Annotated in this window: 47 protein-coding genes and 1 other RNA gene (1 of these 48 only partly in view); 22 read left to right on the top strand and 26 right to left on the bottom strand. The window is 63.0% G+C overall.

The window, feature by feature from the left end; genetic code table 11:
* Positions 1–196: 196 nt before the first annotated feature.
* The 6 genes from PF66_RS22900 (at position 197) to ffs (ending at position 9,465) form a co-directional block, all read left to right on the top strand.
* Positions 197–856 carry a GntR family transcriptional regulator gene (locus PF66_RS22900; protein WP_054056864.1) on the top strand — a complete coding sequence of 220 codons (660 nt, stop codon included), beginning with the start codon at positions 197–199 and terminating at the stop codon, positions 854–856.
* A 2-nt stretch (positions 857–858) separates the two neighbouring features.
* Positions 859–4,347 carry a chromosome segregation protein SMC gene (gene smc / locus PF66_RS22895; protein WP_054063903.1) on the top strand — a complete coding sequence of 1,163 codons (3,489 nt, stop codon included), beginning with the start codon at positions 859–861 and terminating at the stop codon, positions 4,345–4,347.
* 259 nt (positions 4,348–4,606) lie between these two features.
* The gene (gene zipA / locus PF66_RS22890; protein WP_054056862.1) at positions 4,607–5,473 is read left to right on the top strand and encodes a cell division protein ZipA; all 867 of its coding nucleotides are present in this window, start codon (positions 4,607–4,609) and stop codon (positions 5,471–5,473) included.
* A 151-nt stretch (positions 5,474–5,624) separates the two neighbouring features.
* Positions 5,625–7,982 (top strand): NAD-dependent DNA ligase LigA, encoded by a 2,358-nt coding sequence (gene ligA, locus PF66_RS22885; RefSeq protein WP_054063902.1) that lies wholly within the window; start codon positions 5,625–5,627, stop codon positions 7,980–7,982.
* A 722-nt stretch (positions 7,983–8,704) separates the two neighbouring features.
* Positions 8,705–9,019, top strand: coding sequence for a DUF6124 family protein (locus PF66_RS22880; RefSeq protein ID WP_054056860.1), 315 nt, complete (start codon positions 8,705–8,707; stop codon positions 9,017–9,019).
* A 349-nt stretch (positions 9,020–9,368) separates the two neighbouring features.
* An RNA gene (ffs, locus tag PF66_RS32230) (signal recognition particle sRNA small type) lies at positions 9,369–9,465 on the top strand.
* A 289-nt stretch (positions 9,466–9,754) separates the two neighbouring features.
* Here ffs and PF66_RS22875 read toward each other — a convergent pair.
* Together PF66_RS22875 and PF66_RS22870 are read right to left on the bottom strand one after the other, a co-directional pair.
* Positions 9,755–10,390 (bottom strand): hypothetical protein, encoded by a 636-nt coding sequence (locus PF66_RS22875; protein WP_054063901.1) that lies wholly within the window; start codon positions 10,388–10,390, stop codon positions 9,755–9,757.
* Between the two features lie 89 nt (positions 10,391–10,479).
* A complete protein-coding gene (locus tag PF66_RS22870; RefSeq protein ID WP_152973072.1) occupies positions 10,480–11,427 on the bottom strand; it encodes a P-loop ATPase, Sll1717 family in 948 nt (315 codons plus the stop codon).
* Positions 11,428–12,752: 1,325 nt separating this feature from the next.
* On the opposite strand from PF66_RS22870, the gene PF66_RS22860 reads away from it, so the two are divergent.
* Positions 12,753–13,241, top strand: a complete 489-nt coding sequence (locus PF66_RS22860; protein ID WP_054056856.1) for an OB-fold protein — start codon at positions 12,753–12,755, stop codon at positions 13,239–13,241.
* 171 nt (positions 13,242–13,412) lie between these two features.
* Here PF66_RS22860 and PF66_RS22855 read toward each other — a convergent pair whose 3' ends face one another.
* On the bottom strand, positions 13,413–14,411 hold the full coding sequence (locus tag PF66_RS22855; protein WP_054056855.1) for a GlxA family transcriptional regulator: 999 nt from the start codon (positions 14,409–14,411) through the stop codon (positions 13,413–13,415).
* 127 nt (positions 14,412–14,538) lie between these two features.
* On the opposite strand from PF66_RS22855, the gene PF66_RS22850 reads away from it, so the two are divergent.
* The 3 genes from PF66_RS22850 to PF66_RS22840 are packed head-to-tail and all read left to right on the top strand — an operon-like array spanning position 14,539 to position 16,394.
* Complete coding sequence (locus PF66_RS22850; protein WP_054063899.1) at positions 14,539–15,372, top strand: alpha/beta fold hydrolase; 834 nt, start codon at positions 14,539–14,541, stop codon at positions 15,370–15,372.
* Between the two features lie 57 nt (positions 15,373–15,429).
* Entirely contained in the window at positions 15,430–16,059 is a 630-nt protein-coding gene (locus tag PF66_RS22845; RefSeq protein ID WP_054056853.1) for an FMN-dependent NADH-azoreductase, read from the top strand.
* Positions 16,060–16,085: 26 nt separating this feature from the next.
* Complete coding sequence (locus PF66_RS22840) at positions 16,086–16,394, top strand: YciI family protein (protein ID WP_054063898.1); 309 nt, start codon at positions 16,086–16,088, stop codon at positions 16,392–16,394.
* Here the strand turns inward: PF66_RS22840 and PF66_RS22835 are convergent.
* The 4 genes from PF66_RS22835 to PF66_RS22820 form a co-directional block, all read right to left on the bottom strand.
* Positions 16,391–17,212, bottom strand: a complete 822-nt coding sequence (locus PF66_RS22835; protein ID WP_054056851.1) for a helix-turn-helix transcriptional regulator — start codon at positions 17,210–17,212, stop codon at positions 16,391–16,393. The two genes, PF66_RS22840 and PF66_RS22835, sit on opposite strands and share 4 nt — an antisense overlap.
* A 2-nt stretch (positions 17,213–17,214) precedes the next feature.
* The gene (locus tag PF66_RS22830) at positions 17,215–17,760 is read right to left on the bottom strand and encodes a kinase inhibitor (protein WP_054063897.1); all 546 of its coding nucleotides are present in this window, start codon (positions 17,758–17,760) and stop codon (positions 17,215–17,217) included.
* A gap of 161 nt (positions 17,761–17,921) precedes the next feature.
* Positions 17,922–18,824, bottom strand: a complete 903-nt coding sequence (locus tag PF66_RS22825) for a DUF2167 domain-containing protein (protein WP_054063896.1) — start codon at positions 18,822–18,824, stop codon at positions 17,922–17,924.
* An 84-nt stretch (positions 18,825–18,908) separates the two neighbouring features.
* Positions 18,909–19,784 (bottom strand): LysR family transcriptional regulator, encoded by an 876-nt coding sequence (locus PF66_RS22820; protein WP_054063895.1) that lies wholly within the window; start codon positions 19,782–19,784, stop codon positions 18,909–18,911.
* Between the two features lie 106 nt (positions 19,785–19,890).
* Here PF66_RS22820 and PF66_RS22815 point away from each other — a divergent pair, with 106 nt between their 5' ends.
* Entirely contained in the window at positions 19,891–20,886 is a 996-nt protein-coding gene (locus PF66_RS22815; protein WP_054063894.1) for a DMT family transporter, read from the top strand.
* Positions 20,887–20,892: 6 nt separating this feature from the next.
* On the opposite strand, the gene PF66_RS22810 is transcribed toward PF66_RS22815, so the two are convergent.
* The gene (locus tag PF66_RS22810) at positions 20,893–21,207 is read right to left on the bottom strand and encodes a helix-turn-helix domain-containing protein (RefSeq protein ID WP_054056846.1); all 315 of its coding nucleotides are present in this window, start codon (positions 21,205–21,207) and stop codon (positions 20,893–20,895) included.
* A gap of 427 nt (positions 21,208–21,634) precedes the next feature.
* Here PF66_RS22810 and PF66_RS22805 point away from each other — a divergent pair, with 427 nt between their 5' ends.
* From PF66_RS22805 to recR, 4 genes are all read left to right on the top strand, one after another.
* The gene (locus PF66_RS22805; RefSeq protein WP_054063893.1) at positions 21,635–23,335 is read left to right on the top strand and encodes a putative bifunctional diguanylate cyclase/phosphodiesterase; all 1,701 of its coding nucleotides are present in this window, start codon (positions 21,635–21,637) and stop codon (positions 23,333–23,335) included.
* Between the two features lie 209 nt (positions 23,336–23,544).
* The gene (gene dnaX, locus PF66_RS22800) at positions 23,545–25,641 is read left to right on the top strand and encodes a DNA polymerase III subunit gamma/tau (RefSeq protein ID WP_054063892.1); all 2,097 of its coding nucleotides are present in this window, start codon (positions 23,545–23,547) and stop codon (positions 25,639–25,641) included.
* Between the two features lie 63 nt (positions 25,642–25,704).
* Positions 25,705–26,043: a YbaB/EbfC family nucleoid-associated protein gene (locus tag PF66_RS22795; protein WP_054060347.1), complete on the top strand. Its 339-nt coding sequence runs from the start codon at positions 25,705–25,707 to the stop codon at positions 26,041–26,043.
* A gap of 134 nt (positions 26,044–26,177) precedes the next feature.
* Entirely contained in the window at positions 26,178–26,780 is a 603-nt protein-coding gene (gene recR, locus PF66_RS22790) for a recombination mediator RecR (protein WP_054060348.1), read from the top strand.
* A gap of 51 nt (positions 26,781–26,831) precedes the next feature.
* Here the strand turns inward: recR and PF66_RS33505 are convergent, their stop codons facing one another.
* The 13 genes from PF66_RS33505 to PF66_RS22725 all read right to left on the bottom strand — a co-directional run bounded on the left by PF66_RS33505 (position 26,832) and on the right by PF66_RS22725 (position 42,459).
* Positions 26,832–27,164, bottom strand: a complete 333-nt coding sequence (locus tag PF66_RS33505; protein WP_241494419.1) for a hypothetical protein — start codon at positions 27,162–27,164, stop codon at positions 26,832–26,834.
* Between the two features lie 151 nt (positions 27,165–27,315).
* Positions 27,316–28,242: a glycosyltransferase gene (locus PF66_RS22780; protein ID WP_054063891.1), complete on the bottom strand. Its 927-nt coding sequence runs from the start codon at positions 28,240–28,242 to the stop codon at positions 27,316–27,318.
* Positions 28,243–28,245: 3 nt separating this feature from the next.
* Entirely contained in the window at positions 28,246–29,670 is a 1,425-nt protein-coding gene (locus PF66_RS22775) for a lipid II flippase MurJ (RefSeq protein WP_054063890.1), read from the bottom strand.
* Positions 29,671–29,679: 9 nt separating this feature from the next.
* Positions 29,680–30,501, bottom strand: coding sequence for an acyltransferase (locus PF66_RS22770; RefSeq protein WP_054063889.1), 822 nt, complete (start codon positions 30,499–30,501; stop codon positions 29,680–29,682).
* The gene (locus PF66_RS22765; protein WP_054063888.1) at positions 30,498–31,886 is read right to left on the bottom strand and encodes an O-antigen ligase family protein; all 1,389 of its coding nucleotides are present in this window, start codon (positions 31,884–31,886) and stop codon (positions 30,498–30,500) included. The genes PF66_RS22770 and PF66_RS22765 overlap by 4 nt, the downstream gene beginning before the upstream one ends.
* Positions 31,886–32,986 carry a glycosyltransferase family 4 protein gene (locus tag PF66_RS22760; RefSeq protein WP_054061493.1) on the bottom strand — a complete coding sequence of 367 codons (1,101 nt, stop codon included), beginning with the start codon at positions 32,984–32,986 and terminating at the stop codon, positions 31,886–31,888. The genes PF66_RS22765 and PF66_RS22760 overlap by 1 nt, the downstream gene beginning before the upstream one ends.
* The gene (locus tag PF66_RS22755; RefSeq protein ID WP_054061496.1) at positions 32,977–34,197 is read right to left on the bottom strand and encodes a glycosyltransferase family 4 protein; all 1,221 of its coding nucleotides are present in this window, start codon (positions 34,195–34,197) and stop codon (positions 32,977–32,979) included. The genes PF66_RS22760 and PF66_RS22755 overlap by 10 nt, the downstream gene beginning before the upstream one ends.
* Entirely contained in the window at positions 34,194–35,528 is a 1,335-nt protein-coding gene (locus PF66_RS22750) for a beta-galactosidase (RefSeq protein WP_192842844.1), read from the bottom strand. Before PF66_RS22750 ends, PF66_RS22755 begins: the two co-directional genes overlap by 4 nt.
* Positions 35,518–36,708 (bottom strand): glycosyltransferase, encoded by a 1,191-nt coding sequence (locus PF66_RS22745; protein WP_054063887.1) that lies wholly within the window; start codon positions 36,706–36,708, stop codon positions 35,518–35,520. Before PF66_RS22745 ends, PF66_RS22750 begins: the two co-directional genes overlap by 11 nt.
* Positions 36,708–38,702 (bottom strand): GumC family protein, encoded by a 1,995-nt coding sequence (locus PF66_RS22740; protein ID WP_054057070.1) that lies wholly within the window; start codon positions 38,700–38,702, stop codon positions 36,708–36,710. Before PF66_RS22740 ends, PF66_RS22745 begins: the two co-directional genes overlap by 1 nt.
* A gap of 18 nt (positions 38,703–38,720) precedes the next feature.
* On the bottom strand, positions 38,721–39,494 hold the full coding sequence (locus PF66_RS22735) for a polysaccharide biosynthesis/export family protein (protein ID WP_054057071.1): 774 nt from the start codon (positions 39,492–39,494) through the stop codon (positions 38,721–38,723).
* A 69-nt stretch (positions 39,495–39,563) separates the two neighbouring features.
* The gene (locus PF66_RS22730; RefSeq protein ID WP_054063886.1) at positions 39,564–41,021 is read right to left on the bottom strand and encodes a mannose-1-phosphate guanylyltransferase/mannose-6-phosphate isomerase; all 1,458 of its coding nucleotides are present in this window, start codon (positions 41,019–41,021) and stop codon (positions 39,564–39,566) included.
* Position 41,022: 1 nt separating this feature from the next.
* Complete coding sequence (locus PF66_RS22725) at positions 41,023–42,459, bottom strand: undecaprenyl-phosphate glucose phosphotransferase (RefSeq protein ID WP_054057073.1); 1,437 nt, start codon at positions 42,457–42,459, stop codon at positions 41,023–41,025.
* A gap of 437 nt (positions 42,460–42,896) precedes the next feature.
* Between PF66_RS22725 and yegS the strand changes: the two genes are divergently transcribed.
* Entirely contained in the window at positions 42,897–43,790 is an 894-nt protein-coding gene (gene yegS, locus PF66_RS22720) for a lipid kinase YegS (RefSeq protein ID WP_054063885.1), read from the top strand.
* Here the strand turns inward: yegS and PF66_RS22715 are convergent.
* The 3 genes from PF66_RS22715 to PF66_RS22705 form a co-directional block, all read right to left on the bottom strand.
* Positions 43,774–44,433: a response regulator gene (locus PF66_RS22715; RefSeq protein ID WP_054057075.1), complete on the bottom strand. Its 660-nt coding sequence runs from the start codon at positions 44,431–44,433 to the stop codon at positions 43,774–43,776. The genes yegS and PF66_RS22715 overlap by 17 nt on opposite strands.
* Positions 44,430–45,320 (bottom strand): sensor histidine kinase, encoded by an 891-nt coding sequence (locus PF66_RS22710; protein WP_054057076.1) that lies wholly within the window; start codon positions 45,318–45,320, stop codon positions 44,430–44,432. Before PF66_RS22710 ends, PF66_RS22715 begins: the two co-directional genes overlap by 4 nt.
* Before the next feature lie 457 nt (positions 45,321–45,777).
* Complete coding sequence (locus PF66_RS22705; RefSeq protein ID WP_054063884.1) at positions 45,778–46,242, bottom strand: hypothetical protein; 465 nt, start codon at positions 46,240–46,242, stop codon at positions 45,778–45,780.
* A 574-nt stretch (positions 46,243–46,816) separates the two neighbouring features.
* Here PF66_RS22705 and PF66_RS22700 point away from each other — a divergent pair.
* Positions 46,817–47,752 (top strand): chemotaxis protein CheV, encoded by a 936-nt coding sequence (locus PF66_RS22700; protein WP_054063883.1) that lies wholly within the window; start codon positions 46,817–46,819, stop codon positions 47,750–47,752.
* 112 nt (positions 47,753–47,864) lie between these two features.
* Positions 47,865–48,671 (top strand): MOSC domain-containing protein, encoded by an 807-nt coding sequence (locus PF66_RS22695; protein WP_054057079.1) that lies wholly within the window; start codon positions 47,865–47,867, stop codon positions 48,669–48,671.
* 82 nt (positions 48,672–48,753) lie between these two features.
* Here PF66_RS22695 and PF66_RS22690 read toward each other — a convergent pair whose 3' ends face one another.
* Positions 48,754–50,682 carry a transglycosylase SLT domain-containing protein gene (locus PF66_RS22690; protein WP_054063882.1) on the bottom strand — a complete coding sequence of 643 codons (1,929 nt, stop codon included), beginning with the start codon at positions 50,680–50,682 and terminating at the stop codon, positions 48,754–48,756.
* 229 nt (positions 50,683–50,911) lie between these two features.
* Between PF66_RS22690 and PF66_RS22685 the strand changes: the two genes are divergently transcribed.
* Positions 50,912–52,831: an ATP-binding cassette domain-containing protein gene (locus PF66_RS22685; protein ID WP_054057081.1), complete on the top strand. Its 1,920-nt coding sequence runs from the start codon at positions 50,912–50,914 to the stop codon at positions 52,829–52,831.
* A gap of 214 nt (positions 52,832–53,045) precedes the next feature.
* Here PF66_RS22685 and PF66_RS22680 read toward each other — a convergent pair whose 3' ends face one another.
* Positions 53,046–53,486 (bottom strand): universal stress protein, encoded by a 441-nt coding sequence (locus PF66_RS22680; protein WP_054057082.1) that lies wholly within the window; start codon positions 53,484–53,486, stop codon positions 53,046–53,048.
* A gap of 107 nt (positions 53,487–53,593) precedes the next feature.
* Between PF66_RS22680 and PF66_RS22675 the strand changes: the two genes are divergently transcribed.
* The 3 genes from PF66_RS22675 to fadA form a co-directional block, all read left to right on the top strand.
* Positions 53,594–54,031 carry a hypothetical protein gene (locus tag PF66_RS22675; protein WP_054063881.1) on the top strand — a complete coding sequence of 146 codons (438 nt, stop codon included), beginning with the start codon at positions 53,594–53,596 and terminating at the stop codon, positions 54,029–54,031.
* 455 nt (positions 54,032–54,486) lie between these two features.
* Positions 54,487–56,634, top strand: coding sequence for a fatty acid oxidation complex subunit alpha FadB (fadB, locus tag PF66_RS22670; protein WP_054057084.1), 2,148 nt, complete (start codon positions 54,487–54,489; stop codon positions 56,632–56,634).
* Between the two features lie 29 nt (positions 56,635–56,663).
* Positions 56,664–57,211, top strand: the 5' end (the start) of a protein-coding gene (gene fadA / locus PF66_RS22665) for an acetyl-CoA C-acyltransferase FadA (protein ID WP_054057085.1). Its footprint extends 628 nt past the window's final position; 548 of the gene's 1,176 nt are visible here — the first part of the coding sequence; its start codon is at positions 56,664–56,666; its stop codon lies off the right edge, out of view.

Genomic DNA, 57,211 nt, shown 5'->3' with positions numbered 1-57,211 from the left:
TCGACCACCTTGCCAATCGACACCGCGCGGCGGTGTATGGAGAAGTGTTTCATAGCACCCGGAAAATGCAGCTGTCAATGACGGTGTGCCGTTCTCCGGCAAACCGCCAAATCCGACCATTTGGCTCTGCGCCATCATGTGGCAATTGCGCTACACTGCGCCGCTTGCACTGACCAAAGATTTTTGAAGGAAAACCATGACGTTCAAGGCGCCGGACAGCCTCGCCGAGCAGATTGCTCAACACCTCGCCGAGCGCATCATTCGCGGCGAACTCAAACCCGGAGAGCGCATCCAGGAACAGAAGGTCACGCTGGCCCTCAATGTCAGCCGCGGCTCCGTGCGCGAAGCGCTGCTGATTCTCGAGCGCCGCCACCTGATCGCGATCCTGCCGCGACGGGGTGCGCACGTGACCGAGCTGACCGCCCACAAGGTGCAGAGCCTGTGCACCCTGATGAGCGAACTGTACATCCTGCTCGGCAATGCCGTGGCCCAGCGTTGGCAGGAGCAGGCCGACCTCGCGCCATTCCTGCAGTTGCAGCAGCGCCTGACCGACAGCTACGAGCGCCAGGACATCCGCACCTTCGTCGAAGACAGCTTCAACGTGATGCGCGCCGCGTACCCGTTCGCCGACAACCCGTACCTGCAGGAAACCGTCGAGAACCTGCAGCCGGCCATGAGCCGCGCCTATTACCTGGCGCTGGAGCGGCGCAAGGCGGAGATGAGCGAGTACCTGGAACTGTTCGCCCGGCTGCTGGCGGCGGTCCTCGCCCGCGACCTGCCGCTGATCCGCTCGGTGCTGGCCAGCTACGCCCAGCGCAGCTGTGACATCGTGCTGTCTGCCCTGGCGGTCGACTAAACGTGCGGCTCAAGTGCATCAAGTTGGCGGGGTTCAAATCCTTCGTCGACCCGACCACGGTGACTTTCCCCAGTAACATGGCGGCAGTGGTCGGCCCCAACGGCTGCGGCAAGTCGAACATCATCGACGCCGTCCGCTGGGTGATGGGCGAGAGCTCGGCGAAGAACCTGCGCGGCGAGTCGATGACCGACGTCATCTTCAACGGCTCCACCAGCCGCAAGCCGGTGAGCCAGGCGAGTATCGAGCTGGTGTTCGACAACTCCGACGGCACGCTGGTCGGCGAGTACGCGGCCTACGCGGAAATCTCCATCCGCCGCAAGGTCACCCGCGACAGCCAGAACAGCTATTTCCTCAACGGCACCAAGTGTCGGCGCAAGGACATCACCGACATCTTCCTCGGCACCGGCCTCGGGCCGCGCAGCTACTCGATCATCGAGCAGGGGATGATCTCCAAGCTGATCGAGGCCAAGCCGGAAGACCTGCGCAACTTCATCGAGGAAGCCGCGGGCATCTCCAAGTACAAGGAGCGTCGGCGCGAAACGGAAAACCGTATCCGCCGCACCCACGAAAACCTGGCGCGCCTGACCGACCTGCGGGAAGAACTCGAGCGCCAGCTCGAACGTCTGCACCGCCAGGCCCAGGCCGCCGAAAAGTACCAGGAATACAAGGCCGAGGAGCGCCAGCTCAAGGCACAACTGTCGGCCTTGCGCTGGCAGGCGTTGAACGACCAGGTCGGCCAGCGCGAGTCGATCATCGGCAACCAGGAAATCAGCTTCGAAGCCCTGGTGGCCGAACAGCGCAACGCCGATGCCAGCATCGAGCGCCTGCGTGACGGCCACCATGAACTGTCGGAACGCTTCAACCAGGTGCAGGGACGCTTCTATTCGGTCGGTGGCGATATCGCCCGGGTCGAGCAGAGCATCCAGCACGGCCAGCAGCGCTTGCGCCAGTTGCAGGACGACCTGCGCGAGGCCGAGCGTTCGCGGCTGGAAACCGAGTCGCACCTGGGGCATGACCGCACCCTGCTGGCGACCCTCGGCGAAGAGCTGGCGATGCTCGAACCCGAGCAGGAACTGACCAGCGCCGCCGCCGAAGAGGCCGCCGCCGCGCTGGAAGAGTCCGAGACCACCATGCACGCCTGGCAGGAACAGTGGGACGGTTTCAACCTGCGTTCGGCCGAGCCGCGGCGCCAGGCGGAAGTCCAGCAGTCGCGCATCCAGCAACTGGAAGCGAGCATGGAGCGCCTGGGCGAGCGACAGCGACGTCTGGTCGAGGAACGCGCGTTGCTCGCGGCAGACCCGGAAGACGAGGCGATCCTCGAACTCACCGAGCAGTTGGCCGAGAGCGAACAGACCCTGGAAGACCTGCAGGCCAGCGAGGAGGGCCAGGTCGAGCGCCTGGAGCAACTGCGCCAGGACCTGCACAACGCCACCCAGGAACAGCAACAGGCCCAGGGCGACCTGCAACGGCTGGTTGGCCGTCTTGCGTCGCTGGAGGCCTTGCAGCAGGCGGCACTCGATCCCGGTACCGGCACCGCCGAATGGCTGCGTGAACAGCATCTGGCCGAGCGCCCGCGCCTGGCGCAGGGGCTGAAGGTGCAGCCGGGTTGGGAGCTGGCGGTGGAAACCGTGCTCGGTGCCGACCTGCAGGCGGTGCTGGTGGACAACTTCGCCGGCCTCGACCTCGGCGGTTTCCAGCAGGGCGACCTGCGCCTGCTCAGCCCGGCGGCGGACGGGATCCGCATTGCCGGCAGCCTGCTGGAAAAGGTCGAGGCCGATATCGACCTGTCACCCTGGCTGGGCCAGGTCAAGCCGGTCGACAGCCTGGAACAGGCCCTGGCCTTGCGTGGGCAACTGGCGGTCGGCGAGAGCCTGATCAGCCGCGACGGTTACTGGGTTGGCCGGCATTTCCTGCGGGTGCGCCGCGCCAGCGAAGCGGAAAGCGGCGTGCTCGCCCGAGGGCAGGAAATCGAGCAATTGCAGCTCGATCGCGAAGCCCTGGAGGAAACCCTGGCGACCCTCGAAACCCGGCTGCAAACCCTGCGCGCCACCCAGCGTCAGCAGGAAACCGGTCGCGAGCACCTGCGCCGGCTGCTGCAGGACGAAGCCCGCCAGCAGGGCGAACTGAAAGCCAAACTGTCCGCCGCCAGGGCCAAGGTCGAGCAGTTGCAACTGCGCCGTACCCGGCTCGATGAGGAAGTGGAAGAGCTGGCCGCGCAGCGCGCCCAGGAACACGAAGAAACCGGCGAGGCCCGCCTGCAGTTGCAGGAAGCCCTCGATGCGATGGCGGTGGATGCCGAGCAGCGTGAGCTGCTGCTGGCCGAGCGTGACAGCCTGCGCGAACGCCTCGACCGGGTGCGCCAGGAAGCCCGCCAGCACAAGGATCATGCGCACCAGTTGGCGGTACGCCTGGGGTCGCTGAAGGCCCAGCACGACTCCACCCGCCAGGCCCTCGAACGCCTGGAGTTGCAATCCGAACGCCTGATGGAAAAACGCGAGCAGTTGAGCCTGAACCTGGAGGAGGGTGAGGCCCCGCTCGAGGAACTGCGCCTCAAGCTCGAGGAGCTGCTCGACCGGCGCATGAGCGTCGATGTCGAACTCAAGACCGCGCAACTCGCCCTGGAAGATGCCGACCGCGAACTGCGCGACGCCGAGAAGCGCCGCAGCCAGGCCGAGCAGCAGGCCCAGCTGATTCGCGGCCAGCTCGAACAGCAACGGATGGAGTGGCAGGCCCTCACGGTACGCCGCAAGGCCCTGCAGGACCAGTTGCTGGAAGATGGCTACGACCTGCACGGGGTGCTCGCCACCCTGGTCGCCGGGGCCAGCGAGAAGGACGCCGAGGAAGAGCTCGAACGCATTGCCGGGCGTATCCAGCGCCTGGGGGCGATCAACCTCGCGGCCATCGATGAATATCGGCAACAATCCGAGCGTAAACGTTACCTGGATGCGCAGGACGCCGACCTGGTCGAAGCCCTGGAGACTCTGGAAAACGTCATCCGCAAGATCGACAGGGAAACCCGCAATCGCTTCAAGGACACCTTCGACCAGATCAACGGTGGTCTGCAAGCTTTGTTTCCAAAAGTGTTCGGCGGTGGCAGCGCCTATCTGGACCTGACCGGCGACGATCTGCTCGATACCGGCGTGACCATCATGGCGCGGCCGCCGGGGAAAAAGAACAGCACCATTCACCTGTTGTCCGGTGGCGAGAAGGCCCTGACCGCCCTGGCCCTGGTGTTCTCCATCTTCAAGTTGAACCCGGCACCGTTCTGTATGCTCGACGAAGTTGACGCACCGCTGGATGACGCTAACGTTGGACGTTATGCCCGGTTGGTCAAGGAAATGTCCGAGTCGGTGCAATTCATCTATATCACCCACAACAAGATCGCCATGGAAATGGCCGATCAACTGATGGGGGTCACGATGCACGAGCCCGGCTGTTCGCGGCTGGTGGCGGTGGATGTCGAGGAGGCCATGGCAATGGTCGACGCCTGAGGCGGCCGGCGAGGGCAACGGATTCAAGGCGCAAGGTGCTTTCCTCATGCCTTGCGGGAACTAGCACCGATCATTGGGGACTTATTAATGCATACCCTGTACGACAGACGGTGTAAAGTTGCCTTTGGTCGTGTTAATTTAATGTCCAATTTTCTTGTGCGTGGGAAAAAATGCCTGTCAGAACATAGAGTTGGCACCACGCTTTAAAGGGTTTTCCGCCCTTTCTTCATAGAACCATTATTTTAGAGGCACGGGATACATGGAAATCGGTCTGCGCGAGTGGCTGATCGTCATCGGCATCATTGTCATCGCCGGTATTCTTTTTGATGGCTGGCGCCGGATGCGCGGTGGCAAGGGCAAGCTCAAGTTTCGTCTGGACCGCAGTTTCTCGAACCTGCCGGACGATGACTCCAATCCCGAACTGCTGGGCCCGGCCCGCGTGCTGGAAACCCACAAGGAACCCGAGCTGGACGAGCATGACCTGCCGTCGGTGAGCATGCCGGCGCGCGAGCCACGGGAAAAACCGTCCAAGCGCGGCAAGCGTGCCAGCGAGCCGACCCAGGGCGACCTGAACCTGAATCTCGACCTCGAAGAACAGGGCCCGAGCTTCAGCAGCCGTGATGACGACTTCGTCGACGACCACAAGCCGGCCGCGCGCCAGGACAAGGAGCGTCACGACAAGGAGCAGCCGGCGGCCGAGGAAGTGCTGGTGATCAGCGTGATCAGCCGCGACCCGAACGGCTTCAAGGGGCCGGCCCTGCTGCAGAACATCCTGGAAAGCGGCCTGCGTTTCGGCGAGATGGACATCTTCCACCGCCACGAAAGCATGGCCGGCAACGGCGAAGTACTGTTCTCCATGGCCAACGCGGTGAAGCCTGGCGTGTTCGACCTCGACGACATCGACCACTTCACCACCCCGGCGGTGAGCTTCTTCCTCGGCCTGCCTGGCCCGCGTTATCCGAAGCAGGCGTTCGACGTGATGGTGGCTGCGGCGCGCAAGCTGTCCCAGGAACTCAATGGCGAGCTGAAGGACGACCAGCGCAGCGTGCTGACCGCCCAGACCATCGAGCACTACCGCCAGCGCATCGTCGAGTTCGAACGCCGCGCGCTGACCCAGAAGCGCTGATTGGTTGGACAGGCTTGCCGGCCCTTTCGCGGGCAAGCCCAGATTCTGTAGGAGCCGGGCTTGCCCGCGAATAGGCCCTCCAGCTCACCGCCGAAACCGCACTAACATATTGAGCAGCCCCGGCTGCTCTTTTGCTTTCCGAGAGACCTCCATGACCTCCGCCCAGACCCGTATTCTAGAGCTGCGTGCTGAACTGGATCAGCACAACTACCGCTACCACGTGCTCGACGAACCGAGCATCCCGGACGCCGAATACGATCGCTTGTACCACGAGCTCAAGGCCCTGGAAGCCGAACACCCGGAACTGGTCACCGCCGACTCGCCGACCCAGCGCGTCGGCAGTGCCGCGCTGACGGCGTTCACCCAGGTCCGCCATGAAGTCCCGATGCTGAGCCTGGGCAACGCCTTCGAAGAAGTCGACATGCGCGAATTCGATCGGCGGGTCAGCGAAGGCCTCGACCTGCCGGCCGGCGACCTGTTCGGTGGCGGCGGTGCCGTCGAATACAGCTGCGAACCGAAACTCGATGGCCTGGCAGTCAGCCTGCTGTACCAGGACGGCCTGCTGGTGCGCGGCGCCACCCGGGGCGACGGCACCACCGGCGAAGACATCAGCGTCAACGTGCGCACCGTGCGCAACATTCCCCTCAAACTGCAGGGCACTGGCTGGCCGGCGACCCTCGAAGTGCGCGGCGAAGTCTTCATGTCCAAGGCCGGCTTCGAACGCCTCAACGCCGCGCAGGCGGAGGCGGGCGGCAAGACCTTCGCCAACCCGCGCAACGCCGCGGCGGGCAGCCTGCGCCAGCTCGACTCGAAGATCACCGCCAGCCGCCCGCTGGAGTTCTGCTGCTATGGCCTGGGCCAGGTGTCGCACGACATCGCCGACAGCCACATCGGCAACCTGCAACAGCTCAAGGCCTGGGGCATGCCCATCAGTCACGAGCTGAAACTGGCCAAGGGCATCGACGAATGCCTGGACTACTACCGCGCCATCGGCGAGCGGCGCAATGCGTTGCCCTATGAAATCGACGGCGTGGTGTTCAAGGTCAACAGCCTGGCCTCCCAGCGCGAGCTGGGCTTCCGTGCCCGCGAACCGCGCTGGGCGATCGCCCACAAATTCCCGGCGATGGAAGAACTCACCGAACTGCTCGACGTCGAATTCCAAGTCGGCCGCACCGGAGCGGTCACCCCGGTGGCCCGGCTGAAACCGGTCAAGGTCGCCGGTGTGACCGTCTCCAACGCTACCCTGCACAACATGGACGAAGTGGCGCGCCTGGGCCTGATGATCGGCGACACCGTGATCATCCGCCGCGCCGGCGACGTCATCCCGCAGGTGGTCCAGGTGGTCACCGAGCGCCGCCCGGAAAACGCCCGCGCCGTGCAGATTCCCGAGAGCTGCCCGGTGTGCGGTTCCCACGTCGAACGCACCCAACTGATCAAGCGCAGCAAGGGCCGCGAAACCATCAGCGAAGGCGCGGTGTACCGCTGCGTCGGTCGCCTGGCCTGCGGCGCGCAACTCAAGCAGGCGATCATCCACTTCGTCTCCCGCCGCGCGATGGACATCGAAGGCCTGGGCGACAAGACCATCGAACAACTGGTGGACGAAAACCTGATCGCCTCGCCGGCCGACCTCTATACCCTCAAGCGCGAAGACATCGTCGACCTCGAAGGCTTCGCCGAACTGTCGACCAGCAACCTGCTGCAAGCCATCGCCGACAGCAAGCAACCGAGCCTGGCGCGCTTCATCTACGCCCTGGGCATCCCGGACGTTGGCGAGGAGACCGCCAAGGTCCTGGCACGCTCCCTGGGTACGCTGGAGCGGGTCATGCAAGCGCTGCCATCGGTGCTGACCTACCTGCCGGACATCGGCCTGGAAGTGGCCCACGAGATCCACAGCTTTTTCGAGGACGAACACAACCGCACGGTGATCGGCCAATTGCTCGAACGCGGCCTGCTGCTGCAGGACCAGGGCGAGCTGGGCGCCGAGTTCGCCGCCAGCACCACCCTCGGTGGGCTCATCGCCAAGCTCGACATCAGCTCGGTAGGACCGACTGCGGCGGAAAAACTGGCGGCGAAGTTCGGCTCGGTCGAAGGCATCATCAAGGCCGACTGGCTGGACCTGCGCCAGGCCCTGAATGAAAAGCCGGCGAAGGCCGTACGGGAGTTCTTCGACGTACCGGGCAATGCCGAACGGGCGCTGGCGATCGAGGCGCAACTGCGTGATTTCGGCATGCACTGGCAGAGTGAGAAAAAGACCGTCGAAGGCCTGCCGCTGACCGGCCAGACCTGGGTGCTGACCGGCTCGCTGGAACTGATGAGCCGCGACGTGGCCAAGGACAAGCTGGAAAGCCTGGGGGCCAAGGTCGCCGGTTCCGTCTCGGCCAAGACTCATTGCGTGGTCGCAGGCCCCGGTGCCGGCTCAAAGCTGACCAAGGCCAACGAACTGGGCCTCAAGGTGCTGGACGAGGAAGCGTTCGTCGCCTTCCTGAAAACCCACGGCATCGAAGCCTGAGGTAGCGCCAGGCTTGCTCCCGCCTGGGCACTGCACCGGCCTGTACCGTGGCTTGCATTCACCTATAGGAGCCGGGCTTGCCCGCGAAGAACGGTCACGCGGGCTCCCTGAAGGCCCGCAGTGCCCTGTCGATTGATCATTCCCACGCGGAGCGTGGGAATGATCGGCACAGTGCCAGCGTCGTTCGCCGGATTCATGCGCGGCGCGAGCACTGGTGGGATTCATCCGCGAATACGCCTTCACAAACACTGCCTGGCTCCCTGTTACCAGCACTCTGCCTGGCTGATTTTTCACTGCCTGTCAGTCAGAAAAATCCTCAAGTGCAGCGGATTTTCCTACCCATTCACGCCAATGCAGAGAAGGGCGCCGCAGAGCCTTCTTCCAGGTGCTAATTGTCGAAAGATCTCTTTAACTTGCATGAAGTTTCCTAGAAAATCCCAACCCGTTGCGCCTGTTCCGGCTGGGCTCTAGTCTGCGTCTTGTCACCGCAAAATCGGTGATACGGACGTGCAAGTCCGGTTTGGTGGAGCGCAGCACATATCCAGGGTTTTCAGGCATCTCGGTGTCTGGGTCTTGTGTTATGGCGGCTGTACGTGGGAGATCTTCGGGATCTGCCGGGAATGCTCCTTTGCCACCGGTCTTGCACACCTGCGTATAGCTGCCACCTTCTTTCGTGTGCAAGCGAACGGTGGCGGCTCCATTTGGCATTAAGGAGCATCACCATGTTCAAGATCACCCCCAACCCCCCAGCCGAAGACCTGTCATCCCCCGCCGGCCAACGCGCCGTCGACCGAGCCTTCGCCCACTACGAACTTTCCTCCCTGACCAGGCGACGCTCACGACGCGAACCGCTGGCGGCCGAAGACACCCTGGCCCAAATCCACGAAATCCTCCAATCCGCCTCCGCGACCGCCTACGAATGCGCGGATCACCTGCAAGGCACCACCCGCAAACTGGCCCTGGCCGTCGTGCACCTGGTCGACCTGGCCCAGGTCCGCGTCGACGAGCTGCTGGATGCAAAACAGATAACCACCTGATCTCGGTGCCAGGTTCCAGAAGTGGAGCAGGGCTTGCCGGCCCATTCGCGGGCAAGCCGCGCTCCTACAGGGCCGCGTCGTGCACATACGGCGGCACACCACACTTCTGTAGGAGCCGGAGGTGCGGCGACCCGAGTTGCCCGCGAATAGGTCCTCAAGTACCGCTGACGACCCTGGAGCCTCCCACATCTCTGCCGCCTGTCCGGGTGCCGATGCTCTTCCGGCCTGCCCCCAAACAGACAAGTGCTTGACCCCCATCGAATTTTTACAGCACCTGGCGGTTGTAACTTCCCGTTATCCAGGTACAATGGCGCGGCTCGCTGCCAGGCGAGTGTTGTCATGGTGACCCCATCGGTCCCCCCGCAACGATTACCCGTCAACCTGGTCAGGCCCGGAAGGGAGCAGCCACAGCGGGAACATTGTGTGCCGGGGTGTGGCTGGTGGGGTTGCCTCCAGTTACCTAAATGGCTGATTCTTAACGGTTTTTCACCCTTTACCACGCGGTGGTAGAATGAGTGATACATCCGTGTCGACCATCCCGTCTTACCTCTTGTTATCCCGCCACTCGGTCTATTACTTCCGAATCGTGGTGCCGGATGTCATTCGCCCAGTGTTCTCCCAAAGGAGATTCGTCGTTCCCTGCAAATTCGTTGCAAGCGGGAGGCGCTGATCCGTGGGCCGGACTACAGGCGTTTCATAAAAGCGCGCCCTCCATAGAAGACGCGCTTAATTTCTTTATCTACGGCCTTTGGAACGATGCTTGGTGGCTAGCCCAAAACGTGCTTTCTGTTCGCGCTGCTCAACGATCAAGAAATCCCTGAATACCGGATGAATCTCCCAAAGAGTTTGCTGGATATCATTCCAGCGTGCTTTTACCAAAAGCCCCGGATCTTCGTGGGGAAGTATGAAGCGATAACCTTCTCGTTGTCTGTCATCTGTAACGCGTGGGTAGAAGATGCCAGCTTGGAAAAGGAGGGACCAAAGATTGAAGATATCCTCCTCTTTGGTCGGTTTGAGCACTAGTCCATTGAGATGAATAGTAAAAGAGCTTTGGATGGTGATTAGGTGCTTTTTGACAGCCTCGGCGTCCGCTAAGAAAGCGCCGTGGGAGCATTCTAGACGTGACATTGAGCGAATTACGTGCAGTAACTCTGGGCATTCTTCAGCGTACTCACCGGCAACAAGCTCCGCTCTCTCCTGCGAATACTTTGGCATCACGGCTGAAAGAATATTGTCATCGATTTTTTTTACTTCATCTGTGAGCGCAAGCTTAACCATTTTCTCAACAAGCTGTACGGCGTCCCTAGGTCGCTCACGTGAGCGGGATTTAATGAGGTCCGGCCAACTGCTCAGTGCCTCGCTATTTGGCATTCGCGGCATATCGCCTTCGAAGAAAAGAGAGTAGTTTGCTGTGATTGTATCGTAACCAGCTTTATTTGCCGCGAGAACTAAGCGCTTCTCTATGATGCTTTGTGAGAAAGAGTCGGGTTTAAGTGGTAAACCAATGGCTGGAAATGGTCTATCTGATCCCGTTGCCCGGTGCCCTCTTTTTTCAGGCTTCTCCAAATTTCATCGCGTAACGAAATCACGCATCGAATTTGATTATTTTTCTGTGTTAATTCCCTTAGTGCCAGAATGCATGCCCAGATTCGGTTAAGATGGTTGCGAGTTCCAGGGTTGGCAACTTGGTCTGTATCATCAATTAAAACGTAAAAAGCTGTCTTTGATTGTTTTATGTTTGCTTCTACAGCACGCTCCAGTTTTCGGCAGTTGGTAGCGGTAGCTGTAGGAAGCAGGGACGAGAAATCAATGCTAGTGAAAGGTTTTGCAAAACTGTTCAATGCGCGTGAAAATTTTGAGACAAAATCAACGTCTTTGACTCCTGCATCGACTGCTGCTTGCAGAAGTACTGTGTTTTCGCCGCTGATTAGAAGCGGGAGTTGTTCGCCAATAGCAACCGAAATGGCCTTCATGAATGCCTGATAGGCTATTCTAGTGAGCTCCCCTGATGAGGCGTTCTCAGTCATCCCAGATAAGTCTAGATCCATGGGCTTTATCAGGATCCCAGGTATGTTCCCCTCCTTCAGGAAGCGTTGGGTAAAATCTAAGATAGCACTCTTGCCAGAGCCTTTTTTACCGATGAGCAGTCGGGGGCTTCCGACCGGGGGGGCGATGATATCTGCGTATTCGTGCGTTTGGACGAACGCTTCTTGAAGGATCACCTTTTCGCCTTCGGCTGTTCCAGTGGGGACATAAAAGTGAAGCGCCCTCATCAAATCTTCTAGAGCCGGGGTGTCCTCTTCAGCATGCATATTCATTCCTTTAATCGCTATTACTGGCATGGTTTCAATCGTCATGCCTGCCCACAGAGCAGGGTGGCCGAGATTGAAGGCAAAATGCCATGACATGTCGTGCTAAATCAACCTGTAAAGGAACGTTTATCGTTTGCTTGTCCCCCTCCTTAGTATGAAAGACAGGGGTACTGATTGGGCAACCGAAGGCGCCCTGCGGGCGAAAGAGGAGGGTCATCGTGGTTCTTGGCTAACGTTGAGTTTGAACGCGAAATGCGCGAAAACGCGACTAATCTATTTCTCGATCACTTATTCCAGGGCGCGGGCAGGCCCATGTCGTAGCCTCTATGGCTGCTCGACAGGAAGGTTACGACGAGAAAAAAGCAAGGCCCCCGTGACCATGACGAAAGTCTTCCACATGATCAGCACATCGCTATGAGGCAGCCAGGCCGTTGGAAACAGAATGCTCAGCAATCCTGCCAGCGCCAATAGGATGCCAAGTCACTTGCGCCATCGAGGTGGTTTTATCCACCGGTCAACCACGTACGCTACCACGACCATCAACGCGAGCTGCTCTGGGGGGGTGAGCATGGTAGACCTCAGCTTTTGATGATCAAGACAATGGACGAGTGCTGTGATCCGATACCCCCTTGGACCTTGGCGTCCAGGGCTATTAGCACATCACCTGCGTGATAGCTCCGGAGGCGGCTGGAAACGAAAGCCGAAGCTCCTGCATGTGCTGGTAGGGCTACCAATGGGTGTTTCATTCTTCCAACTGCGAAGCTGATTATTCCGGAAATCACGCTGGTAACTACCCAGCGCTGATCGTTCAGCGCATCGCCCTGGTCTCGATTCAACGGTTTTGTTTTGAAATGGCGACTGACATGACACAAGGAAGGTGCTTGGCCTGCATGCGGTCGTACAGCTCTTTCACTTTTTCGACAATCTGATAGTTGTGCTGTCTTACGGCTGCAAAGTGGAGCGTGTTGAGCTGATAACGGTTGTCCTCCCTGACGGTGAATTCGCTGATGTCGAAGCCCCCCCCGATGAGCAACGATCCTGTATGCCCTGTCGATTCGCATTGATGGCCTCACGTCACAAGTGCTCGATTCTTCAGCAAAGCTTGGAAGTTGCCTTGATACCGCCTCGTTCAGGATTCAGTATCGTCCTGCAATGCCGCAAATGGCTGGCGAAAATTACGGTGTAGAGTGACGACGTCGGGTGTAAATGAGCGATATTCATTTTTCAGCGCGTCAAGTCGTGAAAATAAATCTGTCGCCGTCTTGCCGTCTTGATCCACTGGCATCTTTATCAATGTTTCGATGGTGGCATATGGCCTTGCCTTGATTGTAAGTATCCTAGAGAATCCGCGCTGTCTGTGCGGCCCTAGGGGTGACGGGGTCTGTACAGCATGGACGTTTTTACGGTAGAAGGAGAAGGGTGTGAAAAAGCTGTTCAAGTGGGTAGGGATCGTTATTGGTATCCTGTTTGTCATCGGTTTCATCAGCAATGCAATGAAATCGCCTGAACAGAAGCAGGCTGAGGCGGCTGCTCTGGCTCAGGCCAGCAAGGACAGGGCGCAGGCGGAACTGGAGAAGGCTAAACAGGAGCTGGCGGCTCTCCCCGCAGTGTCGGCAGGCGATATTGCCGTTGCCTACAATGAGAACACCGTTGCTGCCGATCAGAAGTTCAAAGGCAAGAAGTTCAAGGTCTCGGGTACGGTATCTGATATCAATACCGATTTCATGGGCAATCCTTATCTGACGCTGCGTGGTGGTGTGAATCAGTTCATGGAGCCACAGTTCTCGTTCGACAAATCCGATGCCAACTCGCTTGCATCGCTCAAGAAGGGCGTCAAGGTAACCCTGATCTGTGTTGGTAAGGGGGACGTGGCAAAAATCCCAATGTCGGGCTCCTGCGCACTGCTCTGATTATTGTAATGACCGTTTGACGAAGGGGCCCATCCAGGATGGGCCCTTTTTATTTTGGTCCGCCTGTATTCTCTTACCTCTTGAGGGACCGCAAATCGCCGCCCACAACTCCCTCGGTGACAACTCATAATGCTTGCGAAACCGCACTGCAAAGTACAAGAGCGGTACGGATCAACGCCCACTCGCCCAGCGCTTGTAATCCGCTGGCGTCATCCCTGTCAGTTGAATAAAAGCTCGGCGGAACGAGGTTTCCTCACTGTACCCACACTTGAGCGCCACCTGCTTGACGCTGGCCCCCGGCGTTTCCAGCAGCACGCAGGCCGTTTCGATGCGCACGCGGGTGATAAAGGTCTTGGGCGACTCGTTGCTCAGTTCCCTGAGGCGCCGGTGCAGGGTTCTTTCGCTCAGGTTCAGGGCATTGGCCAAGCCTTCGGCAGTTATCCCCGGATGGGCATGGCGGACGATCTGTTCGGCCTGAAGCAGCAGGGGATCGGCCGCGTTGATAAAACCTCGCGGCGCATAGATGGCCTGGGGCAGCGGCAGGCTGTCGGCCACCGAAACATCGGCCGCCAACTTGGCCACCGCCGGGCCGGCCTGGCGACGGATGACATGCAGCGCCAGGTCGACCCAGGACAACGGGCCGCCGGTGGTGATGATGCCATCCTGTTCTTCGACCGCCGTGCCCCACACGGTCCGGGCCTTGGGGAAACGCTGCTTGAAGGCATGGTGCAGCCACCAGGTGGTGGTGCAGCGTCGGCCATCAAGCAGTCCGGCTTCGCCCAGCACGAAGGTGCCGGCACAGGCTGCGCCCACCAGCCCACCATTTTCATGCCGTTCCTTGAGCCAGCCCGCCGCCTGGCGAATCGAGTCCGAGAGCGGCGGCAACTTGTCGGCACCCAGCGCCATGCCGGTGACCAGGGCGACATCGCACCGGGCCAAGTCATTGAATGAACCGTCCACCGGAATCAGGCGACCCTGGGGATCACGCAGCGCCTGGCCATCCGCGCTGACGATGGTGGTCTGGAATTCCACCCGGCCTGGATCCGGCAGGCTTGCCACCGTTCCCTCCGGCGGTGAGCGCAGGGCCTGGTTGGTGATCCAGAACAGATCGGCCAGGCCGGTGATCGCAGACAGCAAACTGCCTTCTACCGCGACAATCGCAATGCGCATGGGAAAGGTGGCTCGGTGAGGTGACAGGTTTGGCGAGTTTTGCATGAAACATGGCTTGTTTGCCATCTGCTGTCGTTGCAAGTACCTCGATAGACTGGCTCCCATCAACGGATCAAGGCACTGCGTCATGAATGGGTTCATGTGTTCACATCGTTCCACCAGGCTTCAGGTTGGCAATGGGCCTCACTCTTTCAAATGGCTGGGGCGCCTGGCAGCCGCGGTCGGGCTGACGGTGCTCTTCAGCGGCGCGCCGGTCAGCGCCGCACCCGCTGCGGGGAGTGTGCGCAATATCGTGCTGGTGCACGGTGCCTTTGCCGATGGCTCCAGTTGGTCGCAGGTTATCTCCCGGCTGCAAGCCAAGGGCTACCACGTTACGGCGGTGCAGAACCCCCTGACTTCATTGGCCGACGATGTCGGCGCCACCGTGCGCGTCCTGCGGCGGCAACAGGGCGACGTGCTGCTGGTGGGGCATTCCTGGGCCGGCGCGGTGATCAGCCAGGCGGGTAATGCCAGCAATGTCAAAGGCCTGGTCTATCTCTCCGCCCTGGCACCCGACAGCGGCGAATCGGTGGCGGACCTGCTGGAAAAATTCAAGGCGCCGATGGATGGCCTGACGCCGGACAGCGAGGGGCTGATCTGGCTGGAGGATCCGCAGGTGTTCCAGCAAGTGATGGCCGCTGACCTGCCGCTGAATAAGGTGCGGGTGCTGGCCGCGACCCAGCAACCGATCGCCGTCGCCAGCTTTGCTGGCAAGGTCCGGCATGCGGCGTGGCACGACAAGCCGAGCTGGTACCTGAAGACGACAAGCGACCAGGCCCTGCGCCCTGATGTGCAACAAGCCATCGCCCAGCGAATGGGTGCCAGGATCACTTCAGTCGATTCCAGCCACCTGTCGTTGCTTTCCCACCCCGATGCGGTGGCCGGTTTGATCGATCGAGCGGCAAGGGAAGCCGGCCAGTGAGCCGTTTCAGGGAAACCTGGAGAACGGGATAACCCAACCGATGAACGTGAGGTGTGAATGAACATTCTGCATATCGACTCCAGCATCCTGGGCGAGGGCTCCGTGACGCGCGAGCTGTCTGCCGAGCTTGTGGCGCAACTGCGTGCCCGCCATCCCACTGCCAGGGTCACGTACCGCGACCTGGCCGAGCACGAAGTCCGTCACCTGAACGGTGCCATCGCCGCCGGGTTCCGGCAGCCGGGGGGCGGCGAGTGGGATGAGGCCACGGTGCGCGAGCACCAGGTTTCCGAAACGCTGGTGACCGAGTTTCTGCACAGCGACCTGCTGGTGATCGGCGCGCCCATGTACAACTTTTCGCTATCGAGCCAGTTAAAGGCCTGGCTGGACCGCATTGCCCAGGTAGGGCGCACGTTCAAGTACACGGAAAACGGTCCGGTTGGCCTGTCGGCCGGCAGGCGGGTGATCGTGGTTTCGGCGCGCGGCGGTTTCTATGCGCAAGGCCCTTTCGCCCACATGGACTTCCAGGAGAACTATCTCAAGGCGTTCTTCGGTTTCCTGGGGATTGGCGATGTGCAGTTTGTTCGTGCCGAAGGGGCGTCGAAAGGCGACCAGGTACGACAGCAGGGGATCACACGGGCCAGGTTGGCCATTGCCGATGTACTGAGCGGTTTGCCGGTTTCCGCCTGACTCCACACCTTGATGAGGATAGACCCATGCTATTTGCCATTACGCTGAGCTACACTCGTCCGATCGAGCAGGTCAAGGCTCATCTGGATGCTCACAAGGACTGGCTGGTGCAGTTCATCAAGGCCGGCCGCATCCTGGTGGCCGGGCCACTGCAACAGCAGGGCGGCGGGTTCATCCTCGCGCAGGGAGAGGGTGTTTCCGATATCGAGCGGATGCTGGCCGAGGATCCGTTCGTTGTTTACCAACTGGTGACTTTCGACATTCGCTGCTGCGAGCCGGCGATCCGTTCCAGCAGCTTTCCCGAACAGTGGGCGCCGGAGGCCAGGGCGGTCTAGATTGCCGCCCGCAACTCCCTCGGCGACAACCCGTAATGCTTGCGAAACCGCACCGCAAAGCGTGACGCCGAGGCATACCCGCTCGCCGCGGCAATCTCGCCAATCGGCCTTGGCGTGGTCTGCAGCCAGTGCAGCGCCATGCCCAGCCGGACGTTTTCCAGGATATTGCTGAAACTGTCGTCCTCGTTCGCCAGTTGGCGCCGCAAGGTCGAGGCCCCCAGATGCAGGCGTTCGGCGACATCGGCCACCGTCCAGTCCCGTGCCGGAGCGCTCATGACGATCTGCTGCACGCGTTCGCACAGCGGGTCGCGGCGGTCCAGCAGTACCGGCCCGGCCCAGCCGCCCAGGGTCAGCGCCAGCAGCACCGCTTCGGCGTAATGAATGCGCAAGGCCTCCGGCGCGTCGGTGTTGATGGCTTCCAGCAGGCTTTCCCAGGCACCGGTGATGTGCCGGTCCAGTGGTACGCAGAGTTCCTGCGGGCCGACCTGGGCGGGCAGGGCGTTGATCTGCTGGCCGTGACGGGCGCTGAAGGCGCGTAACAGTTCCGTGGGGAAACTCACCGTGTCGGCGATGTAGTAACCCTGCATACCGGGAAAGTTGTTGATCGCCAGTTCACGCCCCGCCGGCAGCAGTATCAGGTGCCTGGAGCCTACGCGCATCTGCCGGTCGTCCCAGCTCATCAGCTTTTCCCCCTGGCGAATCCGGCACAGGGTGGTGACGAAGATCGGCACCCGCTGCAGCGCATGGGGCTGGCGGGCCTGGATTACGCTGGTGCCGAGGCGGCTTTCGCGATGCTGGGGGCCGGCAGGTGCGTGCATGGTTACGGGCGTCCGTAGGTGGCGGTGAGGGTGGCCTTGCCCAGGGCGTTGGCGTTGAGCATGTAGCCTACCAGGGCGCCGCTGGACTGTTCGTCGACCGGCAGTCTATCCGTCTTCAAGGCCCACACGGTGAACTGGTAACGGTGCGGTTTATCGCCTGGCGGTGGGCAGGCGCCGCCGAAGCCGGGTTGGCCGTAGTCGGTGCGCCCCTGCACGGAGCCTGCGGGCAACTGGCCGCCCTTGCTGCCGGCGCCGGAAGGCAGTTCATGGGTGGTGGCGGGGAGGTTGACCACGGTCCAGTGCCACCAGCCGCTGCCGGTCGGGGCGTCCGGGTCGTAGGCGGTGATGGCGAAGCTTTGGGTGCCCGCCGGGGCATTCTGCCAGGACAGTTGCGGCGAGGTGTTGCCGCCGCTGCAACCGAAGCCCTGGAAGACTTCGCGGCTGGTCAGTGGCTTGCCGTCGCTGATGTCGTGGCTGCTGACGGTGAAGTCGGCGGCCTGGGCGGCAACGCTCATGGTGAGGGCGGCGAGGAGGAAGGGGATTTTCATGGGCGTCTCGTCTTTGGGTGGAAAGGCGAGTCTATGGGGTGGCGCAAGCCGGTGTTGTGCCGCGGCGCTCGGGTGTTGTGCCGAAACGCTCGGGTAGTGTCAGGGTGAGGGCTTCTGCGGGCAAGCCCGCTCCCACAGCGGGAGGCGGGCTGCCGGAAGGATCATTTGCGTTTGAACAGTTTGCCGAGGAAGCCGGCGATGGCCACCAGGCCCAGGATGATGAACTTCTTGAAGGCCAGCAGGGCTACGCCGATCTTGGCGAACAGGCCGGCCTTGGCGGCGATGCCGCCGGCGACCAGGGCGGCCAGGCCGTACGGCGCCAGCTTGTCGGTCTTGGCGTCGTAGTCGGCGTAGCGATTGCCGTCGGTGAAGTTGGTGAAGGCGAGGATCTTCGGCGTTTCCTGCTTGATGGTCTGCAGGTCGGCCATCGCCGCCACGGCATTGAGTTCCAGCACGCCCTCGCGACCCAGCACGCGGATGCTGTAGTTCAGGGTGGTCTGGTCGGCGTCGTCGGCCTTCAGCTCGCGGGCCCAGTACATCTTGTGGGTGCCCTGGTCGTAGCTCGGGGGCTCGGCCCAGCCCAGCAGTGTCAGGCCGGCGTAGCCCTGCTTGCGCCGCTCCTTGTTGTCTTCCTCGTCATCGGCCTGCATCTGCTTGAGCAGGTCGGCGTAGTCGATCTTGGCCGCGTCATCGTCGGAAATGTGGCCGTCGTTCTTGTAGCTGATGATCACGCCCCAGCCATTGTCGGCCAGCGGGCTGACGGCGGTCGGGATGATCATGCCGAGGGTCTTGTGGCCTGGCGGGTTGCCCCAGGCTTCGGTCAGCAGCCGCTCGGTGTCGTCCGGCGACAGGTAGTAGAACTCGTTGTTGAGCTGCAGGGTGGCGATGCCGCTGGGCAGGGTGATGTTGCCGTGCTGTTGCTTGAGGGTGGCCAGCCATTGTTCGGCGGTCTGGTGCGGCTGCTCGCTGGCGGTTGGCGCAGGCGCGGGGGTGTTGGCGGCAATGGCGGGCAAAGTGGTCGCGCTGAGCAACACTGCCACCAACAACTGGCGCAGGTGTTTCATCGTAGTCCCTTACATTTTGAATTAATTTGGTCGGGCAGGATAACCGAAAGGACTGGTCAATCGCCAGATTGTCGTGTCCACAGCCTACTGCGGCGTGGTCTCCAGGCGCTCCTGCAACAGCCGGGCGAAGGCCTCTCGGGCTGGGTGGCGGGTGGTTTCCTTGTGCCAGATGAAGCTGTTCTGCACCGGTGTCAGTTCGTCGAAACGATAGGTCGCCAGCCCCGTCGATTGCTCGAAGCGGCGCAGGATGCCTTCCGGCACCAGCGATACGCCGGCCCCGGCGTTCACGCAGCCAATGATGGTGCCCCAACTGCCATAGCTGGCGATCGGCGGGTTGCGATCGTGTTCCTGTACCCAGTTCTTCAGCGCAGCGCGATAGGGGCAGCCGCTGGGCCACATGATCAGGGTGCGGCCCAGCAGGTCATGGGCACTGTGGATCGCTGGGCTGCCGGCGGCGCTGATCAGCACCAGGTTCTCGCGGTAGAGCGCAGCGCTGGCGATTTTCGGGTGATGGATGTCGACGGCCACCAGGGCGCCGTCGAGGCGGCGCTGGCGGACGTCCTCCATCAACTGCGTCCAGGTGCCGGTGATCAGCTCCAGGCTGACCTCGGGGTAGGCCTGGTGGTACTCGGCGAGCAGCGCCGGCAGGTGCACGGTCGCGCAGGACTCGATGGCGCCAATGCGCAAGGTCCCGCAAGGGCGGGTGTTGGCGTCGACGGCACGCTTGGCTTCGTCCACCAGGTTGAGGATCTTCGCGCAGTAGTCCAGGAAAATCTGTCCGGCCGGGCTGATGCTCAGGCCGCGCCCGGCGCGCACGAACAGTTCGGTGCCCAGTTCGCCTTCCAGTTGCTTGATGCGCGTGGTGATGTTGGACGGCACGCAATGCAGCCGTTGCGCGGCGAGGGCGATGCTGCCGGTTTCGGCAACGGCTTTAACCATGCGCATTTGCGCCAGTTCCATGATTCACTCCCGGTGAATTCTCGTCTCAATATTCGTCAATTGTGCTGATCGCCAGGCCGCTCGAGACTGGAGGCATTCCCTAGATCATCTTGGATGTCGTCCTGCCGTGAAAGCCCTGTCTTCGATAAAAGTTTCCCTTGCCACCGCCTCGGTCATTCTCTGCTGGGCCTATTCGCCCACCGGTATCCACATCGGCCTGGAAAACTACAGCCCGGGGCACCTGGCCCTGCTGCGGTTTCTGATCGCCTCGCTGTTCATGGCCGGCGTGGCGCTGGCAAAGGGCATCGCCTTGCCCCGCCTGCGCGATCTGCCGTGGCTGTTCGTGCTGGGTTTTTTCGCGATTTTCCTCCATCACGTCAGCATCAATTATGGCCAGCAATGGGTCACGCCGGGAGCGGGCAGTGTGCTGGCCCAGTCGACGCCGTTGTTCAGTACGCTGATCGCGTATTTCTGGCTCAGGGAGTCGGTGAGCGGCTGGCGCTGGCTGGGCGTGCTTGCCGGGTTCGTCGGGGTATTGGTGGTGATCTGGGGGGATCGCGGGATTGGCACGTTCAATCCCCAGGGGTTCCTGATCGTGCTGGCGGCGCTGTCCTGGAGCATCTATTTCGCCTTGCAGAAACACTACGCCCATCACTACGACGGGCTGACCACGGTGTGCTACATGGTCTGGGCCGGCACGCTGCTGCTGTGCGTCTATCTGCCGGGGCTGGGGCAGGCGGTGACCCAGGCGTCGCTGCGGGTGAATGTCGCGGTGCTGGTGCTGGGGATCTTTCCCAGCGCCCTGGCCTACCTGGCCTGGGCCTATGTGCTGACGCATTCGGCGGTCAGCCGTTCAGCGGTTGCGTTGTACCTGATTCCACCGGTGGCGATCGTGATGGCGGCGCTGGTGTTGGGGGTTGGCGTATCGCCGATGGTGCTGCTGGGTGGGGCGATCGTGCTGGGGAGCGTGCTGGCGTTGCAGTTGGAAGGGCGCAAGGGGGACACGATTCGCGGCGGTTCGGTGCCACGGCAAGCCCGTCCCCACAGGGGCGAGGGTGCCCGTGGGATGGCGTCGGAGGAGCTTGTGCCCCAGGTCCGGCCCCGTGGGGCGGACCTGAAGTGAGGTGATTCAGGGCTTGGACAAGGCGAGATCGACCGCGGCGATCAGTTTTCCCAGGTCCTTTGAGGGGGCTTTGTGAATGACGCCGAACAGGTAGGCACGCTGCTCGTCCTCGTCGCCCATATCCGCGAAAAACACTTTCAGTTTTACCCCCAGCACATCGGCGAACAGAAACAGCGCGTCCACGCTTGGGGTGTAGCTGCCGGTTTCGAAGCGGCTGATGGTTTTGGGGTCAAAACCGGTTCTCTCGCCAAGTTCAGCCTGAGTCAGCCCCGCTACCTTGCGATAGCGTCTAATGGCCATACCCAAACTTGAAATTTCCATCGCTCAATTCCCATTTAGAATCAAGAACTTAACGATAAATCTTTGCATTAGGCAACACCATGATTCATCACCTTCTATTGCATAATGTGATGTAATTCGTAGAATCGGCGGATCGGACAGATTTTTGGTGATCGGGTTTGAAGCGGCCGTTTTGCAAGCCGGGAAATCCTTGTATTTCCCCGGGCGGCATGCCAGGCGCGCCGAACCGAGCCTTCGGGTGTCTATTTTGCGGGTTTCAGCGGTCCATGCTTCGATCTGCTGACAACCTCGGTTTAACTCTAGTTGATCTTCGTCGAAGTTCTGCCGAACAGCGTGCATTGCTCCGTTGTGGGGGCGGGCTCGGCTGTGGTGGCGAACGGGTGCTGGTCTCTGCGGGGGCGGATGCCCGGTCGAGCGGTTCAACCGAATTGCCCAAGTGAACTGACTCATGGACGAGACGTACCGCAAGGTGGTGGATGCAGCAGCGATTTTCTCCGAGACGGACCTGAACGGCCGGATCACCTACGTCAACGAGCCGTTCTGTGCCATTTCCGGCTACAGCCGCGAGGAGCTGCTGGGGCAGAACCACCGGATGCTCAATTCCGGCTTTCACCCGACCGAATTCTTTGACGACATGTGGCGCACCCTGACCCGTGGGCAGGTATGGAAGGGCGAAGTGTGCAACCGCGCCAAGGACGGCTCGCTGTTCTGGCTCGACAGCACCATGGTGCCGCTGCTGGATGATGTGACGGGGCAGGTGCGCAAGTACATGTCGATCCGCTTCGATGTCAGTGAAAAGCAGCGTTTGCTGCAGACCTTGCAGTGGCGCGTAGGCCATGACGTGCTGACCGGCCTGCCCAACCGGGCCTTTCTCTCCGAACTGCTGAACCAGGCCCTGGACTTCGCCCGGCGCGAGCGGATTCCCCTGGCGGTGTGCATGCTCGATCTCGATGGCTTCAAGGCGGTCAACGACAGCTACGGGCATGCCTGCGGCGATGCGTTGCTGGTGGAAGTCGCCGCGCGGTTGCGCGGGATCATGCGCGGCGAGGATGTGGTGGCGCGCCTGGCGGGCGATGAGTTCGTGCTGATCCTGCGCTACGTGCACGATAGCCAGGCGTTGCGCGCCGCCTTGCAGCGGGTGCTGTGGGCGATCTCGGCGCCGTACTCGATTCGCGGGCAGGAACTCCACGTCTATGCCAGCATCGGCGTGACCCTGTTCCCGGAAGATGATGAGGATGCCGACACCCTGCTGCGTCACGCCGACCAGGCCATGTACATGGCCAAGCAGGGCGGGCGCAACCGCTTCCACCTGTTCGATGTGTCGCTGGACCAGGAGATCAGGGCCACCTACCAGACCGTTGAACTGATACGCCAGGCCCTGGCCGCCGATGAACTGCGGCTGGTCTATCAACCCAAGGTCAACCTGCGTACCGGCCAGGTGCTCGGTTTCGAGGCGCTGGTGTGCTGGCAGAATCCGCAACGCGGCCTGCTCGAAGCCCACGAGTTCCTGCCGCTGGTGGCGCAGACGGATGTGATCGGCGAGATCGGCGAATGGGTCATCGATGGTGTCCTGGCGCAGATACAGGCCTGGCGGCGGGTGGGCTACCACTGGCCGGTCAGCCTGAACATCGCGGCGCGGCACTTCCAGCGCGCGGATTTCGTGGCGCGGCTGCAGGCATTGCTGGCCCGTTATGCCGAGGTGCCGGCGCAGATGCTGGACCTGGAGATCGTCGAATCGGTGGCCATCGAGAACATCCAGCGGGTGAGCCAGTGCCTGCTGGCGTGCCAGGCGCTGGGGGTGCGCTTTTCCCTGGATGATTTCGGCACCGGCTATTCGTCGCTGAGCCACCTCAAGCGCCTGCCGACCCAGACCATCAAGATCGATCGTTCCTTCGTTCGCGATATTCTCCACGACCAGGATGACCTGGCCCTGACCACGGCGATCATCGGCCTGGCCCGGGCGTTTGGCCGCGAGGTGATTGCCGAGGGGCTGGAAACGGCCGAGCAGGGGCAACTGCTGATCAGCCTGGGGTGCGACGTGGCGCAGGGTGGATTCATTGCCCGACCGATGGCGGCGCAGGCGGTGCCGGGTTGGGTCGCCGGGTTCGTTCCCTCGCCACTGTGGCGTGCAGCGCCCGACATCGTGTAGGCGTTGGCTTGCTGGCGATAACGGCCACGCAATTGATTGGCTGGCCGCCAGCGGCGGATCGACAGCAGGTATCAGCAGCGACACGCCTCATATATAGTCGCTTTGCGGGTCGGGCAGCCAGGACAGATTAGAGAACCGCGCTGGATGCAATTTCGCCCCTGCTCCGCTAGCATTAGCGGTCTTCCGCTTTCCAGATGCGACGGTTATCGATGAGTTATCAGGTTCTTGCACGTAAATGGCGTCCGCGCTCGTTCCGCGAAATGGTCGGCCAGACCCATGTGCTCAAGGCGCTGATCAATGCTCTGGACAGCCAGCGGCTGCACCATGCCTATCTGTTCACCGGCACCCGCGGGGTGGGCAAGACCACCATCGCACGGATCATCGCCAAGTGCCTGAACTGCGAGACCGGCATCACTTCCTCGCCCTGCGGAACCTGTTCGGTATGCCGCGAGATCGATGAAGGGCGCTTCGTCGACCTGATCGAGATCGACGCCGCGAGCCGGACCAAGGTCGAGGATACCCGCGAGCTGCTGGATAACGTGCAGTACGCACCGAGCCGCGGGCGCTTCAAGGTCTACCTGATCGACGAAGTGCACATGCTCTCCAGCCACTCGTTCAACGCCTTGCTGAAAACCCTGGAAGAGCCGCCTCCCTACGTCAAGTTCATCCTGGCAACCACCGACCCGCAGAAACTCCCTGCAACGATTTTGTCGCGTTGCCTGCAGTTCTCCCTGAAGAACATGACCCCGGAGCGGGTGGTCGAGCATTTGACCCATGTACTCGGGGTCGAGAACGTGCCGTTCGAAGACGATGCCCTGTGGCTGCTCGGGCGCGCGGCCGACGGTTCGATGCGCGACGCGATGAGCCTGACCGACCAGGCCATTGCCTTCGGTGAAGGCAAGGTCCTGGCCAGTGATGTGCGGGCGATGCTCGGCACGCTGGACCATGGCCAGGTCTACGATGTGCTGCATGCGCTGATCGACGGCGATGCCAAGGCGCTGCTCGAAGCCGTGCGCCACCTGGCCGAGCAGGGGCCGGACTGGAACGGCGTGCTTTCGGAAATCCTCAACGTGCTGCACCGGGTGGCGATTGCCCAGGCGCTGCCCGAGGGTGTCGACAACGGCCATGGCGACCGCGACCGGGTGCTGGCCCTGGCCCAGGCGCTGCCGGCCGAGGACGTACAGTTCTACTACCAGATGGGCCTGATCGGTCGGCGCGACCTGCCGCTGGCACCGGATCCGCGTGGTGGCTTCGAGATGGTCCTGCTGCGGATGCTCGCCTTCCGCCCGGCCGACAGCGCCGCGGCGCCCAGGCAGCCACTAAAGCCAGTGGGGATCAGCCAGGCCACAGTTGATTCCGCGAGCAAGGTGGCTGGGCCGGCCACTGCCGCGCCGGCGGCCGTTGCTCCCGTGGTCGAGACGCCTGCCGCGCCAGTTGCCCCCTCGGCTCCGCCAGCACCGGCCCCGGCTGCGGTGGTCGAGGTTGTACCCGAGCCCGAGCCGGTTGCCTGCGAGCCGGAGCCCGAGCCCGTTGCTGCGGCCGTCGAGGAAATCGACCTGCCGTGGAATGAGCCTGCCCAGGCTGCGCCACAGCCGCAGGCACCCGAGCCCGAGCCGGTCGAAGAGCCGGTGCCGGAGGTCGTTGCCGAACAACCGGAAGCGCCGCATGCGCAGTCAACGGCTCCGGAATGGGCGGCCGCGCCGATCCCCGAGTCGATTCCAGAGCCGATGAGCAGCAGCGCGGCGGGCCCCGATCGCGACGATGAGCCGCCGCTGGACGAAGACTACATCGAGCCGGACATGGATTCGGCCTACAGCTACCTGGATGAGTTGGCGACCGAACACGCCGCCGAGCTGGAGCCGCAGCCCGAGCCCGAACCGCTGCCCGCGGCGCAACCGGCAACCGGCCTGGCCCTGGAGTGGCTGCAGCTGTTCCCGAAACTGCCGATTTCCGGCATGACCGGCAGCATCGCCGCCAACTGCACGCTGATCGCGGTCGACGGTGACGACTGGCTGTTGCACCTGGACCCGGCCCACAGCGCCCTGTTCAACCCGACGCAGCAACGGCGCCTCAATGAAGCGCTGAACCAGTATCACGGGCGCACGCTGAAACTGAGCATCGAGCTGATCAAGCCCGAGCAGGAAACCCCGGCCCAGGCGGCCGCGCGTCGTCGGCACGAGCGACAGAACGAGGCCATCGCCTCGATTCATGCCGATCCGTTCATCCAGCAAATGATGCAACAGTTCGGCGCGGTGGTCCGTGACGATACTATTGAACCTGTCGATGCCCTGGTGACCCAGGGCTAATAACTGAAAGGTGCGAGGCAACCGCCTCGCACCGCTTGTCCAAGCAACTTTGAGGTGATTCCCATGATGAAGGGTGGCATGGCCGGCCTGATGAAGCAGGCGCAGCAGATGCAGGAAAAAATGGCCAAGATGCAGGAAGAGCTGGCCAACGCCGAAGTCACCGGCAAGGCCGGCGGCGACATGGTCAGCGTGGTCATGACCGGCCGTCATGACGTCAAGCGCGTGAGCATCGACCCGAGCCTGCTCGAAGGCGTCAGCGATGACGACCGTGAAGTACTGGAGGATCTGTTCGCCGCCGCGGTCAACGATGCCGTGCGCAAGATCGAAGCCAACAGCGCCGACAAGATGTCCGGCATGACCGCTGGCATGCAACTGCCACCGGGCTTCAAGCTGCCATTCTAAGGCCGCTTGCTGTTGAACGATGCCAGGCTTGACGCCTGGCATCGTCGTTTCCGGGGCTCGCGGCCGGCGTATTTGACGCTGGCCGGAGCCGCGGGTATAAACCGCCTCTCGCAGTTTTGTCGGACCTATCGCCCATGAGCTTCAGCCCCCTGATTCGCCAACTGATCGACGCTTTCCGGGTTCTGCCCGGTGTCGGCCAGAAAACCGCCCAGCGCATGGCCCTGCAACTGCTCGAGCGTGATCGCAGCGGCGGTGCGCGCCTGGCCCAGGCGTTGGCCCAGGCCATGGACGGGGTCGGGCACTGCCGTCAGTGCCGCACCCTGACCGAGGACGACCTGTGCCCGCAGTGCGCCGACCCTCGGCGTGACGACAGCCTGCTGTGCGTGGTCGAAGGGCCGATGGATGTCTATGCGGTGGAGCAGACCGGCTATCGCGGTCGCTACTTCGTGCTCAAGGGCCACCTGTCGCCGCTCGACGGCCTCGGCCCGGAGGCTATCGGTATTCCGCAACTGCTGGCGCGGATCGAAGAGCAGGGCAGTTTCACCGAGGTCATCCTCGCCACCAACCCGACGGTCGAGGGCGAGGCTACGGCGCACTACATTGCCCAATTGCTGACCAACAAGGGGCTGGTCACCTCGCGTATCGCCCATGGCGTGCCGCTGGGCGGCGAGCTGGAGTTGGTGGACGGCGGCACCCTGGCACATTCGTTCGCCGGTCGTAAACCGATCACCTTGTAAGGGCAGCGGCCGTCCCGATGAGGGGCGACACGCCTGGTGTTGCTGTCGGCTTCAGGACGTCAGCAACAGCATGATCTGGTCCAGGCGGGTGTTGGCCACCCAGGCCACCAGCGTGCCCAGGAGGGTCGCACCGCCAGCCATGTAGGCCAGACGGGCACGGATGGATTTTACATCGCTGCGCACTTCGCCAAGGTCACGGTGGATGTATTCGAAGCGGGTTTCCAGTTCGGTGATGCGCGGTTCCATGGTGCTGCCTCCAGAGGCGGCGTTCTGCTTGGCCAGGCTGTCGGGACCGGCGGATGGCTGCACGGGATCGTGGTTGTCCGGCCACCGGTAGGCAGGTTGCAGGTGCGGTGTGACATAGCGCTTGAGCTCGACTTCCATGTGATTTTTTGTCCTCGAAGGTCCAGGCTCCGGGCGCCATCGCCCGGATAAAAGACACTTCAAAAACTCGCTCTATTTGGCTGGCGGGTCAATTGAGGCGATTCCCTGATATCTATCGGAAAAGTCGCCAGGGCGGCAGTGGCTTGTCCGGTCAGGCATAGGGGCCGTCCCAGTAGCGCTTGTACATGCCCAGGCTTTTCTTCAGGCCCTTGGGCAGGTAGCGCTCCTGCTGGCTGAGTTTGTAGGCGAACAGCTTCACCGCATTGCGCAGCAGCGAGCCAGGCCAGGCCGCCAGGCGCCTGGGGCCGAGGAATTTCAGCTCGGACAGCACATAGCGCAAGCCTTCGCCGCCCGCGCCGCCGAATGCCTGGCGAATCCACGGTTCGCGGGCATGGAACACGCCGATATCGAAGTAGCGGCGAAACTCTTCCCAGAGGGTGTAGTTGTGCGAATGCCGGCAGCAGGCGCTGCCCTCGTAGGCGACTTTCCAGCCGGCCAGCAGCATCTTCGCGGCTACGTACATGTCTTCGGACAGAATCACGTGCTGTGGGAAACCGCCGACCTGCACCAGTGCCTGGCGCCGGTAGGCACAGAAGGAGTTGGAAGCGAACGCGGTCTTGATGCCCAGGCGTGGCGCGTCCTCCAGGCTCTTGACCTGGGAGGTGGGCGGGTAGTTGAACAGCCGCGCGTGCTCGGCCAGCGGGCTGGCGTCCAAGTGTGCCAGTTGCCGGCCGCAGACCGCACCGATGCGTTCGTCGGTGAACGGCCAGGCGATGTTGGCCAGTGCCTCGGGATTTTCCAGGTAGGCATCCTGGGTCATGAACACGTAGACGTCGTACTCCGGGTGGCGCTCGACCATCATCTGCCGGGTGCCGCCGTGGTTGAAGTCCCTGCTGTCGATGCGCAGGACATTGGGGCAGCGGGACTCGGCCAGCTCGAAGGTGCCGTCGCTGGAGCTGGAGTCCACGATCAGGGTATCGAACACCGCCGTCTGGCGGTCGAGGGAGTCGAGCAGGCGTTCCAGGTCCCGACGGCCGTTATAGGTCGGGATCACACAGGCCACTTTGAGAGTCGACATGGTTCAGCCTCCAGGAATTGCCGCCGGCCGCCAGGGACGCAACCAGCAGGCCAGGGCGATCAGCAGCGCCAGGCTGTAGAGGGTGCTCAGGCCCAGTTGCAGCCAGGTCCCCGAGAGCGGGTGCAGCACCAGGGCGGCGCTGATCATCACGCCGAGCCCCAGCAGCCAGTGGCTGCGCCAGGGCACTTCGGCCAGCAGTTGCTGGCGGCGCATCAGCAGCAGGCCGGTGAGGATCACGCCGCAGACGGCCGCCAGGGCGACTCCGACCAGACCGAAGACATACGGCAGCACTGCCAGCAGCAGGGCGTTGAGCAGGCTGCCGGCCAGTTCGCAGTTGAGCGGCATGCGCGTATCGCCGGCAGCGTAGGCGTAGCGGGCGAGCAGGGCGTTCCAGGCGCCGAACATCAGCGGTACGGCGAACCACGCCAGCAGTTCCGGCAGCGGGCTGTCGGCGGCCTGGTTGGGCAGCAGCAGGCTGACCAGCGCGGCGGCGGCGCCGATCAACCCGGCCACGGCCGGCAGGGTCAGCAGGGTGGCACTGGCCAGGCCCTTGCGCAGCAACGACAGACGCTCGCTGCCGGCGCTGCCGCTCATCAGTCCGAGCAGTACCTGGTTCAGGCTCATCAGGGCGATCAGCGGCAGGTTGATCAGCTTGCGCGCCAGGTTGATCCAGGTGACCGCGCCTTCACCCAGCAGCGAGGCGACCATCCGTTCCAGCAGGGCCAGGCCCTGGCTCGCCAGGTTGCTGCTCAGCAGCGGGCCGATCTGCTTGAGCAACTCGCGGCCGGCACCGGGGGCGTGTGCCGCCTGCCAGGGTTTCCAGCCGCTGCGCAACAACGACGGCAGCAGCACCGTCGGCATCAGCAGGCTGCCCAGCACGCAGGCGCCGGCCAGGCCGGTCGGCGTCGCCGCATGGCGCAGAATGGCCAGGTACAGCACCGGCGGCAGGTTGAACAGCAGCGAGCCGAGCCCGGCCAGGACGAAGCGCGAACGCGCCTGCAAGGGCACGCAGAACAGCCCATGGAGGATGAAGCCCGGCGCGCACCAGGCCAGCCAGTGCAGGCTGCCGCTGGCCAGTTGATAGCCCTGGCTGTCGAGGCCGGGGCCGATCAGTCGGACCCACAGCGGCGCGCCGATGCTGAGTACGCCGCCCACCAGCACGCCGCCCAGCAGCAGGCGTGGCGCCAGCGCCCCGAGCCAGTTGGCCTGGTCGCCAACCGAGCGTTGCTGGTACAGCGGCAGTGCCGCCGCGCTGAGCAGGCCGGCGGCCAGCGCCATGCGCAGGGCTTCCGGCAGAAACAGCGCGACGAGGAAACTGTCGCTGCGCCCACTGGCGCCCCAGGCGGCCACCAGCAGCCACTCGCGGGCGAAACCGGCGGCCAGGCCGGTGAGGGTCGCCAGGGTCAGCCAGAGGGTCGATCCGAACATCGGCGTGGCTCAGTGGAACAAAGTGAACAGGCCTTTGCCGCCCACCTTGTAGTTGAGGCCACGGCAACGTTCGCCCTTGATCGCCGCATCCGGGCCGCCGACGATGGCGTAGGCCGGAATCGGCTTGGACACCACGCACTGGCCACCGACCACCGCGCCCTCGCCGATGTCGGCACCGAAGGACAGCAGCGCACGGCTGGCGATCCAGGCATAGTCGCGGATATACACCGGCCCACCGACCGCCCAGAATTCCGGCGCGTGGACATCATGCCCGCCGGCGATGATCAGTACGTGGGAAGCAATGGTCACGTGGTCGCCGATGATCAGTCCGCCGCGGGCATCCAGCTGGCAGTGCCAGCCGACCGTGCTGTCGTTGCCGATGCGCAGGCTGTCGACACCCAGCACCTCGGTGTTGCGCCAGACCGTCGAGCCCTTGCCGATTTTCGCCCCGCCCAGACGCAGCCAGAGCAGGCGCAGGGTGTGACTGGGGATCTTGCAGATGAGGATGTTGTAGGCCAGTTCCCACCAGCGCAGCATGCGGTCGCGCAGGGTCGGCCAGTTGATGCCGTAGAGCGGGATCAGCGCGCCCTTGATCTCGCGCCCCAGCAGGGCATAGAAACGCCGGGCCAGCGGGTTTTCGATACGTGGTTCGATGTTCAGGTAGCTGATGAAGCACAGCACGTTGCCCTTGAGCGGTTGTTCGAAGCAGACATCGTTTTCCAGCATCCAGTCATAGGCGGCTTGCAGTTCCTCCAGGCTGACGGCCATCTTCTCTGCGTATTCGGGCAGGGCCTCTCGCAGGTTCTGCGAGTGCAACATACGGTGTTTCATGGGTGGGCTCCAGAAAGGCTCGAGGCCTTGGGCTTGAGGCGTCGGGCTTCGTGCAGGTTCAGGCCCAGCAGCAGCCAGAACAGGGCGATCAGTACCTGGGTGAAGCTGAAATAGTGGTCGAAGATACCACTGAGCAGCGCGGCCACCAGGCCGGCGGTGCTACCGAGCCAGAGGGCATTGTCCGCGGTCAGGCGGATGGTCTCCTGGTGGGGGCGGGTTTCCCGCCACCAGCTCCAGATGACCGTGACGAACAGCAGCATGCCGGGAATGCCGAGCTTGTAGATGAAGTTCAGCCACAGGTTGGATATCCCCCAGAGGCCGGTACCGGGCACTGGGGGCTCGGTCTTGAAGCCGATACCGAAGGGGAACATTGCCATGGCCTGCGGGAAGTGCGCGTACTCGTCGAAGCGCACGCTGGTACTGGCATCGTTGGTGGAGAAGAGGGTCAGCAGGCGATCCTGCAGCGGCGGATAGAACATCAGCAGGAGGGCGCCGAAGGCCACGCCGCCCATCAGCAGGCGACCGGTGTAGGGCACGCGCTTGCGCGCCAGCCAGATCAGCACCACGATCAGGCTCAGCAGCGCGCCGCGCGAGCCGCTCAGCAGCAGGGCCACCGCGCCCAGGCCGGCGACGGCGAAGCCCAGCGCCCGTGGCCAGCCCTGCCGGGTCAGGCCGAAGCAGAAGGCCAGTGGCAGCAGCAGGGCCATGGCGCCGCCCGTGACGTTGGGGTGCATCCATGGCGAGCCCATGCGATTGGACATCGCGCTGAGGCTGTCGCCCAGCACCGCGATACCGCCATAACCGAGCCTTTCCAGGATCGGCGTCATGCTGGTGGCGGTACCGTTCTTGAGGAACACCGGGATCGACAGCAAGAGCATCATCAGGGTGCCCAGCAGCAGGCCGGTCACCACCTGTTCGCGGGCCTTCGGCGTATTCAGCAGGCGTGGCACCAGGAACAGCACCGAGAGGTTGAGCAACCAGCGGATCCAGTTCACCGGGCCGTTGCCCTCGGCGTTCACCGTCAGTTGGCCGACGACGAAGGGAAAGGCGCTGAACAGCATCAACGCCACCAGCAGACGCTCGGTACGCAGCAACGGCGGCTTGTCCGGCAGGTTGTTGAACATGGCCTGCACCAGCACACTGCCCCAGACCAGCAGGATCAGCGCCTCGGACACCGTGGTGCGGATGCCGATCTGCACCGTCGAGTAGGGCAGGAAGGTGGCGAGTACGCTGAACAGCAACAGGCCCCACAGCGGGTGGCGGATGATCGTCACGATCCCGGCGATACCGACCAGCACTATCAGCACCTTGAAGGCCGGCAGCAGCCAGACCAGCACACCGAAGACCAGGCTGAACAGCAGTGCTATGGGCATCGCGATCGGCATTATTGCAGCTCCCCGAGCAATTGGTTGAAGCGTTCCCGGTAGGCGGCCGTGGCGTAACGGGCGGCCCACTCGCGCAAGGCGCCGGAATCTTCGGCCGGGGCCTCGGCCAGGCTCAGCATCAGGGCGGTCAGTGCCGGACTGTCGGTGGGCGAGAAGCGCGGGCTGTGCGGCGGGGTGATTTCATCCAGCGACGAACCGCTGGCGACCGCGACCGGCGTGCCGACGCTCAGCGCCTCGACCACCGGCAGGCCGAACCCTTCGGCGTAGGAGGGTTGCCACAACCGCTGGGCCTGGCGGTACACCGCGTGCAACTGGGCATCGCTGATACCGCTGAGGTAGTGCAGCCCCGGCAGGTGCCGCAGCGGCGAGGGCAGGTGCTCGGGGTCGCCGATCAGCACCAGTTCCGGGACCTGGTCCGATTGCTGGCGGGCGGTCTGCCAGGCACTGACGAACCAGGGGATGTTCTTGCGCGGCTCGCGGGTCCCGACTGCCAGCCAGTAGCGCTCCGGCAACTGCAGGTCGGTGATGTCGGCCGGCTCGCCGCTGAAACCATCGACCAGGTTGGGCAGGACCCGGACCTTGTCGCGGGCCTGCGGGAACAGTTTGACCAGTTCGTCGGCGGTGTACTGCGAGGGTGTCCAGATCCGGTCGGCGACCTTCACCGAGTGACCGATCGACAGCCGGTCGGTGGCGCGATAGATCCGTCTCTTGATCTGCGAGCCGTGGCTGTTCTGCAGCGTCAGCTGGAACAGGTCGTGCAGTTGCAGCACATAGCGCATGCCGGCCGGCTTGCGGCCCAGGGGCAGGCCCATGTTGAAGTTGCAGATATAGACTTCCACCCCGGCCTCGCGCAGGGCACCGGGGAGGAAGCCGGCTTCGAACTTCAGGCGCAGGGGCAGCCGGTGAATGCCCTGCAGCGGCGCCTCCCAGCGTGGGCAATGAACGCGGCGGCGCAACGGATGATCATAGGGCGCCACACCGAACAGTTGCAGTTGCACCGCGGGGTTGGCCCGCAGGGCCTCTTCCAGTGCCAGGTTCTGACGGCCGATGCCGGTTTGGGTGTAGCCCGCCGTCGGGCGGTAATCCAGGCCTATGCGCATACGGACACTTCTTCTTTCTTGAGCTGTGGGAGTCGGGTGTAGACCGCTTCGAGCTGTGCGGCGGCCACGGCCCAGTCGTGTTCGGCCCTGACGTAGGCCCGGCCGGCGTCGGCGATCTGTTGCAGGCGCGCCGGGTCGGCCAGGGCGTCGGCGAGTATCCGGGCCAGCACTTGCGGGTCCTCGCTGCCCAGGTAGTGGCGGCCGTTCTCGACCTTCAGGCCCGAGCTGCCCTGGTCGGTGGTGACCACCGGCAGGCCGGCGGCCATGGCTTCCAGCACCTTGAGCTTGGAGCCGCCACCCTGGCGCAACGGGGCGAAGAACACCGAGGCGCGGCTTTGCAGGGTGCGCAGGTCGGGCACGAAGCCCTGCCACTCGATGCGTGGGTCGCTCCAGCGCTGGCGCCAGGCGTCCGGCAGGCCGTAGCCGGCAATGGCGAAGCGTACCTGCGGATTGAGCTTCCAGAGTGCCGGGAGGATTTCCTCCAGGGCCCACTCCACCGCATCCAGGTTCGGGCTGTATTCGTAGTTGCCGATGAACAGCAGGCGCTGGGCCGCAAGGTCAGGGGTCACGCCGGCGTAATGGCCGGTGTCGACGCCGTTGACCACCACGGCCACCGGCTTGCCGGTCTGTCCGTGCAGAACATCGGCATCGGCGTGGGTCACCGCGACCAGCTCGGTGGCCTGGCCGAACACCCGGGCCTCCCAGCGCCGGTAGCGCCACTGGTCGTACAGGGTGAAGGGTTTCAGCCAGCCGGGCAGCCGGTCGTAGCTGGCCGCACCGAGGGCCGACTCGACATTGTGCTCGGTGAGGATGAAGTCGCGCCCGCTGTCGATCAGTGGTTGCTCGAACGGCTGGAAACTGTAGCTGTGCTCGATCTGGATCACGTCCCAGTGTTCCTCCAGCAACTGGCGGAACTGCTGCTGCAACTGCGGCGCCGAGCCGTTGACGGCGGCCAGCATCGGGTAGGGCGCGAGCAGCGCGGTGAGCAGTGTGCGCAGGCTGCGCAGCGGCCGCCGCGGCACCACGATCAGTCGTTCCAGATGCGGCAGCAGGGTTTGGCGGGTGGCCTCGTCGAGCGCGCTCTTGGACTGCACCAGCAGGGTGATCCGGTGCCCACGGGCGGCCAGGCTGCGCAGCAGGTGGAATTGTCGGGTCTTGCCGCCGCTGGTGGTGGGCCAGGGCAGGTAGGGCAGAGTCCAGAGTATCTTCATGGCGACCACACCAACAGTTGCAGGCTGGTTTTCAGCGGTACGGTGACGGCCTGGCCGTCGCTCAGGTCGGTACGGCTGCCGGCCAGTGGATCGTACAGGGCTGCCTGGGTGACCCCGGGCAACTGCAGGCTGCTGCCGCTGGCGCTCCAGAACATCCACACGCGCGCTCCGTCGTTGCGGGTCCAGGTGACGCTAAACAGGTCGTCGGGGGCATTGCGCAGGTTGGGCGTGTCGGCCGGTTGCAGTTTCGGGCCGGTCACTTCGAGGAAGTTCTTCAGCGCGGTATAGACCGGCTTGGGTTCGCCGTCGAGGTCTACCAGGCCGTAGAACTGATCCCGCGGGGTGGCCCGGGCGTCAAGGTCGCTGAGGTTGAACAGGAAGATCCGCTGGTAGTCCATCGCGCTCATCAGGGCCAGGCGACGCAGGGTGTAGTCCTGCTGGCCGGAGATGCCGATCAGCGCCTGCATTTCCCTGGGCCCGGCATAGCTCGACCAGCCCCATTCGGTGGCCCATACCTGCGATACCCCGGCGCCGTGCAGCGACTTGTTGAGGCTGTTGCCCTTGGTCAGGAAGTCCCTGGCCGTGGCGCTGTCGCCCTCGGGCAGCTCGGAATAGGGGTGGTAGGCGGCGATGAGGTTCTGGCTGGCCAGCCCCTGGCTGACCAGGTTGTCGAGCATCAGCCCCGGGGTGCTGTGCATCTGGCTGTAGTAGGCCAGGCCGGCGGTGGCCACCGGCTTGCCCGGGACCTTCGCGCGGATCGCCCTGGCGGTGGTGGTCAGCAGTTGGTAGTAGGCGGTGGGATCTTCCTTGGGTAGCCAGATGATGTTCGGCTCGTTCCACACCTGCCAGGTGTTCACCTGGGGATAGCGTTCGGCCAGGGTCGCCATGCGATCGGCGAACAGGTTGAAGTCCCTGGGCGGGTACTGGTCGGTATTGCTGGCGCCGGCCGGTGCGCTGCTGGCAAAGGCCGGCGAGCCCACCAGGTAGGCGAGGATATTGTAGTTGTGCGCCTGCATCTGCTTCATCGCCGCATCGAGGGCGGCGATGTCATAGACCCCTTGCTGCGGCTCGATCATCGGCCAGTGGATGGTCAGGCGCACCCAGTTCAGGCCCAGCTCGTCGAGCCGGCTCATCTGCTTCTGGTAGATATCCGGCTCGAAATACTGGAACTGCACATTGACCCCGAGGAAGTCCTTCCACTCGATTGCCCGCGGCGCCTTGAGCAGCACCTGGGAGGAGGACTGGGCATCGGTGTCGCGCCACTGCAGGCTGCTGAGGACGCCGGCCAGAGCGACCAGCAACGGCACCCAGAGAATCGGTTTACGCCACATTTTCATGCCCTCGACAGGCCTGCTCGAACACCTGCAGGAAACGGTTGGCAGTCTGGCTCCAGACCCGCTGGTTGCCGATCATGCTGGCGTGTTCGGCCCAGCGGATCGCCAGTTCCGGGCTGGCGCACAGGTGACTGATCTCGGCCGCCAGGGCGGTGACGTTGCCCTGGGGAAAGATCACGCCGTTGCCCTGGGCGACTTCCTCGGCGAACGAGCGGGCGTCGGAGGTGATCGCGCCGCGCCCGCAGGCGGCGGCCCAGGACAAGGCGCCGCTGGTGCCACGCAGTTGGCCGAGCAGCTTGAGCTTGCTCGACTCGCGGTAGGGCAGCACCATCACGTGGTGGGCCTGGATCACCTGGGGGATGTCCGCGGCCGGCAGGTCGAGCTGCCAGTCGATGCTGTCCTGCAGGCCGAGGCGCCGGATGTGCTGGCGCAGTTGATCGAGGTAGCTGCCGGACGGGCCGAAGGCCATTTCCGGTTCGCTGCCGCCGGCCAGGGTCAGGCGCAGCCTGCTGCGCAGTTCGGGTTGCTGGGTGAGGGTGATCGCCAGGGCGTCGAGCAGGTCCTCGATGCCCTTGCCGCGGTAGATGAAGCCGAAATACAGCAATTTCAGCGGCTCCAGCGGTGGCAGCGGCGCGGGTTCGATGGCCAGGTTGCCGTGGGGGATCACCGCCATCTGTTCGCCGCGCAGGCCCATGCGCTGGCGCAGGCATTGGCTGCCCGATCGGGTCAGGGTGATCAGCCGGGTCAGGCTGCGGGCCAGTTGCCGTTCCTCGCGCAGGCACAGCGGGTCGGCCAGCACCGTGGCCACCTGCGGCAGGGGCGAGGGCAGGCGGCTGGCCAGTGACAGCGGCCAGGGCAGGCGTTCGCGCCGCCAGACCAGGCGTTCCGGGTCGTGGATGGTGGCCGTCAGTGGCAACCGCGCAAAGCGTGCACGCAAGGCCTTCAGGGCATTGAACTCGGCGAGCCGGCCGCCACCGATTTCCGCGTGCACCAGGTCAATGCCCTGCCAGTCGTGGTCGGCCACCGCCCGGACCGCCCGCTGCGGGTCGTTGCCCAGCCCGGCCAGCGGTGTGCTGACGCGCACGCCCTGGCTCTCCAGGGCCGTCTTCAGGTGGCCGGCATAGTCGGCGATGCCGTTCTGTTCCGGCGGCAGGGGCGCGAGCAGAGCGATATGCATCAGGCGTGACTCCGCAACCGTGCCAAGGTATTGAGGACCCGCTCCGGAATCTCGAAGCGGCGCCGGTTGAGGATGATGCCGTCGACCCGCTTGAAGGCAGTGTTGAGGGTCGTCAGGGCATTTTCCAGAATCGGCACGGTGGTGGTTTCCGCTTCGATGATCAGGGTGATCAGGTCGGCCTGGCGCAGGATCACGAAGGCTTCCTGGTTGGAGAAGAACGCGCCGGCATTGAGCAGCAGGATCTCCCCCGGTTGCGCCGGGCCATCTCCTTCGACCCGTACGTTGTGGCCGCGCTGGCGCAGCAGTTCGCCAAGGTGTTCGATGACGAAGGTGACCCCTTCGCCGTGGCGGGCCGAGGTCAGGCCGATGCTCAGGCCGTGCTCGGCGACCCGTTCCAGCGGCAGCACGCCGTAGAGCCGGTACATGCTCGCGGTGAAGGCGGTACGCCGCTGCGGATTGTCGTCGCTGATGTCCTGCAGGCTGGTCCAGACCTTGACCCCGAAGCGCGACTCGATCTTGTCGCCGTCGTGGATACGCTGGTCCAGCAGGTAGAAGAAATACAGCGCCAGCAGGCCGACGGCCAGGCTCAGGGGAATTGCCAGCAGGATCATGCTCAGGCTCTTGGGGAAAACCCGGGCTTCGTTGAGGGTGGCCTGTTCGATCACCGCGATGTTGCTGATCCGGCTCTTGTCCAGTTCGCGGTCGATGCGGGCTTTCTCGGTGCTCTCGCTGTACAGCGCGAAGCTCTTCTCGGCGGCATCGAGTTCGCGTTGCAGGCGCGACATCTCCGGTTCGAGCGCCAGGGCCTGGCGGCGGTCCTGTTCCAGTTGTTCAAGCTGGGTCTTCTGCTGCGCGGCCTGAGTCTGCAGGCGGCTGAGGCTGGCCTGCTGGTCGGCGAAACTGTTCTGCAGGCGGGTGTAGACCGGGTTCGGGGCCAGGTTGTCGGAGCGCTGGACCACCGCATTCTGCGCCTTGAGCAGCTTCTCCAGATTGGCGATGGCGGTGTCCATGGCCTTCACCGGTGGCGCGCCTTCCTTGAAGGTGCGCAGCATTTCCTGACGTTCGATCTGCTTGGAGTTGATCCGTTGCTGCAGGTCCTGGCGGTCGGGGTTGATACTCATCTGCCGACCGATGCTGATTTCTTTCTTCATGCTGTTGAGCTGCGCCTGGATCCGCTCCAGGCCGCTGCGGGTCGAGGCCACGGCACGGGTGGTGTTCAGGTGTTCGCCGCGCAGGTTGTTGAGATTGCGTGAGATATCGTTCAGGCGCTCGGAGATGCTCACCGCCCCCAGTTCGTTGAGGTGGGCCTCGATCTTTTTCTTGTAGTCGAGAATCCGCGCCTGGGTCGCCTTGCTTTCACTTTCATAGAAGGTATAGAGGCTCTTGCGTCCGAGGCTGCGGGTACGTTCCTGCTCGTACTGCTCGATCCAGCTCTGGACGATGGTCTGTGCCACCGCCGGGTTGTTCCAGGTGAAGCTGATTTCCATGACCGAAGAGCCGGGGGCGTGGGTCACGCTGAAGTTCTTCAGCAACTGGTCGGCCAGGCGTTCGACCGGGGTCTGCTTCTCCACCACCCCGAGCAGTTGCAGGAGCCCGCGACCGGCATCGGCCAGCGCTTGCACGGTGCTCTTGACCAGGGTCTTGACCGTCGCCAGGAAGCCTTCCTGTGGCGGCATCCTGGACAGCTCGTTGAGGTACTGCTCGGCCACCAGGCGGGCGATCGGGCGCCCGGTGAGCATGCGCTCCTCGTCGAGAATCGGATCGCGCTGGGCACTGGGAATGATGGTCGCCTGGCGATCGGAGATCTCGATCGGCAGGGTGCTGGTGTCGCGTCCCGGCTTGACCAGCAGCAATGCGGTGGACTCGTAGCGGTTGGGCAGCAGGAAGGCGCCCAGCAGGATGATGATGAGCGTCACCAGCACGGTGATTTTCACTTCGTGCTTGAAGATGAAGAACAGGCGCAACAAATCGCGGAAGGAGCGGATATTGATCATGTCTGTTGTCCTTAACGATCAGTTGCTGTTTTCACGCAGGTTGTAGTTCACCCCGATACCAATCGATTTCTGGAACGGAATCAGCTGGTTCAGGTACAGGTCGACCCACTCGATGCCGTTGCCCACGTGGGACTTGGGCACGAAGATCACGTCGCCGCGTTGCAGCAGTACCGGCGGGCGGTTGCTGACGCCGGCGAGCATGGTGTCGCGGTAGTCGAAGAAATAGGTCTTGTAGCGGCCGTTGTCTTCCTGGCGCAGCAGCGCGACGTTGCGGCTGTCACCCACCGGCAGCAGGCCGCCGGCACCGATCAGCGCCTGTTCCAGGGTGGTGGCGGTGGTCACCGAGAGGTTGTTCGGGTTGCGCACCGACCCCCCGACGAACACGGTGTTGCCCGGTGAAGTGGAAATGTTCACGGTCAGCGCCGAGTCCTGGTAGATGTTCTTGAGCTTGTCTTGCAGGAACAGGGTCAGCTCCTGTGGAGTCAGGCCCGCGGCCTTGACGTTGCCGATGTAGGGGTAGGCGAAGCTGCCGTCGTTCATCACGGTGAACAGCGTCAACTCATAGATGGAGTTGGCGGTGAAGGCGGAGATCGAGGGTGCCTCGCCGGTGTTGCGTACGATGCGCAAGGTATCGCCGGCACGGATCCGCTGTGCCGGCAGGGGCTTGCCGGCCAGCGCCTCGCCAGCCCTGTGACCTTCCTCGAGCACGTTTTTCTGCGGCAGCACCACCTTGGCCGGGATGCTGCAAGCGCTGAGTAATAGAACACTGAAGATCAGCAAGGGGGTTTTCATTGGTCGGTCGTCCTGTCGTGCATGTTTACAGCTCCCTGACGGGCTTGGTGTTGGTGCGCTTGCCGCGCTTCAGGATTTGCCGGGTTCGACGGGAGCCCGCCCGTAGATATCGGTGAAGCGCACGATATCGTCCTCGCCCAGGTATTCGCCGCTCTGTACCTCGATCATCACCAGGTCGATCACCCCGGGGTTGACCAGGCGATGGGTCTTGCCCGGCTTGATGAAGGTCGATTCATTGGTGTCGAGCAGAAATTCGTTGTCGCCGTTGGTGACCCGCGCCATGCCGCTGACGACGATCCAGTGTTCGCTGCGGTGGTGGTGCATCTGCAGCGATAGCGAGGCGTTGGGCTTGACCATGATGCGCTTGATCTTGAAGCGTTTGCCCTCCTCGAGCACGGTATAGGTCCCCCATGGCCGGGTCACCGTCCGGTGCAGACGGTAGGCTTCGTGGCCCTGGCGCTTGAGCTCCTGGGCGATGAGTCTCACGTCCTGGCTGCGCTTGCCGTCGGCGACCAGCAGGGCGTCAGGGGTGTCGATGATGATCAGGTCCTTGAGACCGACCCCGCCGACCAGGCGCTTGGGCGAGTCGATGTAGCAGTTGTTCACGTCGTACAGCACGGTTTCGCCGTTGCACTGGTTGCCGTTGGCATCGGCCGGGGTCAACTCGCGTACCGCCTGCCAGGAACCGATGTCGCTCCAGCCGAGCTGGCAGGGCACCACCGCGACCTTGCGCGAGCGTTCCATCAGCGCATAGTCGATGGAGATATCCGGGGCGAGCCCCAGGGTCTTGCTGTCCAGTTCCAGTTGCAATTCCTGGCTGCCTTCGCGACTGTGGCTGTGGGCCAGGCATTCGTTCATGGCCGCCAGCACATCCGGGGCATGCTCCTGCAGTTCGCGCAGTACCGCGTCGGCGCGCATGCAGAACATGCCGGCGTTCCACAGGTGCAGGCCGCCGTCGACGTAGCGTTGGGCCGTGGCCGCATCGGGCTTCTCGACGAAGCGCGCGACCTGGAAGCTGCCGTCGTCCAGGGCCTGGCCCTTCTCGATATAGCCAAAGCCGGTTTCCGCCTGGGTCGGCACCAGGCCGAAGGTCACCAGCCAGCCCTGATCCGCCAGTTTGCGCGCGCTCTGCACGGCCTTGGCGAAGGCCTCCAGGTCCTTGATCAGGTGATCCGCCGGCAGTACCAGCAATTGCGCATCCTCGCCGTACAACCGGCTGACATGCAGGGCGGCGGCGGCGATGGCCGGTGCGGTATTGCGGCCGAAGGGCTCGAGGATGAAATCCAGGGCCGTGCCGCCCTTGTTCAGCAGACGGTAGTCATCCAGGGTGCGGAAGAACACCTCGCGATTGGTCACGGTCAGCAGGCGCTGCACGTCGGCCAGGCCGGTGGCGCGGCGGAAGGTCTTCTGCAGCAGGCTCTCGCCGTCCGGCAGGCGCATGAAGGGCTTGGGCATCGCTTCGCGGGAAACCGGCCAGAGTCGGGTACCGGCACCGCCGGCGATGATGCAGGGAATGAGCAGGCTCATTTCAGAAGGCCTCGCGTGTCAGGAGCACTGCCGGGACAGTGCGGAACAGAATGTAGAGATCGAACCAGATCGACCAGTTTTCGATGTACTCCAGATCGAACTCCACCCGTTTCTCGATCTTCTCCAGGGTATCGGTTTCACCACGGTAGCCGTTGATCTGCGCAAGCCCGGTGATACCCGGCTTGACCCGATGGCGCGAGGTGTATTCCTTCACCGCTTCCTCGAACAGGATGCCGGCGGCCTTGGTCGCCGTCGCATGGGGGCGCGGGCCGACCATGGACATGCTGCCGACGAACACGTTGAACAGTTGCGGCAGTTCGTCGAGGCTGGTCCTGCGGATGAAGCGTCCGACCCGGGTGATTCGCGGGTCGCCACGGGTGGTCTGTTTTTCGGCGTTGGCGTCGGCCTGGTGCTGGTGCATCGAGCGGAACTTGAACACCTCGATCAGCCGGTTGTTGTAGCCGTAGCGCTTCTGGCGAAACAGCACCGGCCCCGGCGAGTCGATCTTGATCGCTATCGCCACCAGCAGCATGATCGGTGACAGCAGGATCAGCGCCAGGCTCGACAGCACCATGTCCTCCAGGCGCTTGAACATCGGCGACCAGCCGCGCAGGGGGACTTCGGAGGCATTGAACATCGGCAGGTTGGCGACTTCGGTGATGCGGTTGTGGGCATGGCGGAAGGCGACCATGTCCGGCACCAGCAAGACGTTGACCGGCAACCGGCGCAGTTCGCGAATGATGTAGTCCATGCGGTTTTCCGCCGACCAGGGCAGGGCGACCAGCACCTGGGTGACCTTCTCCTCCCGGATCAGTTGTTCCAGGTCGCTGGAGTTGCCCAGCAGCGGCAGGTTGACCATGGTCTTGGGCAGCCGGCCGATACGGTCGTCGATGAAACCGATCACCCCGGAGCGGATGTCCTGGTGCTGGGACAGGTATTCGGCCAGGCGCTGGCCGTTCTCGGTGGCGCCGAGAATCACCGCGTTCTGCAGGAAAATGCCGCGTTGCATCAGTTGCTGGAACAGCGCCAGCAGGATCAGCCGCTCGATGCCGAACAACGTCAGGCTGGCGATGAACCAGACCAGCAGTTGCGTGTTGTCCAGGTAGTTGAACAGTTGCAGCCCATGGTGCATGAACAGCAGCAGGCAGAACGCCGAGGACCAGGCGAACAGGGTGATCTGGAAGCGCAGCATGTTGCTGAAGATCGCTTCGGCGTAGACGCCCAGTGCCTGGAAGATCAGTACGCTGATGACACCGAAGAACAGCAGGATGGCCAGGTAGCTCTCGGTGATGTCGGGGGTTTGCTTGCGCAGGTAAACCAGGAGCAGCAGGCCGGGCAGGATGGCGGTGAGCCCATGGACCAGGCGAATGCCGAACAGAAAGTACTCGACCATGCTGGGCCGGGTAAGGAACAGACTGTCGACTGGTTGCAAGCGCATTGAGACCCCCTTCCTTTTCTACCCTCTCGAAATGGCAACTACGAAGCACTTCGGTAGGTAATTCCTATAGCAACGCTCCAGGTTTATTGCGCTGCCCCATCCCTGGTAGACGGTTCTTCTGTCAGATGCAACCGGTCCTGACTGTCATCCAATCAAGGACAAGTCTGACTGCTCTAGTCGTATTCACCGACACATGTGTACATTTTTTCCTCCTGTGTACAGGGTATAGGCTTGAGTAAAGCTCATGAAACAGTCGGTCGCTAATTGAATGACACCCTGTCACTGAAAAAAATTTCCGACGTCGCTGTATTGACGGTCGAGGCCGGTCTAGAGCCGACGCGGGGGCCGGCGATGAAATAAATCCCCGTCACGGCAAGTCGTTTTCATCCGTCTGCGGTCCACATTTCTCAAGGCCATCGACACAGGAGAAAACGCCGATGAGCGAGCGCAAGGCATTGCTGATTCTGCACGGCAAGCAGGCTCTCAACGAGGAAGTCAGGGCAGCGGTCGAGGCCCGGCGCCGTGAAGGCTGGGAGCTGGCCGTTCGGTTGACCTGGGAAGGGGGCGATGCCCAACGCCTGGTCCATGAGGCACTGCACATGGGCTACCGGCAGCTGATTGCCGGTGGCGGTGATGGCACCTTGCGCGATATCGCCGAGGCGCTGGCCGGGAGCGAGGCCAGCCTGGTGTTGATGCCGCTGGGCACCGCCAACGATTTCGCCCGTGCTGCCGGCGTGCCGCTGGAGCCGGCCGCGGCCTTGCAGTTGCTGGATGTATCGGCGCGGCCGATCGATCTCGGCGCGGTAGGTGAACAGTTGTTTCTGAATATGGCCACCGGTGGGTTCGGCAGCCAAGTGACGGCCAATACCTCCGAGGACCTGAAGAAGGTGCTGGGCGGCGCGGCCTATCTGTTCACCGGGCTGTCGCGTTTCGGTGAGCTGCATGCCGCCTATGGCGAACTGCAGGGGCCGGATTTCCACTGGCGTGGCGAGCTGTTGGCGCTGGGTATCGGCAATGGCCGCCAGGCCGGTGGCGGGCATGTGTTGTGTCCGCGGGCGCTGGTCGATGACGGCCTGCTCGACATCAGCATCCTGCCGGCTCCCCAGGAGGTGGTCGGTACCTTGCGACGGCTGATGAGCGACGGTTGGGGCCTGGACAACATGTTCGTCCGGGCACGCCTGCCCTGGGTCGAGATCAAGGTCGCCGAGGGCCTGTACCTGAACCTCGACGGTGAGCCCCTGGAGAGCGACAGCCTGCGTTTCGAGGCCCGTCCCGGTGCACTGCGGGTGCACCTGCCGGTGGATTCGCCGCTGCTCAGTCGTCGAGACTGATGATCCGCTCGCGGACCGCGAACAGCACCAGGCCGGCGACGTCGAAAATCTGCAGGCGCTTCATGATCTGTGCGCGGTGGGTCTCCACGGTCTTGATGCTCAGGCCCAGGCCCTGGGCGATTTCCCGGGTGGACTTGCCGCGTACGATCAACCTGAGGATTTCCAGCTGGCGCCCGGTCAGGTTGTGGCTCTGGGCCGGTACCGGTGAATGACGCTGGGCCTGGGTCAGGGCCTGGTTGATCACCGTATGGGCGATCGCCGGGCTGAGGTAGCGCTCGTTGTTGCGCAGGGCCTCCAGGGCCTGGGCCAGTTCGGTCGCGGTGGTGTCCTTGAGCAGGTAGCCGTGGGCCCCGATTTCCAGGGCCTGCATGATCAGTTGTGGGTCGGTGTGCATCGACAGGATCAGCACCTTGCTCTGCGGACGTACCGCCTGCAATTGGCGCAGGGCATCGAGCCCGCCGGTGTCGCGCATCGACAGGTCGAGCAGGATGATATCCGGATTCAGGCGTTCGACGGCTTCGAGCAACTGCGCGCCATCGCTGGCTTCGCCGATCACAGCGTAGCCGGGAATCTCCAGCACCAGGGCGCGGACCCCGGCCCTGATCAGTGAGTGGTCATCCACAAGAAGTAAGTTGCAGGTCATAGAACCTTATTCGTACTGGCTCGTTCGAGGGCGCGGGGGGCCCAGGGAAGAAGGGCTTCGATTTGCGTACCTTTGCCGGGTCCGCTGGTGACTGTCAATCGGCCGCCCAGTTGTTCGGCACGCTCGAGCATGCCGGCCATGCCACGTTGCCCCTGTTCGGCGGGGTTGGCGGCCGGGGAAAAACCCTGTCCGTCATCGGCGATGTACAGCGACAGGCCTTCGGGAAGACGTTTGAGGCGTACCAGCAGGTTGTCGGCCCTGGCGTGGCGCAGCACATTGGTGACAGCCTCCTGGGTCACGCGAAAGGCGGTCACGGCCATCTCCTCGGGCAGCCCGGTCAACTGCTGATGACATTCCAGGCTCCAGTGCAGGCTGGTGTTGCCCAGGGTCTTGAGCAGGTGCGCGCGCAGGCTGGCCTCCAGTCCGAGGCTGGTCAACTGGCGTGGGTTGAGAATGGCCGAGACATCCCGCACCTTGGCCAGGGTTTCGTCCAGGGTGTTGTTCAGATCCGCGCAGTGGCTGCGCAATTGCTCCGGCAGTCGTCCTTGCAGCCACTGGGTCTGCAGCCTGGCGGCGGTCAGCAGTTGGCCGATGTCATCGTGCAGCTCGCGGCTCAGGCGATGGCGTTCGTTCTCCTGCACCTGCAGCAGGCGGTCGGCCAGCTCCTGGGGTTGGAAATTGATCGAGGTGCGCGAATCGCGATACTGCAGCCAGAGACTGGCCAGCATGGCGAGGTTCAACAGCAGCAACCCCAGGGACAGCGGCGAGCCATTGAGGTAAAGCGCCAGGCTGGCGATGGCCGAGGCGACGCACAGCACGACGGTCAGCCGGCGGGCATTCTTGCGTGAGGGGAGCCAAGGCTTTAGTGACTGGAGTCTGGCGTACATAGCATGTGGAGCCAAATAAGTGTCCGGGGCGAAGAGTCCGGCCGTAACCACTGGCAGGACTCCGTTTGAAAAACGTTACGGTTCAATATTAATGTACAACTTGATATAGGGATTGTGGCTAAGTGCTATTACCTTTTGGATCCTATGCCGTTGTCCCGGAATTCATTTTGCCATCAAGTACATAAGCAAGCGGGCAGCATAGTAGCACTTCGTTTAAGGTTGGTCGTCCCTATTGATATATGTCCGCTCGGTCAACTTTCTGCACGCCGGTTCCAGATGACTCGCCAGCCGCTTTGGCTATCGGTTTATGTTTGAAATCACTGCAGTTTATCGCGCTGTTATTTGCGCGCATAAGAACGCCCGGCTCAAAACACCGAAAGTTGTTCGTTAGTTGGTCTTGGCTTTGTTTGAGGGGAGTGCCCGGGCCTGGCGAGAGGCTTGACCAGGGCTCTGCGGTTCAGGCGGAAGGCCCGGGAAAGGTGATCAGCGTGAAGTCTTTCGCCTCGGCAGGCAGGGTTGTCGAGACTTCGATCTGTGCCGCCAGGTCGGCAATCAGTTCGGCCTGTTCGCTGTCGTCCAGGCTTAACTGGCCGGTATGTGGGTCGATCAGTTCCAGTTGCCACGCCAGCAGGGTCAGGCAGCCCTGCAGGGCCTGCAAGGCGTCGTCGTGCAGGTTGAGCCGTTCGGGCGCGTGGTTCAGCACGTCGTGCACATGCCGGGAAAAGTTCGCCATGCAGTGCACGCCGAGTACGTCGGCCCGGCCGCTCAGCTTGTGCAGGGCGGCCAGCAGGCAGTCGATGGCATCCCTGTCGTTGCGGATCAGCGCCAGATGCTGGCAGCACTCCTGCATCTTTGTTTGCAGTTGCTCTGCTTCCACCAGAAATTCCGGCAGTTTGGCCTGCCATTCTTTACCGTTCAGCATGCTTTATCTCCATGAAACATCGGCAGGCGATAGAAGGTCGCGCTTGGCGAACGGCATTAAGTTGATGTCAGTCAACAGGGCGAAGCGGCAGTCTGCTGCCGATTGTTTCGGTGCAGAGTGATTGCGAAGAATTCTCAGGCAGGTGCGGTCGATGTTCGACAGGCCCACTCGCGGCGAGTGCAAAGATCGCCCAAGAGGACCGATCCAGAGCGTCTTAACCAGAGCTGTGAGGCGTTTTGCCTGGTTTTCCGGCCACCGTCCCGCGATTGAAAGCAAAAGCCTGACTCCATTCATGTAATGAGAATGGCGTCACATTAATGGCTATTGGATATTGCGAATATCAGGTTGCACCTGATTGTTGCTAGGGGATTCCCCTAGGCAGGGGAACAAAAAGCCGATCCGGTGGTCGCCTCGCGCGCGATGTGTCGAGTCCGGACAGTGCACTCAGTAAAGCATGATGTTAATGTGACATCAAACGTTTTGCGTGACATTTTGCATGGGGGTCAAGGTCCGGCGAAAGCGGCCGATAACTCTCATAATGAAGTTCTTTGTATCAGCGCCCCAGGAGTGATTGATGGCCGGCATTCTCGACACGGTAGACCAACGTACGCAACTGGTGGGAGAGAATCGTCTGGAGATTCTCATGTTCCGCCTGGCCGGTCGCCAGTTGTTCGCGATCAACGTGTTCAAGGTGCAGGAAGTCCTGCAACTGCCCAAACTGACCCTGATGCCCCAGCGCCATCCCTTTGTCTGCGGGGTGGTCAACCTGCGTGGACAGACCCTGCCGGTGATCGACCTGTCCCAGGCGATCGGCATGCGTCCGCTGGTGCCGGGCCCCGACAGTACCATTATCGTGACCGAGTACAACCGTTCGGTGCAGGCGTTCCTGGTCGGTGGCGTGGACCGCATCGTCAACATGAACTGGGAGGCGATCATGCCGCCGCCGGGCAGCGCCGGGCGCCAGCATTACCTGACCGCCATCAGCAAGGTCGACGACCAGTTGGTGGAAATCATCGACGTGGAAAAAGTCCTTGCCGAAATCGTGCCGTACAACGCCAAGGTTTCCCGGGAAAAACTCGATGATCCGATCATGGAGTACGCCCGTGGGCGCGAGGTGCTGCTGGTCGACGACTCCAAGGTGGCCCTGTCGCAGTTGCGCGACACCCTGGGCCAGTTGGGGGTGAAGCTGCATATCGCCAGTGACGGCCTCAGGGCCCTGAACATGCTCAAGACCTGGGCCGATTCCGGTGCGGTGATGACCGAGAAACTGCTGATGGTGTTCACCGATGCGGAAATGCCGGAAATGGACGGCTACCGCCTCACCACCGAGATCCGCAACGACCCGCGCCTGCGTGGCCTGTATGTGGTGCTGCACACCTCGCTGTCCGGCAGCTTCAACGAAGCGATGGTGAAGAAGGTCGGGTGCGACAACTTCCTCTCCAAGTTCCAGCCGGACAAGCTGGTGGATGTGGTTCGCCAGCGCCTGCTGCTGGATCATCCCGGCGCCTGACCGAACCTGGGGGCAGGTGCAAGGCCCGCCCCTGGTCGTTGTTATCGTTGCGTTGCCTTTGATTGGGCGAACGGCTCGTATATCGTGGTCTTTTATCCCGGAGCCGGTTCTCATGTTGCGTCTGAGCGCGCTGTATCGTTATCCACTCAAGTCTGCCAAGGGCGAACACTTGTCTCATGCCTCGCTCGATGAGTTGGGGCTGGCGGGGGACCGACGCTGGATGCTCGTGGACGAGGCCAGCGGACGCTTCCTGACCCAGCGTGCCGTGTCCGGCATGAGCCAGTTGTCGGCGCTGTGGAGTGCCGCGGGCGGGCTGACCTTGAGTGCGCCGGGGCATGCGCCGCTGGAGGTGGCGTTGCCGGCCGCCGATGAGCAATTGCGTGGCGTGACCATCTGGAACGATACCCTGCGGGTGCCCGATGCCGGCGATGAAGCTGCGGCCTGGTTGAGCGGCTTCATCGGCAAGCCGGTAAGGCTGGTCCATGTGCCACAGGAGCGGGCGCGCAGCACCGAGGCCGGTTATGGTCGCGATGATGACCGTGTGGCGTTTGCCGATGGCTTTCCTTTGCTGTTGATCGGACAGGCGTCGCTGGAGGACCTGTCCCGGCGGGTCGGGCGCCCGTTGGAGATGCTGCGGTTTCGGCCGAATCTGGTCATCGAGGGCAGCGAGGCGTTTGCCGAGGACCAGTGGAAGCGGATCCGGATTGGCGAGATCGAGTTTCGGCTGGTCAAGCCGTGTTCGCGCTGCATCCTCACCACCATCGATCCGCAGTCCGGTGAGCGCAGCGCCGACCGCGAGCCATTGACCACCCTCAAGACCTACCGGGAGAAGGACGGGAATGTGTTTTTCGGGCAGAACCTGGTCAATGACGGGGTGGGGCGGCTGGAAGTGGGAATGCCGGTGACGATTCTCGAGTGAGCCACCGAGTCTCGGTGGAGCCCGGGTTTCGTGTCGGGCTTACCGGCTCATTCGTGGGCAAGCCCTGCTCAAGTTCCACGGATCACTGATCGTCGAAGAACCGCTCGTGCCAATCCACCAGCGGCTGCGGCGCATTGAGTTTCTGACCGTAGATCACCGCGTAGGACAGCACGTTCTGCACGTACTGGCGAGTCTCGTCGAACGGAATGCTCTCCACCCAGACATCGAAGCTCAGGTGGTTCGCCCCCTTGAGCCACTGCCTTACCCGCCCCGGGCCCGCGTTGTAGGCGGCGGTGGCCAGTACGCGGTTGCCGTTGAACTGGCCGTGCACCTGGCTCAGGTAGGCCGCGCCCAATTGAACGTTCTTGTCCGGATCCAGCACCTGCTGCGGCGAAGCCAGCGGGATGCTGAACTTGCGCGCGGTTTCCTTGGCGGTGCCGGGCATCAGTTGCATCAGGCCGGTAGCCCCGGCGTTGGAGCGCGCATCATCCATGAAGGCGCTTTCCTGGCGGGTGATCGCGAACACCCAGCTCGAATGCAGGCCGCGCAGCTTGGCCTCGCGGACCAGGGTGTCGCGGTGGGCCATGGGGAAACGGATATCCAGGTCATCCCAGTACTGCGCCTGGCTGATGGTGCGGATCGCCGGGAAATACCACTTCAGGTCGTAGGCCAGCTTGGCCTGGGCGACCATTTCGTCGCGGCTGAGGTGGCGGCTGGTGTGGTACCACTCGCGGCGGCCATCGACGATCTGCCCGCGGTCGTGCAATTCCAGGGCACGGCGCACGCCCGGGGTGTTGCGGACCTTGTTGATCAACTGCTGGCTGAGGACCAGTGGCCGGTTGGTCAACTGGTAAGGGGTCTGCGAGCGATCGGCGGCGAGGAAGCCATAGAAGTCACGCTCGCGGGCGACGTTCTTGAGCAGTACCTGCGCCTGCGGGTTCTGCGGCTGGGCCAGTTCCAGGCTGCGGGCCTGCCAGTAGCGCCAGCGGTTGGTGCTGGCCAGGTCCTGCGGCAGGCGGCGGGTCAACTGGTAGGCCTCTTCCCAGCGGCCCAGGCGCAGCAGCAGGCGCAGGCGCCATTCGGTGACGGTGTTGTCGCGCAATTCCGGGTCGTACTGGGTCATGATTTCCAGGGCGCGGCCGTCATAGCGGCGGGCCAGGGTCAGGCCGATCTCGCGGGCGATGGAGACTTTCTCGTCACGGGAGAAGTGCATGCTCGTGGCATAACCGTCGAGCAGCGCCATGGCCTTGTCCGGATCCTGGCGTGCCAGGCGGCGCAGACCCAGACCGACCACATCGGACATCGCCTCGTCCGCGGGTACGAAACGCGCCGGCTGGCTCAGCAGATCGGGTTTCTGCGCCACCTCGATCATCAGCCGGCCCTGTGGGCCGAGGGTGCTCAGGCCTTTCACCAGAGCCGTGGCCAGACCGTAGTTGCGGGCCTCGGCGGCCAGCTTGACGCGTTGCCAGCGCTTCTGTTCGGTCAGTTGGCCCTGCGCGGCCCAACTGTCGAAGAGGGCATCACAGGCGCTGGGCTGGGTCTTGCCGGTCAGCCAGAGCTTTTCCGCGGTGGCGAAGCCTTCGGCGCGCAGGTTGTGGCTGAGCTGGTACTGGCCGTTGAGGCAGTCCAGCTCGGTGAAGTTCAGCTTGGGGTCGTAGTACTTGACGAAGGGGGCCCAGTCGCCACGTTCGGCCAGCCAGCGCAACCAGCGCAGCTTCATCCAGTTGGCCTGGGGCAGGTCGCCGTGCTCGGCGAGGAACTGCTCGATCTCGGCGTTGCTGGCGGTCTTCAGTCGCGCGGTCAGTTCGTCGTAGGCCAGGTAGGGCTCCAGCGGGTAGCTCTGCAGGGCGCTGCGGTATTGGAAATACGGGCCTGAATCGCCCTTGGCCAGGGCGCGCTTGGCGTCATCGTAGAGTTGACGTTGCTGGGCGAGGTCGACGGCCTGTGCAGCTTGGACGGCGCAGGTGGAAAGAAGCAGACACGATAAGAAGTTGAAAAGACGGCTGCGCATGAGACTTCCGGGCAAAAAAACGGACAAGCACAGGCCGCAAGGCCGGTACTGATTGTCGGGTAGCTTAGCCTTTTGCCGGCGGGGGGCGAAAGTTTTGCCGGCCTCGTGTACGCAACTTGATACCAAATGTCATGTGGCAGGCGACGCGGGCTTCGACCGCTGGCGAAAATCGCGGCCGCCTCGCCGCTCAACATCGGGTAGAATGCGCGCCCGGTTTTTGGAGAAGCTCATGACCCTGCTCAAATTCAGCGATGTGTCCCTTGCTTTCGGCGCCATGCCGTTGTTGGACAAGGTGTCCTGGCAGATCGCCCGTGGTGAGCGGGTGTGCATCATCGGCCGCAACGGCACAGGCAAGTCCAGCATGTTGAAGCTGGTCAAGGGCGACCAGAAGCCCGACGACGGCTCCGTCTGGCGCGCGCCTGCGCTCAAGATCGGCGAACTGCCGCAGGAACTGCCGGTGGCCGACGAGCGCACCGTGTTCGACGTCGTCGCCCAGGGGCTGGACGGCGTAGGGGAGTTGCTGGCGCAGTATCATCACCTGAGCCAGAACATCGTCACCGATGCCGACCTGGACAAGCTGATGCGTGTCCAGCATGACCTCGAGGCCCGCGATGGCTGGCGCCTGCAGACCCTGGTCGAAAGCACCCTGAGCCGTCTGCAGTTGCCGGCCGACAAGACCCTGGCCGAGCTGTCCGGTGGCTGGCGTCGTCGCGTGCTGCTGGCCCAGGCGCTGGTGGCCGAGCCGGACCTGCTGCTGCTCGACGAGCCGACCAACCACCTGGATATCGGCGCGATTGCCTGGCTGGAAGATGCCCTCAAGGAATTCCAGGGCGCGGTGCTCTTCATCACCCACGACCGTTCCTTCCTGCAGAGCCTGGCTACCCGTATTCTCGAACTGGACCGCGGCGGGTTGATCGACTGGAACGGCGACTACGCCAGCTTCCTGGTGCACAAGGAAGCCATGCTGGCGGCCGAGGAGACTGCCAACGCGCTGTTCGACAAGCGCCTGGCCCAGGAAGAGGTGTGGATCCGCCAGGGCATCAAGGCCCGGCGTACCCGTAACGAAGGCCGCGTCCGTGCGTTGAAGGCACTGCGCGTCGAGCGCAGCGAACGGCGCGAGCGCACCGGCAAGGCGAACATCCAGCTGGAAGCCGCGGAGAAGTCCGGCAAGCAGGTGATGGTGCTCGACAACATCAGCTTCGCCCATCCGGACGGCCCGTTCCTGGTCAAGGATTTCTCCATGGTCCTGCAGCGTGGCGACCGTATCGGCCTGCTCGGGGCCAACGGCACCGGCAAGACCACGCTGCTGAAGCTGATGCTCGGCGGTCTGGTACCGACCAGCGGCAAGGTCGAGGAGGGCACCCGCATCGAGGTGGCCTATTTCGACCAGTTGCGCCATCAGTTGGACCTGGAAAAGACCGTGGTCGACAACGTCGCCGAAGGTCGTGACTTCATCGAGATCGATGGCCAGAGCCGCCATGTGCTCAGTTACCTCGGCGATTTCCTGTTCAGCCCGCAGCGGGCGCGCACGCCGGTCAAGGCGCTGTCCGGTGGTGAGCGGGCGCGGTTGCTGCTGGCCAAGCTGTTCAGCAAGCCGGCCAACCTGCTGGTGCTCGACGAGCCGACCAACGACCTCGATGTGGAAACCCTCGAGCTGCTGGAAGAAGTGCTGTTGACCTTCCAGGGCACCGTGCTGATGGTCAGCCACGACCGGGCCTTCCTCGACAACGTGGTGACCAGCACCCTGGTGTTCGAAGGCGAGGGTAAGGTTCGCGAGTACGTCGGCGGCTATCAGGACTGGCTGCGCCAGGGCGGTTCGCCACGTTTGCTGGGCGTGACCGAGAGCAAGTCCGGCAAGGCCGAGCTTGAGTCGGCGATCGTCACGGCGCCCCCTGCGCAGGTGGCGCCGGTGGTCGAAGCGCCAGCGGCGAAGAAGAAGCTCAGCTACAAGCTGCAGCGCGAGCTGGAAGCTCTGCCGGGCGAGATCGATGCCAAGGAGCAGGAAATCGCCGCCGTGCAGGCCGAGATGGCCGAGGCGGGGTTCTATCAGCGCCCGGTTGCCGAAACGACCGCCGTGCTGGCCAGGCTGGAAACGCTGCAGACCGAACTGGATGCGATGGTCGAGCGCTGGGCCGAGCTGGATGCCTGATTGATCGTGAGGGGATAAAAAAGCCCGGCTTCATCAGGTGAGGCCGGGCTTTTTGCAGGAGCCGTTTCTGCCCCGTGGCTTGCCGGGCGTCGCCCTTGTGGGGCTGATTCCCCGCGAATGGCCTTTCGCGGGGAATCAGTTGCACTGTGTTGCCTGCTTCGCGGGCAAGTCCGCTCCCACGGGGTTGGGGTGCCTGTCAAAGGGGTGTCGGGGTTCAGCCCTTGTTCTGCAGGCGCACGGCGAGGACGTCACAGGGGGCGCCGTGGAGCACGTCGTTGGCTGTGGAGCCGAGCAGCAGGGCCAGGCCGTGGCGGCCGTGGCTGCCGACCACCACCAGGTCGCAGTGCTGCTCCTTGGCCAGGTGATGGATTTCCTGGCGCGGTTGGCCGTAGGTCAGATGGCAGGTGTCTTTCGAGATCTCGGGGTACTTGTTGATCAGCCGCTCCAGGCGCTCCTTGGCCTGGTCGAACTGCTGTTGCTGCAATTGAGACAGGTCCATCGGGACGTCGCCGCCAAAGGCCATGGCCATGGGCTCGACGATATGGACCAGCGAGAGCTTGGCGTTGTTGCTGACCGACAGTTCACGTGCGCGATGAATGACCGGGTCGCACTCTTCCGTCAGGTCGACGGCAACCAGAATGTGGTTGTAGGGCATTGCAGGCACCTCCTGAGGATCGCAATTGTATTGATTATGGCTCGTTTCAAGCTGATTGGTTCTGCCCTGAATCAATCGCTCATGAATAATCTTCGGGGAGTAGAGATATGACGGTCTGGATAGTGGTGTCAATCCTGGCGGTGGTTCTCAGTCCTCTGGCATGGTTGCGTCCGTCGCGCCGCCAGAGCGATCGGATGGCCCTGCGCATGGAAGCGCGCCGTATCGGCCTGGGCATGCAGCTGGCGCCTCAGGAGTGGCCGCACTGGCTGTCCCCGCAGCCGCCGAGCCCGTGTGCGCAATACCATCGGCCGCGACGCGGCAAGGCGCCGCAATGCTGGTGTTACTGGCAGGGCGAGCCGGGTGTCTGGCTCAACCGGTGGCGGGAAGTGCTCACGGACGAGGTGCTGCTGGCGCATTTGCGGACGTTGCCGGCCAATGTCTACAAGGTCGAGGCGGATGCACAGATGATCGCGCTCTGCTGGGGCGAGCGTGGTGACGCGCAGGTGCTCCAGGACATCGCCGCCGTGCTCAAGGCGCTGGCCTGACCGACAGGGGCAGTTCATCGGCCCAACCGCTCTGGCACCTTCCCTTCATAAAAAGTGTCCATATTTTCCACTAGGCTCTTTCTTGGAGTCTGGTAGGCCCGTTCCTGGTTTTATGCCTGATCTGGTCGCTTCGCCTGTTATTGATTTCATGAATGAAGCTTCATCAGGCCGGCTGCGGCGGCACCTGCGCGCCTGGAAAGTGACCGGAAAGTCGTATTTTTCGGGGTGTTTTCGGCAATTGACAATTGCCGCGAATTCCGTGAAGGTGTCCACACCCAAATCAAACGGGCGTATGAATTGAGCGTTTGTCTGACAGACGGCTCTTACAGAATCCCGACTATCGCGTCGGCGGGTGTGCCTGGCGGCTGGGCGTGGCAGTGACGGTGACGTCAATGCGGGCCGGAAGTTAGCGACCGACGTGTACTGTTCAGCTTCCATATCGTGGAGATCAGTTGATGATTTACGAAGGTAAAGCCATCACGGTTAAGGCTCTTGAAAGTGGCATCGTCGAACTCAAGTTCGATCTCAAGGGTGAGTCCGTCAACAAGTTCAACCGTCTCACCCTGAACGAACTGCGTCAGGCGGTGGACACCATCAAGGCCGATGCCTCGGTCAAGGGTGTGATCGTCAGCAGCGGCAAGGACGTGTTCATCGTCGGCGCCGACATCACCGAATTCGTCGACAACTTCAAGTTGCCCGATGCCGAGCTCGTGGCCGGTAACCTCGAAGCCAACAGGATCTTCAGCGATTTCGAAGACCTGGCCGTTCCGACCGTGGCCGCGATCAACGGCATCGCCCTGGGCGGCGGTCTGGAAATGTGCCTGGCCGCGGACCTGCGGGTCATGTCCGGCAGCGCCAAGATCGGTCTGCCGGAAGTCAAGCTGGGCATCTACCCGGGCTTTGGCGGTACCGTGCGCCTGCCACGCCTGATCGGTGTGGACAATGCCATCGAGTGGATCGCCGCCGGCAAGGAAAACCGTGCCGAAGACGCCCTGAAAGTCGGCGCCGTCGATGCCGTGGTGGCGCCTGAGCAACTGCAGCAGGCCGCCCTGGACCTGGTCAAGCGCGCCATTTCCGGCGAGATCGACTACAAGGCCAAGCGCCAGCCGAAGCTGGACAAGCTCAAGCTCAACGCCATCGAGCAGATGATGGCCTTCGAAACCGCCAAGGGCTTTGTCGCTGGCCAGGCTGGCCCGAACTACCCGGCACCGGTCGAGGCGATCAAGACCATCCAGAAGGCCGCCAACTTCGGTCGCGACAAGGCCCTGGAAATCGAAGCCGCGGGCTTCGTGAAACTGGCCAAGACCTCGGCGGCCGAGAGCCTGATCGGCCTGTTCCTCAACGACCAGGAACTGAAGAAGAAGGCCAAGGCCTACGACGAAATCGCCCAGGACGTGAAGCAGGCCGCCGTACTCGGCGCCGGCATCATGGGGGGCGGTATCGCCTACCAGTCGGCGTCCAAGGGCACGCCGATCCTGATGAAGGACATCAACGAGCACGGTATCGAGCAGGGCCTGGCCGAAGCCGCCAAGCTGCTGGTCAGCCGTGTCGAGAAAGGCCGCATGACCGCGGCGAAGATGGCCGAGGTGCTCAATGGCATCCGTCCGACCCTGTCCTACGGTGACTTCGGCCACGTCGACCTGGTGGTCGAAGCGGTCGTCGAGAACCCGAAGGTCAAGCAGGCGGTGCTGGCTGAAGTGGAAGCCCAGGTCAAGGAAGATGCCGTACTGGCGTCCAACACCTCGACCATCTCCATCAGTCTGCTGGCCAAGGCCCTCAAGCGTCCGGAAAACTTCGTCGGCATGCACTTCTTCAACCCGGTGCACATGATGCCGCTGGTGGAAGTGATCCGTGGCGAGAAGTCCAGCGAACAGGCGATCGCCACCACCGTGGCCTATGCCAAGAAGATGGGCAAAAACCCGATCGTGGTCAACGACTGCCCGGGCTTTCTGGTCAACCGTATCCTGTTCCCGTACTTCGGCGGTTTCGCCAAGCTGGTCAGCGCCGGCGTGGACTTCGTCCGTATCGACAAGATCATGGAGAAGTTCGGCTGGCCGATGGGCCCGGCGTACCTGATGGACGTGGTCGGTATCGATACCGGTCACCACGGTCGCGACGTCATGGCCGAGGGCTTCCCGGATCGCATGAAGGACGATCGTCGTTCGGCTGTCGACGCACTGTACGACGCCAAGCGCCTGGGCCAGAAGAACGGCAAGGGCTTCTACGCCTACGAGACCGATAAGCGCGGCAAGCAGAAGAAGGTCGCCGACCCGTCGGTGCTGGAAGTGCTCAAGCCGATCGTTTACGAGCAGCGTGAAGTGACCGACGAGGACATCATCAACTGGATGATGATCCCGCTGTGCCTGGAAACCGTGCGCTGCCTGGAGGACGGTATCGTCGCCACCGCCGCCGAGGCTGACATGGGCCTGGTCTACGGCATCGGTTTCCCTCCCTTCCGTGGCGGTGCGCTGCGCTACATCGACTCGATCGGTGTGGCCGAGTTCGTTGCCCTGGCTGACCAGTACGCCGATCTGGGCGCGCTGTACCACCCGACCGCGAAGCTGCGTGAAATGGCCAGGAACGGCCAGCGGTTCTTCGGTTAAGCGCCCACACTAGAGCGAGAGTGAACTATATGAGCTTGAATCCTAGAGACGTCGTGATTGTCGACTTCGGTCGTACTCCGATGGGCCGCTCCAAGGGCGGCATGCACCGCAACACCCGTGCCGAGGACATGTCCGCGCACCTGATCAGCAAGCTGCTGGAGCGCAACACCAAGGTCGACCCGAACGAGGTCGAGGATGTGATCTGGGGCTGCGTCAACCAGACCCTGGAGCAGGGCTGGAACATCGCGCGCATGGCCTCGCTGATGACCCAGATCCCGCACACCGCGGCCGGCCAGACCGTCAGCCGCCTGTGTGGTTCGTCGATGAGCGCGCTGCACACCGCCGCCCAGGCGATCATGACCGGCAATGGTGACGTTTTCGTCGTTGGCGGCGTCGAGCATATGGGCCATGTCGGCATGATGCACGGTGTCGACCCGAACCCGCACCTGTCGCTGTACGCGGCGAAAGCCTCGGGCATGATGGGCCTGACCGCCGAGATGCTCGGCAAGATGCACGGCATCACCCGTGAAGCACAGGACGCCTTTGGCGTGCGCTCCCACCAGCTCGCCCACAAGGC

This window comes from Pseudomonas asplenii (assembly GCF_001293465.1).
GTDB lineage: Bacteria > Pseudomonadota > Gammaproteobacteria > Pseudomonadales > Pseudomonadaceae > Aquipseudomonas > Aquipseudomonas fuscovaginae_B.
The sequence above is the reverse complement of the archived record's forward strand: the minus strand, read 5'-3'. Positions and strand labels throughout refer to the sequence as shown.

What these genes read in the sequence shown, in the direction of transcription:
- PF66_RS22750 (WP_192842844.1), bottom strand. Translation starts at nt 35,528, where the DNA reads ATGTGGCGTAAACCGATTCTCTGGGTGCCGTTGCTGGTCGCTCTGGCC.
- PF66_RS22680 (WP_054057082.1), bottom strand. Translation starts at nt 53,486, where the DNA reads ATGCCCTACAACCACATTCTGGTTGCCGTCGACCTGACGGAAGAGTGC.
- PF66_RS22820 (WP_054063895.1), bottom strand. Translation starts at nt 19,784, where the DNA reads ATGGAACTGGCGCAAATGCGCATGGTTAAAGCCGTTGCCGAAACCGGC.
- PF66_RS22900 (WP_054056864.1), top strand. Translation starts at nt 197, where the DNA reads ATGACGTTCAAGGCGCCGGACAGCCTCGCCGAGCAGATTGCTCAACAC.
- PF66_RS22840 (WP_054063898.1), top strand. Translation starts at nt 16,086, where the DNA reads ATGCTATTTGCCATTACGCTGAGCTACACTCGTCCGATCGAGCAGGTC.
- PF66_RS22825 (WP_054063896.1), bottom strand. Translation starts at nt 18,824, where the DNA reads ATGAAACACCTGCGCCAGTTGTTGGTGGCAGTGTTGCTCAGCGCGACC.
- PF66_RS22740 (WP_054057070.1), bottom strand. Translation starts at nt 38,702, where the DNA reads ATGATCAATATCCGCTCCTTCCGCGATTTGTTGCGCCTGTTCTTCATC.
- PF66_RS22810 (WP_054056846.1), bottom strand. Translation starts at nt 21,207, where the DNA reads ATGGAAATTTCAAGTTTGGGTATGGCCATTAGACGCTATCGCAAGGTA.
- PF66_RS22850 (WP_054063899.1), top strand. Translation starts at nt 14,539, where the DNA reads ATGAATGGGTTCATGTGTTCACATCGTTCCACCAGGCTTCAGGTTGGC.
- PF66_RS22770 (WP_054063889.1), bottom strand. Translation starts at nt 30,501, where the DNA reads ATGAAACACCGTATGTTGCACTCGCAGAACCTGCGAGAGGCCCTGCCC.
- PF66_RS22870 (WP_152973072.1), bottom strand. Translation starts at nt 11,427, where the DNA reads ATGTCATGGCATTTTGCCTTCAATCTCGGCCACCCTGCTCTGTGGGCA.
- recR (WP_054060348.1), top strand. Translation starts at nt 26,178, where the DNA reads ATGAGCTTCAGCCCCCTGATTCGCCAACTGATCGACGCTTTCCGGGTT.
- PF66_RS22675 (WP_054063881.1), top strand. Translation starts at nt 53,594, where the DNA reads ATGACGGTCTGGATAGTGGTGTCAATCCTGGCGGTGGTTCTCAGTCCT.
- PF66_RS22685 (WP_054057081.1), top strand. Translation starts at nt 50,912, where the DNA reads ATGACCCTGCTCAAATTCAGCGATGTGTCCCTTGCTTTCGGCGCCATG.
- PF66_RS22735 (WP_054057071.1), bottom strand. Translation starts at nt 39,494, where the DNA reads ATGAAAACCCCCTTGCTGATCTTCAGTGTTCTATTACTCAGCGCTTGC.
- zipA (WP_054056862.1), top strand. Translation starts at nt 4,607, where the DNA reads ATGGAAATCGGTCTGCGCGAGTGGCTGATCGTCATCGGCATCATTGTC.
- yegS (WP_054063885.1), top strand. Translation starts at nt 42,897, where the DNA reads ATGAGCGAGCGCAAGGCATTGCTGATTCTGCACGGCAAGCAGGCTCTC.
- PF66_RS22780 (WP_054063891.1), bottom strand. Translation starts at nt 28,242, where the DNA reads ATGTCGACTCTCAAAGTGGCCTGTGTGATCCCGACCTATAACGGCCGT.
- PF66_RS33505 (WP_241494419.1), bottom strand. Translation starts at nt 27,164, where the DNA reads ATGGAAGTCGAGCTCAAGCGCTATGTCACACCGCACCTGCAACCTGCC.
- PF66_RS22805 (WP_054063893.1), top strand. Translation starts at nt 21,635, where the DNA reads ATGGACGAGACGTACCGCAAGGTGGTGGATGCAGCAGCGATTTTCTCC.
- PF66_RS22705 (WP_054063884.1), bottom strand. Translation starts at nt 46,242, where the DNA reads ATGCTGAACGGTAAAGAATGGCAGGCCAAACTGCCGGAATTTCTGGTG.
- PF66_RS22795 (WP_054060347.1), top strand. Translation starts at nt 25,705, where the DNA reads ATGATGAAGGGTGGCATGGCCGGCCTGATGAAGCAGGCGCAGCAGATG.
- PF66_RS22695 (WP_054057079.1), top strand. Translation starts at nt 47,865, where the DNA reads ATGTTGCGTCTGAGCGCGCTGTATCGTTATCCACTCAAGTCTGCCAAG.
- PF66_RS22725 (WP_054057073.1), bottom strand. Translation starts at nt 42,459, where the DNA reads ATGCGCTTGCAACCAGTCGACAGTCTGTTCCTTACCCGGCCCAGCATG.
- PF66_RS22700 (WP_054063883.1), top strand. Translation starts at nt 46,817, where the DNA reads ATGGCCGGCATTCTCGACACGGTAGACCAACGTACGCAACTGGTGGGA.
- PF66_RS22760 (WP_054061493.1), bottom strand. Translation starts at nt 32,986, where the DNA reads ATGCGCATAGGCCTGGATTACCGCCCGACGGCGGGCTACACCCAAACC.
- dnaX (WP_054063892.1), top strand. Translation starts at nt 23,545, where the DNA reads ATGAGTTATCAGGTTCTTGCACGTAAATGGCGTCCGCGCTCGTTCCGC.
- PF66_RS22835 (WP_054056851.1), bottom strand. Translation starts at nt 17,212, where the DNA reads ATGCACGCACCTGCCGGCCCCCAGCATCGCGAAAGCCGCCTCGGCACC.
- PF66_RS22755 (WP_054061496.1), bottom strand. Translation starts at nt 34,197, where the DNA reads ATGAAGATACTCTGGACTCTGCCCTACCTGCCCTGGCCCACCACCAGC.
- PF66_RS22830 (WP_054063897.1), bottom strand. Translation starts at nt 17,760, where the DNA reads ATGAAAATCCCCTTCCTCCTCGCCGCCCTCACCATGAGCGTTGCCGCC.
- PF66_RS22710 (WP_054057076.1), bottom strand. Translation starts at nt 45,320, where the DNA reads ATGTACGCCAGACTCCAGTCACTAAAGCCTTGGCTCCCCTCACGCAAG.
- PF66_RS22845 (WP_054056853.1), top strand. Translation starts at nt 15,430, where the DNA reads ATGAACATTCTGCATATCGACTCCAGCATCCTGGGCGAGGGCTCCGTG.
- PF66_RS22875 (WP_054063901.1), bottom strand. Translation starts at nt 10,390, where the DNA reads ATGCCAAATAGCGAGGCACTGAGCAGTTGGCCGGACCTCATTAAATCC.
- PF66_RS22745 (WP_054063887.1), bottom strand. Translation starts at nt 36,708, where the DNA reads ATGCATATCGCTCTGCTCGCGCCCCTGCCGCCGGAACAGAACGGCATC.
- PF66_RS22730 (WP_054063886.1), bottom strand. Translation starts at nt 41,021, where the DNA reads ATGAGCCTGCTCATTCCCTGCATCATCGCCGGCGGTGCCGGTACCCGA.
- PF66_RS22765 (WP_054063888.1), bottom strand. Translation starts at nt 31,886, where the DNA reads ATGCCGATCGCGATGCCCATAGCACTGCTGTTCAGCCTGGTCTTCGGT.
- PF66_RS22690 (WP_054063882.1), bottom strand. Translation starts at nt 50,682, where the DNA reads ATGCGCAGCCGTCTTTTCAACTTCTTATCGTGTCTGCTTCTTTCCACC.
- PF66_RS22715 (WP_054057075.1), bottom strand. Translation starts at nt 44,433, where the DNA reads ATGACCTGCAACTTACTTCTTGTGGATGACCACTCACTGATCAGGGCC.
- fadB (WP_054057084.1), top strand. Translation starts at nt 54,487, where the DNA reads ATGATTTACGAAGGTAAAGCCATCACGGTTAAGGCTCTTGAAAGTGGC.
- ligA (WP_054063902.1), top strand. Translation starts at nt 5,625, where the DNA reads ATGACCTCCGCCCAGACCCGTATTCTAGAGCTGCGTGCTGAACTGGAT.
- PF66_RS22880 (WP_054056860.1), top strand. Translation starts at nt 8,705, where the DNA reads ATGTTCAAGATCACCCCCAACCCCCCAGCCGAAGACCTGTCATCCCCC.
- PF66_RS22855 (WP_054056855.1), bottom strand. Translation starts at nt 14,411, where the DNA reads ATGCGCATTGCGATTGTCGCGGTAGAAGGCAGTTTGCTGTCTGCGATC.
- PF66_RS22775 (WP_054063890.1), bottom strand. Translation starts at nt 29,670, where the DNA reads ATGTTCGGATCGACCCTCTGGCTGACCCTGGCGACCCTCACCGGCCTG.